This is a genomic window from Gracilibacillus ureilyticus (genome assembly GCF_900111195.1).
Taxonomy (GTDB): Bacteria; Bacillota; Bacilli; order Bacillales; family Amphibacillaceae; genus Gracilibacillus; species Gracilibacillus ureilyticus.
Map to the genome: position 1 here is coordinate 73,750 of NZ_FOGL01000007.1, position 57,671 is coordinate 131,420.

General features: G+C 38.8%; 52 protein-coding genes, 1 pseudogene and 2 riboswitches (2 of these 55 only partly in view). Of the genes and pseudogenes, 45 read left to right on the plus strand and 8 right to left on the minus strand.

Annotated features, from left to right (window positions below; genetic code table 11):
• Nucleotides 1-338: the 5' portion of a conjugal transfer protein gene (locus BMW36_RS08675; protein WP_089740480.1), read on the minus strand. It extends 574 nt beyond the left edge of the window; only the first 338 of its 912 coding nucleotides appear in the window; its start codon is at nt 336-338; its stop codon lies off the left edge, out of view.
• Nucleotides 339-466: 128 nt separating this feature from the next.
• Between BMW36_RS08675 and tnpA the strand changes: the two genes are divergently transcribed.
• The 3 genes from tnpA (at nt 467) to tnpC (ending at nt 2,775) form a co-directional block, all read left to right on the plus strand.
• Nucleotides 467-775: an IS66 family insertion sequence element accessory protein TnpA gene (gene tnpA, locus BMW36_RS08680; RefSeq protein WP_089740481.1), complete on the plus strand. Its 309-nt coding sequence runs from the start codon at nt 467-469 to the stop codon at nt 773-775.
• 3 nt (nt 776-778) lie between these two features.
• The gene (tnpB, locus tag BMW36_RS08685; protein WP_089740482.1) at nt 779-1,135 is read left to right on the plus strand and encodes an IS66 family insertion sequence element accessory protein TnpB; all 357 of its coding nucleotides are present in this window, start codon (nt 779-781) and stop codon (nt 1,133-1,135) included.
• 65 nt (nt 1,136-1,200) lie between these two features.
• Complete coding sequence (gene tnpC, locus BMW36_RS08690; protein ID WP_089740483.1) at nt 1,201-2,775, plus strand: IS66 family transposase; 1,575 nt, start codon at nt 1,201-1,203, stop codon at nt 2,773-2,775.
• 37 nt (nt 2,776-2,812) lie between these two features.
• On the opposite strand, the gene BMW36_RS08695 is transcribed toward tnpC, so the two are convergent.
• A complete protein-coding gene (locus tag BMW36_RS08695) occupies nt 2,813-4,447 on the minus strand; it encodes an ATP-dependent nuclease (protein ID WP_245711634.1) in 1,635 nt (544 codons plus the stop codon).
• Between the two features lie 248 nt (nt 4,448-4,695).
• Here BMW36_RS08695 and BMW36_RS08700 point away from each other — a divergent pair, with 248 nt between their 5' ends.
• Together BMW36_RS08700 and BMW36_RS08705 are read left to right on the plus strand one after the other, a co-directional pair.
• Entirely contained in the window at nt 4,696-5,412 is a 717-nt protein-coding gene (locus BMW36_RS08700; RefSeq protein WP_089740484.1) for a restriction endonuclease, read from the plus strand.
• 406 nt (nt 5,413-5,818) lie between these two features.
• Nucleotides 5,819-5,921, plus strand: a riboswitch (purine riboswitch).
• Between the two features lie 114 nt (nt 5,922-6,035).
• Complete coding sequence (locus BMW36_RS08705; RefSeq protein WP_089740485.1) at nt 6,036-7,340, plus strand: NCS2 family permease; 1,305 nt, start codon at nt 6,036-6,038, stop codon at nt 7,338-7,340.
• Between the two features lie 34 nt (nt 7,341-7,374).
• Here the strand turns inward: BMW36_RS08705 and BMW36_RS08710 are convergent, their stop codons facing one another.
• Nucleotides 7,375-7,803: an Hsp20/alpha crystallin family protein gene (locus BMW36_RS08710; RefSeq protein WP_089740486.1), complete on the minus strand. Its 429-nt coding sequence runs from the start codon at nt 7,801-7,803 to the stop codon at nt 7,375-7,377.
• A gap of 256 nt (nt 7,804-8,059) precedes the next feature.
• Here BMW36_RS08710 and BMW36_RS08715 point away from each other — a divergent pair, with 256 nt between their 5' ends.
• The 18 genes from BMW36_RS08715 to BMW36_RS08795 all read left to right on the plus strand — a co-directional run bounded on the left by BMW36_RS08715 (nt 8,060) and on the right by BMW36_RS08795 (nt 25,401).
• Nucleotides 8,060-8,650, plus strand: a complete 591-nt coding sequence (locus BMW36_RS08715) for a DUF2179 domain-containing protein (protein ID WP_425431937.1) — start codon at nt 8,060-8,062, stop codon at nt 8,648-8,650.
• Between the two features lie 25 nt (nt 8,651-8,675).
• Complete coding sequence (locus BMW36_RS20560) at nt 8,676-8,804, plus strand: NETI motif-containing protein (protein WP_245711635.1); 129 nt, start codon at nt 8,676-8,678, stop codon at nt 8,802-8,804.
• An 84-nt stretch (nt 8,805-8,888) separates the two neighbouring features.
• A riboswitch (purine riboswitch) is annotated at nt 8,889-8,987 on the plus strand.
• Between the two features lie 33 nt (nt 8,988-9,020).
• On the plus strand, nt 9,021-9,188 hold the full coding sequence (locus tag BMW36_RS20330) for a hypothetical protein (protein WP_175480390.1): 168 nt from the start codon (nt 9,021-9,023) through the stop codon (nt 9,186-9,188).
• Between the two features lie 35 nt (nt 9,189-9,223).
• On the plus strand, nt 9,224-9,715 hold the full coding sequence (gene purE, locus BMW36_RS08725) for a 5-(carboxyamino)imidazole ribonucleotide mutase (RefSeq protein WP_089740489.1): 492 nt from the start codon (nt 9,224-9,226) through the stop codon (nt 9,713-9,715).
• Nucleotides 9,702-10,832 carry a 5-(carboxyamino)imidazole ribonucleotide synthase gene (purK, locus tag BMW36_RS08730; protein ID WP_089740490.1) on the plus strand — a complete coding sequence of 377 codons (1,131 nt, stop codon included), beginning with the start codon at nt 9,702-9,704 and terminating at the stop codon, nt 10,830-10,832. The genes purE and purK overlap by 14 nt, the downstream gene beginning before the upstream one ends.
• 13 nt (nt 10,833-10,845) lie before the next feature.
• Complete coding sequence (gene purB, locus BMW36_RS08735) at nt 10,846-12,141, plus strand: adenylosuccinate lyase (RefSeq protein ID WP_089740491.1); 1,296 nt, start codon at nt 10,846-10,848, stop codon at nt 12,139-12,141.
• 12 nt (nt 12,142-12,153) lie between these two features.
• Nucleotides 12,154-12,864: a phosphoribosylaminoimidazolesuccinocarboxamide synthase gene (purC, locus tag BMW36_RS08740; protein ID WP_089740492.1), complete on the plus strand. Its 711-nt coding sequence runs from the start codon at nt 12,154-12,156 to the stop codon at nt 12,862-12,864.
• Nucleotides 12,864-13,115 (plus strand): phosphoribosylformylglycinamidine synthase subunit PurS, encoded by a 252-nt coding sequence (gene purS, locus BMW36_RS08745; protein WP_089740493.1) that lies wholly within the window; start codon nt 12,864-12,866, stop codon nt 13,113-13,115. The genes purC and purS overlap by 1 nt, the downstream gene beginning before the upstream one ends.
• The gene (purQ, locus tag BMW36_RS08750) at nt 13,112-13,795 is read left to right on the plus strand and encodes a phosphoribosylformylglycinamidine synthase subunit PurQ (RefSeq protein ID WP_089740494.1); all 684 of its coding nucleotides are present in this window, start codon (nt 13,112-13,114) and stop codon (nt 13,793-13,795) included. Before purS ends, purQ begins: the two co-directional genes overlap by 4 nt.
• Nucleotides 13,779-16,007: a phosphoribosylformylglycinamidine synthase subunit PurL gene (purL, locus tag BMW36_RS08755; RefSeq protein ID WP_089740495.1), complete on the plus strand. Its 2,229-nt coding sequence runs from the start codon at nt 13,779-13,781 to the stop codon at nt 16,005-16,007. Before purQ ends, purL begins: the two co-directional genes overlap by 17 nt.
• Complete coding sequence (purF, locus tag BMW36_RS08760) at nt 15,983-17,395, plus strand: amidophosphoribosyltransferase (protein WP_089740552.1); 1,413 nt, start codon at nt 15,983-15,985, stop codon at nt 17,393-17,395. The genes purL and purF overlap by 25 nt, the downstream gene beginning before the upstream one ends.
• Before the next feature lie 128 nt (nt 17,396-17,523).
• Nucleotides 17,524-18,549, plus strand: coding sequence for a phosphoribosylformylglycinamidine cyclo-ligase (purM, locus tag BMW36_RS08765; RefSeq protein WP_089740496.1), 1,026 nt, complete (start codon nt 17,524-17,526; stop codon nt 18,547-18,549).
• Nucleotides 18,546-19,130, plus strand: a complete 585-nt coding sequence (gene purN / locus BMW36_RS08770; RefSeq protein WP_089740497.1) for a phosphoribosylglycinamide formyltransferase — start codon at nt 18,546-18,548, stop codon at nt 19,128-19,130. Before purM ends, purN begins: the two co-directional genes overlap by 4 nt.
• Entirely contained in the window at nt 19,127-20,662 is a 1,536-nt protein-coding gene (gene purH / locus BMW36_RS08775) for a bifunctional phosphoribosylaminoimidazolecarboxamide formyltransferase/IMP cyclohydrolase (protein ID WP_089740498.1), read from the plus strand. Before purN ends, purH begins: the two co-directional genes overlap by 4 nt.
• Nucleotides 20,663-21,174: 512 nt before the next feature.
• Nucleotides 21,175-22,431, plus strand: coding sequence for a phosphoribosylamine--glycine ligase (gene purD / locus BMW36_RS08780; protein WP_089740499.1), 1,257 nt, complete (start codon nt 21,175-21,177; stop codon nt 22,429-22,431).
• A 129-nt stretch (nt 22,432-22,560) separates the two neighbouring features.
• Nucleotides 22,561-23,409, plus strand: coding sequence for a VOC family protein (locus BMW36_RS08785; RefSeq protein ID WP_089740500.1), 849 nt, complete (start codon nt 22,561-22,563; stop codon nt 23,407-23,409).
• Between the two features lie 93 nt (nt 23,410-23,502).
• Complete coding sequence (locus tag BMW36_RS08790; protein ID WP_089740501.1) at nt 23,503-24,855, plus strand: DUF2252 domain-containing protein; 1,353 nt, start codon at nt 23,503-23,505, stop codon at nt 24,853-24,855.
• 36 nt (nt 24,856-24,891) lie between these two features.
• Nucleotides 24,892-25,401, plus strand: a complete 510-nt coding sequence (locus BMW36_RS08795) for a MogA/MoaB family molybdenum cofactor biosynthesis protein (protein ID WP_089740502.1) — start codon at nt 24,892-24,894, stop codon at nt 25,399-25,401.
• A gap of 239 nt (nt 25,402-25,640) precedes the next feature.
• Here BMW36_RS08795 and BMW36_RS08800 read toward each other — a convergent pair whose 3' ends face one another.
• From BMW36_RS08800 to moaC, 3 genes are all read right to left on the minus strand, one after another.
• A complete protein-coding gene (locus BMW36_RS08800; protein ID WP_089740503.1) occupies nt 25,641-26,225 on the minus strand; it encodes a hypothetical protein in 585 nt (194 codons plus the stop codon).
• On the minus strand, nt 26,209-26,622 hold the full coding sequence (locus tag BMW36_RS08805) for an RNA polymerase sigma factor (protein ID WP_245711636.1): 414 nt from the start codon (nt 26,620-26,622) through the stop codon (nt 26,209-26,211). The genes BMW36_RS08800 and BMW36_RS08805 overlap by 17 nt, the downstream gene beginning before the upstream one ends.
• Nucleotides 26,623-26,869: 247 nt before the next feature.
• A complete protein-coding gene (gene moaC, locus BMW36_RS08810; RefSeq protein ID WP_089740504.1) occupies nt 26,870-27,361 on the minus strand; it encodes a cyclic pyranopterin monophosphate synthase MoaC in 492 nt (163 codons plus the stop codon).
• A gap of 204 nt (nt 27,362-27,565) precedes the next feature.
• Between moaC and BMW36_RS08815 the strand changes: the two genes are divergently transcribed.
• From BMW36_RS08815 to BMW36_RS08870, 12 genes are all read left to right on the plus strand, one after another.
• Complete coding sequence (locus BMW36_RS08815; RefSeq protein WP_089740505.1) at nt 27,566-29,308, plus strand: adenine deaminase C-terminal domain-containing protein; 1,743 nt, start codon at nt 27,566-27,568, stop codon at nt 29,306-29,308.
• Nucleotides 29,309-29,390: 82 nt separating this feature from the next.
• Nucleotides 29,391-30,437 carry a DUF3048 domain-containing protein gene (locus tag BMW36_RS08820; protein ID WP_245711637.1) on the plus strand — a complete coding sequence of 349 codons (1,047 nt, stop codon included), beginning with the start codon at nt 29,391-29,393 and terminating at the stop codon, nt 30,435-30,437.
• 26 nt (nt 30,438-30,463) lie between these two features.
• Complete coding sequence (locus tag BMW36_RS08825; protein ID WP_089740506.1) at nt 30,464-30,769, plus strand: YerC/YecD family TrpR-related protein; 306 nt, start codon at nt 30,464-30,466, stop codon at nt 30,767-30,769.
• 12 nt (nt 30,770-30,781) lie between these two features.
• Nucleotides 30,782-31,765, plus strand: coding sequence for a Gfo/Idh/MocA family protein (locus BMW36_RS08830; RefSeq protein WP_089740507.1), 984 nt, complete (start codon nt 30,782-30,784; stop codon nt 31,763-31,765).
• A gap of 317 nt (nt 31,766-32,082) precedes the next feature.
• The gene (locus BMW36_RS08835) at nt 32,083-32,499 is read left to right on the plus strand and encodes a hemerythrin domain-containing protein (RefSeq protein WP_089740508.1); all 417 of its coding nucleotides are present in this window, start codon (nt 32,083-32,085) and stop codon (nt 32,497-32,499) included.
• Nucleotides 32,500-32,516: 17 nt separating this feature from the next.
• Complete coding sequence (locus BMW36_RS08840; RefSeq protein WP_089740509.1) at nt 32,517-32,804, plus strand: hypothetical protein; 288 nt, start codon at nt 32,517-32,519, stop codon at nt 32,802-32,804.
• A gap of 26 nt (nt 32,805-32,830) precedes the next feature.
• Nucleotides 32,831-33,115 (plus strand): hypothetical protein, encoded by a 285-nt coding sequence (locus BMW36_RS08845; RefSeq protein ID WP_089740510.1) that lies wholly within the window; start codon nt 32,831-32,833, stop codon nt 33,113-33,115.
• A complete protein-coding gene (locus tag BMW36_RS08850; RefSeq protein WP_089740511.1) occupies nt 33,105-36,782 on the plus strand; it encodes a nitrate reductase subunit alpha in 3,678 nt (1,225 codons plus the stop codon). The genes BMW36_RS08845 and BMW36_RS08850 overlap by 11 nt, the downstream gene beginning before the upstream one ends.
• Nucleotides 36,772-38,268: a nitrate reductase subunit beta gene (narH, locus tag BMW36_RS08855; RefSeq protein ID WP_089740512.1), complete on the plus strand. Its 1,497-nt coding sequence runs from the start codon at nt 36,772-36,774 to the stop codon at nt 38,266-38,268. Before BMW36_RS08850 ends, narH begins: the two co-directional genes overlap by 11 nt.
• Nucleotides 38,269-38,270: 2 nt before the next feature.
• Nucleotides 38,271-38,864: a nitrate reductase molybdenum cofactor assembly chaperone gene (gene narJ / locus BMW36_RS08860; RefSeq protein WP_089740513.1), complete on the plus strand. Its 594-nt coding sequence runs from the start codon at nt 38,271-38,273 to the stop codon at nt 38,862-38,864.
• Nucleotides 38,865-38,886: 22 nt separating this feature from the next.
• Nucleotides 38,887-39,588: a respiratory nitrate reductase subunit gamma gene (gene narI / locus BMW36_RS08865; RefSeq protein ID WP_089740514.1), complete on the plus strand. Its 702-nt coding sequence runs from the start codon at nt 38,887-38,889 to the stop codon at nt 39,586-39,588.
• A gap of 211 nt (nt 39,589-39,799) precedes the next feature.
• Complete coding sequence (locus BMW36_RS08870) at nt 39,800-41,305, plus strand: nitrate/nitrite transporter (protein ID WP_089740515.1); 1,506 nt, start codon at nt 39,800-39,802, stop codon at nt 41,303-41,305.
• Between the two features lie 106 nt (nt 41,306-41,411).
• Here BMW36_RS08870 and BMW36_RS08875 read toward each other — a convergent pair.
• Nucleotides 41,412-42,683 (minus strand): annotated as a pseudogene (locus BMW36_RS08875) (UDP-N-acetylmuramoyl-tripeptide--D-alanyl-D-alanine ligase); the annotation flags it as partial.
• Between the two features lie 48 nt (nt 42,684-42,731).
• Complete coding sequence (locus BMW36_RS08880) at nt 42,732-43,787, minus strand: D-alanine--D-alanine ligase (protein WP_089740517.1); 1,056 nt, start codon at nt 43,785-43,787, stop codon at nt 42,732-42,734.
• 391 nt (nt 43,788-44,178) lie between these two features.
• On the opposite strand from BMW36_RS08880, the gene BMW36_RS08885 reads away from it, so the two are divergent.
• From BMW36_RS08885 to BMW36_RS08930, 10 genes are all read left to right on the plus strand, one after another.
• On the plus strand, nt 44,179-45,678 hold the full coding sequence (locus BMW36_RS08885; protein ID WP_089740518.1) for a nitrate/nitrite transporter: 1,500 nt from the start codon (nt 44,179-44,181) through the stop codon (nt 45,676-45,678).
• Nucleotides 45,679-45,848: 170 nt separating this feature from the next.
• Nucleotides 45,849-46,532: a heptaprenylglyceryl phosphate synthase gene (gene pcrB / locus BMW36_RS08890; RefSeq protein ID WP_089740519.1), complete on the plus strand. Its 684-nt coding sequence runs from the start codon at nt 45,849-45,851 to the stop codon at nt 46,530-46,532.
• Between the two features lie 22 nt (nt 46,533-46,554).
• Nucleotides 46,555-48,780, plus strand: a complete 2,226-nt coding sequence (pcrA, locus tag BMW36_RS08895) for a DNA helicase PcrA (protein ID WP_245711639.1) — start codon at nt 46,555-46,557, stop codon at nt 48,778-48,780.
• Nucleotides 48,781-48,797: 17 nt separating this feature from the next.
• Nucleotides 48,798-50,810 (plus strand): NAD-dependent DNA ligase LigA, encoded by a 2,013-nt coding sequence (gene ligA / locus BMW36_RS08900; RefSeq protein ID WP_089740520.1) that lies wholly within the window; start codon nt 48,798-48,800, stop codon nt 50,808-50,810.
• A gap of 1 nt (nt 50,811) precedes the next feature.
• On the plus strand, nt 50,812-51,963 hold the full coding sequence (locus BMW36_RS08905) for a CamS family sex pheromone protein (RefSeq protein WP_089740521.1): 1,152 nt from the start codon (nt 50,812-50,814) through the stop codon (nt 51,961-51,963).
• Nucleotides 51,964-52,065: 102 nt separating this feature from the next.
• Nucleotides 52,066-52,356: an Asp-tRNA(Asn)/Glu-tRNA(Gln) amidotransferase subunit GatC gene (gatC, locus tag BMW36_RS08910; protein WP_089740522.1), complete on the plus strand. Its 291-nt coding sequence runs from the start codon at nt 52,066-52,068 to the stop codon at nt 52,354-52,356.
• A gap of 12 nt (nt 52,357-52,368) precedes the next feature.
• On the plus strand, nt 52,369-53,838 hold the full coding sequence (gatA, locus tag BMW36_RS08915; RefSeq protein ID WP_089740523.1) for an Asp-tRNA(Asn)/Glu-tRNA(Gln) amidotransferase subunit GatA: 1,470 nt from the start codon (nt 52,369-52,371) through the stop codon (nt 53,836-53,838).
• Nucleotides 53,838-55,271, plus strand: coding sequence for an Asp-tRNA(Asn)/Glu-tRNA(Gln) amidotransferase subunit GatB (gene gatB, locus BMW36_RS08920; protein WP_089740524.1), 1,434 nt, complete (start codon nt 53,838-53,840; stop codon nt 55,269-55,271). Before gatA ends, gatB begins: the two co-directional genes overlap by 1 nt.
• 124 nt (nt 55,272-55,395) lie before the next feature.
• On the plus strand, nt 55,396-56,310 hold the full coding sequence (locus BMW36_RS08925) for a diacylglycerol kinase (protein ID WP_089740525.1): 915 nt from the start codon (nt 55,396-55,398) through the stop codon (nt 56,308-56,310).
• A 139-nt stretch (nt 56,311-56,449) separates the two neighbouring features.
• Nucleotides 56,450-57,671 carry the 5' portion of a trypsin-like peptidase domain-containing protein gene (locus BMW36_RS08930; RefSeq protein WP_089740555.1) on the plus strand. Its footprint extends 266 nt past the window's final position, so only the first 1,222 of its 1,488 coding nucleotides appear in the window; it begins with the start codon at nt 56,450-56,452; the stop codon falls past the right edge of the window.

Genomic DNA, 57,671 nt, shown 5'->3' on the forward strand with positions numbered 1-57,671 from the left:
GCTTGCAATTCCTCTGTTAGATAATGGCTTAGTTTTTCCTCACGTTGTTCAATAGACTCTTTATTATTTTGCCACGTATAGTAATCTTTCACAAAGTTTTTCGTGAAGCTTTCAATTGCACTAGTATCAACAAGTTTTGTTTCAATGACTTCTTTTTCATGAACTGTGTGCTGATCAATTGCCGTAAAGTTCTTATATATCCCAAAGACAAGGCTACTAATTAATACAATCCATAAACCAATAACTGATTTCTTACTTATGCCAACACTTTTTACTTTTGGTTTAGTAAATTTTGTTTTAATTATTTGTTTTTCTTTTTTTCTAAAGATGTTTTTCATTTATTCCAACCCTTTCTATTGTTTAATACGCCCAGCTCCAATTGTAAGCGTCAAATAATGTACACCTTCTATCATCATTCAAAGCGTGAAATAATGTCATTATAATAAATCTTGTAGGAGGTTATGCTATGACATTATCAGATAAACAAATAGAATGGGAAGCTCGTATGAAGGAATGGAAAGAGAGTGGGCTTAGTGCAGCCCAATGGTGCAGAGAACACGATGTTAATCTTCATCAAATGTATTACTGGAAGCGAAGGTTCCAACAAGAAAGCATGGACACAAAAGAAACGAATTGGCTTCCTGTACAGGTTACAGAAAGTTCACCAACCATAAAAAGCAGTCCTATTTTTATTCATGTACATGATTACGCAGTAGAAGTTCCTATTGGTGCTGATCCCACTCAAGTAGCTGAAATCCTTCGTGTAATTTCATAAATTATGCTACATAATAGAAGTTACGATCAGGTTTACTTAGCAAAAGGAAATACTGACCTGCGGAAATCAATAGATGGACTAGCTGTCATTGTTCAAGAAAGTTTTGATCTCGATCCATTCTCACCATGTTTATTTGTATTCTGTAATCGTAAACGTGATAAATTGAAGATATTAGAATGGGAATTTAACGGTTTTTGGCTTCATTACCGACGATTAGAACGTGGAAAGTTTCATTGGCCTTCTGGTGAGAAAGCCGAGGCCATGTCCATTAGTCACCGCCAACTTCGTTGGCTACTAGATGGTTTACCTATTCATCAACAACATGCACATCACGAAGTAAAAGCACGAACTATTTTATAAGATAATCGTAAATAAATAGAAGAATCCGACTAGTCAATTCGGGTTCTTTTTCGTATACTTATCATATGAAGAATTCATCCACTAACCCAGAATCAATTGAATACTTTAAAGAGCGTGCCGAAAAGCTTGAAATGGAAAAGGAAGAGTTAGAGGCTAAATTAAAATGGTATGAGGAGCAATTTCGCTTAAGCCAACAACGTAGATTTGGTGCTTCTAGTGAGAAGTCCAATTCTGACCAACTATCCCTTTTCAATGAAGCAGAAGATACAGCTAATCAAGCAGCAGAGGAACCTACGGTTGAAACTATTACGTATCAACGAAAAAAGCAAAAAGGTCAACGTGACGCAAAGCTAGAAGACTTGCCTACAGAAACGATAGAGTATCGTTTATCCGAAGAAGAGCAGGTTTGTTCGTGTTGCGGTGGAAAGCTACACGAAATGAGTCAACAAGTAAGAAAAGAATTAAAAGTGATTCCAGCTCAAGTAAAAGTAGTGGAGCACGTTAAACACATTTATAGTTGCCGCCATTGTGAAAAGCATGAGATAGAGACACCGATCGTATCAGCGACAATGCCACAATCGGTATTCCCTGGAAGCTTAGCTTCGCCATCAGCGATGGCCTATATTATGTCGCAAAAGTATGTGGAAGGATTGCCACTCTATCGACAAGAGAAAAATCTTGAGCGATTCGGCATTTCTATTCCGCGTCAGACACTAAGTAATTGGATTTTACATGGTGCTCATACATGGCTAGAACTCATCTACAATGAAATGCATGACCACCTTTTACAGCTTGATATCGCTCATGCAGATGAGACTACCTTGCAAGTTTTATCTGAACCAGGAAGACCAGCAAAATCCAATTCATACATGTGGTTATACCGATCTGGTCATACCGATAATCCCATTGTTTTAAATGATTATCAACAAACCAAAGCCGCCAAACATCCACGACGTTTTCTGGATGGGTTTCAAGGATTACTACATGTTGATGGGTATCCAGGTTATAATGGATTACCCAATGTCACATTGATTGGATGCTGGTCGCATGCACGTCGAATTTTTCGGGAAGCTTTAACAGCATTACCTGAAACAGCGACTACCACTCAGACGAAAGCACAAGAAGGATTAGCCTTCTGTAATAAACTTTTTGATATTGAACGGGAACTAAAGGACGAAAGTCCAGACGAACGGTATGAAAAACGTTTAGAACGCAGTCAGCCAGTGCTGGATGCTTTTTCCGCATGGCTTCGTGAACAAACGCCACGTGTGTTGCCAAAAAGTGCGCTAGGAAAAGCGATCAAATATTGTCGTAACCAATGGGAACAGTTAGAAGCCTTTCTGACAGACGGGCGTTCGGAGATAGATAATAATCGTGCGGAGAGATCTATCAAGCCATTCGTGATGGGCCGCAAGGCCTGGCTTTTCAGCAATACAATGAAAGGTGCAAAAGCTAGTGCCATTACATATAGTATTGTGGAGACAGCAAAGGAAAATGGATTAAATCCATTTCATTATCTATGTTATCTTTTTGAGAAGCTTCCCAACATGGATACGACAGATAAAGTAAAGTTAAATCAACTTCTGCCATGGTCACCAACAATTCCTGAAGAATGTCGTGTACCAAATAAATCTAAATAAAGCATAACATTAGTCCACATCTAGAAATAGGTGTGGACTATTTTACGCTTACCATTGAGGTATTATTTGAGTAGTCAAATTCATCTAAATTTGTATTGTATTCAAATGGATAACATGCTTTAAAGCTATTTTTCTTCTTATTACCATTTTCATTTTTCTTTCTTCGCATTGGGTCTAAATCAGTAATACAAGAAATTTTACGATCAATAGTCCCTTTATTATTGCTATCAAATAAATGTAAGAAATGTTCGAAATATCTCCCGCCTACATTTATTACCGCGACATGATGCTTTTCTAAAGGTTTATTTAAGTAGTCCGCAAATACATATAATAATAATTGTTCAGCTATTCCTTCAACAAATATTATTTTTTCTGCAAACAACATGTTTGATTTAGTAGCATCTAAGAAACGTTGCACGTATTTCTTACTTTTAATCTTATTTTCACCAAAAACTTTTCCTGGATAACTAACATTTCTTTTATTATTATTTGTATATAGGCAAATAATATCATCAAGATCTGTTGCTGATGAGATATGTGTCGAATGAGAGGTTATGAATATCTGTTTTACCTTTCTATTATTAATGTTATTTTTTAAGAATTTAATGAATTCATTTTGCATAGTAGGATGTAAATGTGCTTCTGGTTCTTCAATAGCTAATATAGGAAACACTTTCGCATTACTACCTAAGAATTTTCCATCAGAATCCACCTGCATTTTGGCCAGTAATAAAGCCATAAAAATTAAATTGTTATAACCTAACCCATTATGAGTTATTGGTATTGTCAATCCCGTTTCTTGCTTAACTATTAATTGCAACACAGAATAAATTTCACTTTCAGTAATATTGCCTTCAAAATCTGGTGTTGATTTATCGTAAGACGCACCAATCCCATCTGTATAAGATAGAATTTCTTTATTTCCACTATCTAATCTTTCTTGAATTGTTTTGATCAGCTCATGTGAGTTGGTAGAAAAAATATCTTTTCTTTCTTGTAGTTTCCTTTTCTGTTCTTCTTCTGTAATACTTTTGTCAGACTTTATATCGTAATCTATAAAAAAGTCTATTACATTTTTTAATAAAGTGTTTTTTCCACTAAACATATCCCGTTCTACATCTCGTATTGCATCTAAAAACTGAAAGTCAAATTTATTTATACTATCATTGTCTACAGGGGATTGATTTTCTGGATTACCTACCCAAGTTTTATTAATGTATAACCTAATAAATTGACTTCTAATTATATTCCATATTTCTTCCGTAGAGCGTGCCTTGCTTACTATATTAATATAGTTCTTTTCTTCGGAAATTGGTAAGAAGAATTCATATTGTATCTTAGCTTCATAAGGCTCTTTTAGTCTGGTTAACCAGTTGCTTACTGTGACTAATTCATCTGTCATCAAATTTTCATTTTCTGACTGCGTTATACGAACTGAAATTACTATCTTTGGAGATTCCCTTTTTAAAGATTCTATTGTTAAGGAGTTGTTAAAATCTTCTACGGATAGTTGTTTTCTGACTGAGCTATCAAATATTATAGCCAAAGCGCGCAATAAATTTGATTTACCAGAATTATTGTGACCGATTAATACATTGATACCCTCATGAAATTCGACATTAATATTATCGAAACTCCTAAAGTTTTTAATTTCGATTCCAGAAATATACATTTTATTCCTCCATTTACTAAAAGTTAATTACTAATTATTCCCTTCTTTCGATCTATTATCGTATAGTATTAGGTAATATTCAATTAGAGTGAGGTCGATAAATTTTTTTTAGAAAGTTTGGGTTTAGAGTTTAAAACAATAAGTGAAATATGAACAATAGTACACAAGTGTATTAATAGACAGTTTTATCATCATGCTAATCAATATGTTATAATTAATAATAGATAATATTAGCAAGGAGTTAAATTATGTTTAAAACTAAGGGAGATAGACTGGAATCATTGATTCAATACGTTTATCAAGTACTATCAGATTCTGCTAATAAAGATATTGAAGTCAAGAACAAGCACAATATAGTTGGTAAATCAGGTGTAATACATAATATAGATGTCTATTACCAATTTGAGCTAAATGGTATCACTCATAAAGTAATATTTGAGTGCAAGAATTGGAATAGTAAAGTCTCCAAAGAAAAAGTATTAGCTTTAAAATCAATTTTAGAAGATATTCCTAATTCAGTAGGTGTAATGGTAGCCCCTAAAGGCTATCAAAGTGGAGCCAATAAGTTTGCTGAACATCACGGAATCGAATTGATTTCTGGAAGTGAAGAGTCTTTACTTGCCGCAGTAATTCAGAAGCGCTTACAGGTGGTGCTACCTGACGAATCAGTCATTGGTGAACCTTTTTATTGCTTAATGGAAAAAGGAGATAGTGGACAGGTAACTGGTACATATATTCGAAATATAGATGTAAATGGTAAGCCGTTTTTGATTTTATATTTTTCTAAAAAAGAAGCAGAAGAGAGTGGTACAAATTTTAATTCGGTCGTTAGAGGTATAGATAAAAAACATCTTACAATACTATGTGATTATAGCGACAACTTAGGGTTAAATTTAGCTATAAAACAATTCATGAGTGATGTACTTGGAGTAGAATCTAAACTTATAAGAGACTTTTTTCTTTAACCAAAAAAGACGCTTCAATTGAAACGTCTCTTGTAAAAGATATCAAATTTTATAGTTATAACTCTAAATTGTGATTTGCATTTATTGCATTAAAATTGCATTATTTTAATTTTTTATATCAATTTATATAGATTGATACTTCTTTAAAAACCTTTATAATCAATGATATTGCTCTATATCAAGCACCGTGAAAGTAGAGTGGGAATAATTAGAGGAAAGAGCGGCAACCTTAAAAAGGTGTGCCACTCTTTTTTTATTAAGAGATAATTATAGTTGGTGGGATTCACTTTCTCTCATTCCATTTAATTGAAAAATAACGAACGATATGTATTATTTTTTTAATAATATTCGGTTTTAGTCTTGACTAATTTCTCAGACCTTAGTATGATATGTATTGAAATTATTATAATTATTATTTACCATCCGTCGTATAATGTTGGGAATATGGCCCAAGAGTCTCTACCGGAGCACCATTAAATGCTCTGACTACGAGGAGGAGAAGGTTATTAGTGTGTCTTTTGATATACTGATAACTTCTCTGAATTGTAGGGGAAACTCCTTGGCCTTTATGGTTAAGGGGTTTTTCTTATTTTCTGGTATTAAAAGAAGGGGAGATAATAAAAATGAAGAAGTTTTTCGAATTTGATAAACTTGGCACAAATTACCGAAAAGAATCAGTTGCAGGTATTACGACATTCCTTGCAATGGCTTATATTCTATTTGTAAATCCATCAATGCTTGCGGAAACTGGAATGGATCAAGGTGCGGTGTTTGTTGCAACAGCATTAGCGGCAGCGATTGGTACATTATTAATGGGCTTGCTTGCGAACTATCCAATTGCTCTTGCACCAGGTATGGGATTGAATGCATTCTTTACGTATACTGTAGTTATTGTTAATGGTATTCCATGGGAAACAGCATTAGCAGGTGTGTTAGTTTCTGGATTAATCTTTATCGTATTGACTTTTACTGGTGTTAGAGAATATATAATTAACGCAATTCCAGCAACATTGAAAATGGCAGTAGGTGCAGGGATCGGGCTTTTTATTGCATTTATCGGTTTTCAAAATGCAGATATTATTGTGCCAGATGAAAGTACGCTTGTTGCGTTGGGAGATGTAACTGCAGGGCCTACTTTACTAGCGATCTTCGGGATCTTTGTTACAGTTGTTTTAATAGGTTTAGGTGTTAAAGGCGGCGTATTTTATGGAATGATCATTACAGCAATTGTTGGAATGATCTTTAATCAGGTACCTGTGCCGCAAGGATTGGATGATGTTTTTAGCGCAGCACCTAGTCTTGCGCCGACATTTGGTGCAGCATTCTCCCATTTCGGTGAAGTATTCACAGGACAAATGCTAATTGTTATTTTAACTTTCTTGTTTGTTGACTTTTTTGATACAGCAGGAACTTTAGTTGCAGTGGCATCGAAAGCAGGTTTGATGAAAGATAATAAGTTACCTAAAGCAGGCAGAGCGTTGTTTGCCGATTCAGCTGCGACAGTAGTTGGCGCAACATTAGGTACATCAACAACAACATCTTATGTAGAATCAGCAACAGGTGTTGGTGCAGGTGGCCGAACAGGATTTGCTTCTGTTATCACAGCATTATTATTCTTGCTTGCGATCTTTTTCTCACCACTTCTTAATGTTGTAACGGAATCAGTGACTGCACCAGCATTGATTATCGTTGGTATCATGATGGCATCATCATTAAAGGACATCCCTTGGGATCAGTTTGAAATTGCCGTACCAGCATTTTTAACAATCATTATTATGCCATTAGCATATAGTATTGCAACAGGTATTGCGGTCGGATTTATCTTCTATCCTATTATGTTATTAGCAAAAGGCAGAGCAAAAGAAGTAAACCCAATTATGTGGGTGTTAGCGGTTTTATTTATACTATATTTGGGATTTGTACATTAAAAAAACAGCCAGGCGACTAAGCCTGGCTGTTTTCTTATTCTTCAATATCATAGTCAACTTGTTTCATTCTCTTACGTGTACTATTTGATTTATATAATTGAATTTTCATGAGTCCATGTCTTAGAATAGCTGTGACTTTATCTTTACGTACAACACTCGGTAACTCAATTTTTCTGGAAAAATCCCCTTGCAAAATCTCCTGCTGCAACTGCTTGCCGCCTTGATGGACTGGGAATAACTCTCCTTTTAATTCCAAAACATTCTCATCCAAATAAATTTTGACCTGCTTACTATCTTTTACCCCAGGTAAATTAACATATATGATAATTTCATTGTCTAATTCATAGACGTTTATTGCAGGGATAGGTGGTTTTAAAATATGTTCAAAGTCATTCCAGAAGTTTCCTCCGAAAAAGTTATCTAAATTATTTTTCCAATCATGCATCTGCTGAAAAGGATCCATTTTCCACTCCTCCTTCATATGTAAAGAAGTCATATTAATATATGAAAGTGAAAATGGATTGGTGTCTATATTGTTTGCATTAACCCTTTCGTGTTTACCAATTGAGAAATCGGGCAAAGTAATATCGAATTCATTATTTTTCTACTATTAACTATTTATATAGTATGGTAAAATGAGACCGCGAAAATCAGTTTTCCCTGTTTTGAACAAATAGGAACAGCTAGGAGGGGAAGTTTTGTTAGAAAATGCGCTTATCATGGTTGCAATAATTATGGCAATAAATATTATTTATGTCTCTTTATCTACATTAAGAGTTATTTTGACTTTAAAGGGAAGAAGATATATTGCTGCTGTGATTGGTACAATCGAAATTATAATTTATACACTGGGCTTAGGGCTGGTTTTAGATAATTTGGGTGAGATTCAGAACTTAGTTGCTTACGGACTTGGATACGGTATCGGAGTTATCAGCGGTTCGATCATAGAAGAGAAACTGGCACTGGGTTATACTACAGTTAATGTAATTTCATCAAATCCTGATATTACTTTTACGAAACAGTTAAGGGAAAAGGGGTATGGTGTTACGAGCTGGTATGCGTATGGAATGGATGGAGACAGACTGGCACTGCAAATTCTGTCACCAAGAAAATACGAACTCCATTTATATGAAACAATTAAATCAATTGATCCAAAAGCTTTTATCATTGCCTATGAACCAAAGCAGATACATGGTGGCTTCTGGGTAAAACAGGTAAAGAAAGGAAAGATCGTTCGCAGTGTCGAAAAAGAAAAAGAGCAATCAGGAGAAGTTCCCAAAGAAGAGAACATTTCAAGTCGAGAGCAATGAAACCATTGATGCATGTTTAGACAGAATGAAGCAGGCGGGTTACCAGCCTGTCAGGCGTATAGAAAAACCTGTATTCGAAGAAGGTGAACAGGGAATCCTGCCAGTAGATCGAATCATTCAATTTGAAGCAATATTGACAAAACACGAACGTTAATTTAGTTATCTAACTTAACGTTCGATTTTTCTATTGACAGAAACGAAGGCAGCTTGTTATCATAGAAGTACAGTTAATAAATCATACAATTAAAGATAAAATCCTCGTATAATTTGAGAATAGGGCTCAATAGTTTCTACCCATCACCGTAAATGATGGACTATGAGGGAAGATGGTTACTTTACTATCTAATCTATAATCATGGGGTGAAAAGCAATGGTTTTAAAGTTCGGTGTAATGCCGGATGGAGCTAATCAGACCCAACTTTTATACTTTTTTGAGGATCAGCTGAAAAAAGAGATTATAGAGAGTATGGTTCAGTTTACTAATGACAAAACCTATTCATCTTCTCTTATAACAGGGAGATTGGATAGGTTTTTTTAATGTTAATCAGTTAATGAATAGAAAGAGGGGAAATTATGGCACAAGTTGGGGTAATAATGGGAAGCATTTCAGACTGGGAAACAATGAAACATGCATGTGAAGTATTGGAAGAGTTAGGAATCAGCTATGAAAAAGAAGTCATCTCTGCTCATCGTACTCCTGAAGATATGTTTTCTTATGCAGAACAAGCTAGACAAAAAGAATTAAAAGTTATTATCGCTGGTGCAGGAGGGGCGGCACATTTACCAGGAATGGTTGCTGCAAAAACAACATTACCTGTAATCGGTGTTCCTGTTCAAACAAAAAGCTTAAATGGATTAGATTCCCTTCTATCGATTGTTCAAATGCCAGGAGGTATACCTGTTGCAACTGTTGCAATTGGTAAAGCAGGAGCTAAAAATGCCGGCATTTTAGCAGCACAAATCATTGGGACATTTGATGAGGAAGTTGCGAAAAAATTAACTAACTATCAGAGGCAAATGCGTAAAAAGGTAGCGGAAATGAGGGAAGACCTTGCAGAACAATAGATTATTATTTGGCTCTACTATTGGGATCATCGGTGGCGGCCAATTAGGACGGATGATGACAACCACAGCAAAACATATGGGCTACAGAGTGATCGTACTTGATCCAACTCCAGACTGTCCGACAGCCCAGGTTGCGGATGACCAGATTATTGCTGCATATGACGATCTTGATGCGGTCAAACAACTTGCCGAAAGATCTGATGTCGTCACATATGAATTTGAAAATGTTGATTTAACTGCAGCTCAGATTCTTGAAGATAAAGAGATTTTGCCACAAGGAGCAAATTCTTTAAAGGTTACACAGGACAGAGAATTAGAGAAGAATGCTATGGTAGAAAGTGGACAGCCTGTTGCCCCTTTTACAATTGTAACATCAGAGCAGGAATTGCAGGATGCTGCAGATGAGATTGGATTTCCAGCTGTTGCAAAAACATGCCGCGGAGGATATGACGGTAAAGGACAGATTAAGCTTTCGAATGCGGAAGATTTGAATGAAGCAGCCAAATTGTTATTAACAGCAGGTCGGTTAATTATAGAAAAATGGGTGCCGTTTGATAAAGAAATATCGATCGTATTTACAAGATCAATGGATGGGCACATTAGTTACTTTCCAGTAGCAGAAAATATACACCGGGAGCACATTTTACATGCGACTATTGCGCCAGCACGAGTTTCAGACGATATTGCAGTAAAAGCAAAAAAAGCCGCTAAAGCAATTGCAGAAACAATCGGTGTTGTAGGAACTTTTGCTATCGAAATGTTCGTGATTGGGGAAGAAATATTTATTAATGAGTTAGCACCCCGCCCGCATAATTCTGGTCATTATACGATTGAGGCATGTAGTGTGTCCCAATTTGAGCAGCATATTAGAGCGATTTGCGGATTACCGTTAGTGCCTGTATATTCTCATAACGGCGCAGTGATGGTGAACCTTTTAGGCAAAGATGTCGGACCGTTTTTTAACAGACTGGATGAGGTAGGTTCAGCCCACCTACACATGTATGGAAAAGAAGAGAATAAGCCATTAAGAAAAATGGGGCATGCTACATTTATTGGGGACAATGCAATTCATATATATAATCACTTAGTAGAAAAAAAGATTATAGAAGAAAACTAGGAGGCACAACCTTATGATCGAACGCTATACAAGAGAAGAAATGGGAAATATCTGGACAGATGAAAATCGTTATAATGCTTGGCTGGAAGTAGAGATACTAGCATGTGAAGCATGGAGTGAGCTAGGCATCATTCCAAAAGAAGATGTAAAGAAGTTGCGTGAAAATGCTTCTTTTAATATAGACCGTATTTTAGAAATTGAACAAGATACTCGTCATGATGTGGTGGCATTTACTCGTGCCGTATCAGAAACATTGGGTGAAGAAAAGAAATGGGTGCACTATGGCTTAACGTCAACAGATGTAGTCGATACAGCTTTGTCTTATATGTTGAAACAGGCAAATGAAATCATCCGTCGTGATATTGTTAATTTTATTGAAATCCTCAAAGAAAAAGCAATCGAGCATAAACATACAGTTATGATGGGACGTACACACGGGGTGCATGCTGAACCAACGACATTTGGTTTAAAGATGGCACTATGGTATGAAGAAATGAAACGTAATCTGGAACGCTTCGATGCTGCGGCAAAAGTTATCGAAACAGGAAAGTTGTCAGGCGCTGTTGGAACATATGCGAATATTGATCCATTCGTTGAAGAATTTGTTTGTGGAAAATTAGGCTTGCAGGCAGCTCCTGTCTCGACCCAAACATTGCAGCGCGACCGTCATGCACAATATCTTTCAACACTTGCATTAATCGCTAGTTCGATCGAAAAGTTTGCAACAGAAGTTCGTGGACTGCAAAAAACAGAAACGCGTGAAGTCGAAGAGTTTTTCGCAAAAGGTCAAAAAGGTTCATCAGCAATGCCGCACAAACGTAACCCAATTGGTTCAGAGAACATGACAGGTATGGCGCGTGTCATTCGCGGCTATATGGTGACAGCCTACGAAAATGTTTCGTTATGGCATGAACGTGACATTTCCCATTCGTCTGCAGAGCGTGTGATTTTACCTGATGCGACAATCGCGCTTAATTATATGCTAAATCGCTTTGGAAATATTGTGAAAAACCTGACTGTATTCCCTGAGAATATGAAACGCAATATTGATCGGACGTATGGCGTCATTTTCTCCCAACGTGTATTGCTTTCGTTGATTGACCAGGGAATGAGCCGTGAAGAAGCATATGATATGGTGCAGCCAAATGCAATGAAAGCGTGGGAGACTGCTACACCATTCCGCGAATTAATTGAACAGGAAGAACGCATTACAAGCACATTAACAAAAGAACAAATTGATGACTGTTTCGATTACACGTATCACTTAAAAAATGTCGATCAAATTTTCAAAAAAATCGGTTTAGCATAAGGGGTGTGCGATATGAAGGACAAGCTGCTATATGAGGGGAAAGCGAAGCAAGTATTTACTGTAAAAGGTGAGGAAAAGTTACTCGTTCTTTCTTATAAAAATGATGCGACTGCCTTTAATGGTGAAAAGAAAGCGCAATTCGAAGGAAAAGGTCGATATAATAACTTAATTTCAGCGAAAGTGTTTGAATACTTGCACAAAAATGGTGTGAGCAGTCATTTTAAGAGAGCACTAAACGATACGGAGCAGCTTGTTGAGAGAACGACAATTATTCCGCTTGAGGTAGTTGTCCGCAATGTTGCTGCAGGAAGTATTGTTAGGAGAATCGGTATTGAAGAGAAATCTGTCTTTAACCCGCCACTTGTCGAATTATTTTATAAAAAAGATGAGCTTGGTGATCCATTAATCAATGATGCCCATGCGCTTCTTTTAACAGATGCGACAGAGGAAGATTTAGCGCAAATTAAGCAAATGGCACTTCAGGTAAACGATAAATTGCAATCATTTTTCAGAGATATTAACTTACAGCTTGTTGACTTCAAACTAGAATTCGGGCGCAATGCATCAGGGGAGATTGTCTTATCAGATGAAGTGAGCCCGGATACTTGCAGATTATGGGATATTACCACTGGTGAGAAAATGGATAAAGATGTATTCCGCCAGGATTTAGGCGATTTAGTAACAGTATATGACAATATTTTAACCAGACTGGAGGCATTATAATGAAATTAGTAAAAGTGCATGTAACATTAAAAGAGGGTGTTCTTGATCCGCAGGGAAAGGCAGTACAAGGGTCACTAAATACACTAGGTTATGATTTTGTTGAAGAAGTGCGTGTTGGAAAATATTTGGAGTTAACAGTTAAAGATGATGCGAATATTGAACAGCAAATTGAAGACATGTGCAATAAATTACTAGCCAATCCAGTCATTGAAAATTATGAGTATACAGTGGAGGAGGGTGTTACTCAGTGAAGTTTGCTGTTGTAGTATTCCCAGGCTCAAACTGTGATCGTGATATGTATTATGCTGCGAAAGATGCCCTTGGGGAAGAAGCGGAAATGTTATGGTATAAAGATGCGAATTTAGATGGATATGATGCCATTTTAATTCCAGGTGGTTTTTCGTATGGTGATTATTTAAGATGTGGAGCAATCGCTTCTACTTCTAATGTTGTAAAACAACTTCGGGAAAAGGCTGATGCAGGTGTGCCAATCCTCGGTGTGTGTAATGGATTCCAGATCCTGTTAGAATCAGGTCTTTTACCAGGGGCACTTTTAAGAAATGAAAAATTAAAATTTATGTGCCATTTTGAAGATTTAGTTGTAGAAAATAATGAAACTATTTTTACTTCAAGCTATAAAAAAGGAGAAGTGATCTCGATTCCGATCGCCCATAATGAAGGAAACTATTATTGTGATGAGGAAACTCTTGCTAGATTAAGAGAGAATAATCAAATCGTTTTCACATATAAAAATAATCCGAACGGATCTGTTGCTGACATAGCAGGGGTTACAAACGAAAAAGGAAATGTGCTTGGAATGATGCCGCACCCTGAGCGTGCAGTCGAAGCAATTCTAAACAGTGCAGACGGATTAAAGCTATTCCAATCATTGGTACAAAACTGGAGGGAAACGTATGTTGCAGGCGCCTGAGATTACACCGGAAATGGTAGAACAAGATAAAGTCTATCGTGAGATGGGTTTAACAGATAAAGAATATGACATGATTAAAGACATTATGGGACGTCGTCCGAATTTTACGGAAATCGGTATTTTCTCTGTTATGTGGTCAGAACATTGCAGTTATAAAACTTCTAAACCTCTTTTGAAAAAGTTTCCGACAGAAGGTCCCCAAGTTGTCCAAGGTCCTGGTGAAGGTGCCGGGGTAGTCGATATTGGTGATGGGCAAGGTGTTGTGTTTAAAGTAGAAAGCCACAACCACCCTTCAGCAGTTGAACCATATCAAGGGGCTGCAACAGGTGTTGGCGGAATTATCCGTGATGTTTTTTCAATGGGAGCTCGTCCAATTGCTTCATTAAATTCACTGCGTTTCGGAAATTTAACAACAGGACGTGTGAAGTACCTGTTTGAAGAAGTAGTTCACGGTATTGCCGGATATGGAAATTGTGTTGGTGTTCCGACAGTTGGAGGAGAAGTTCAATTTGATGATTCCTATGAAGGTAATCCACTAGTAAATGCAATGTGTGTCGGATTAATCGATACGAAGGATATCCAAAAAGGAATTGCTGCAGGACTTGGTAACACTATTATGTACGTTGGTTCAAAAACTGGACGTGACGGGATCCATGGTGCAACATTCGCATCCGAAGATTTATCAGAAGAGACGGAAAGCAAACGGTCCAGTGTCCAGGTTGGAGACCCTTTTATGGAAAAGCTGTTGATTGAAGCATGTTTAGAAGTAATCCATTCTGATGATTTAGTTGGTATTCAGGATATGGGAGCAGCCGGTCTTACTTCATCTGCAAGTGAGATGGCAAGTAAAGCTGGAATGGGTATGGAAATGAATTTAGACCTTATACCACAGCGTGAAGCAAATATGACAGCATATGAGATGATGCTTTCTGAATCACAAGAGCGAATGCTTTTATGTGTGAAAAAAGGAGAAGAACAGGAAATTGTCGATATTTTTAAAAAATATAATCTGGAAGCTGTAGCGGTTGGAACAGTTACAGATGATAAACGATTCCGCCTGTTGCACAAAGGCGAAGTTGTTGCAGATATTCCGGTTGACAGCCTTGCTGAGGATGCTCCGATTTTCTATAAAGAATCCAAAGTACCAGCATTTTATGAAGAATATCAGAGAATGCCTGAATATGCTCCGAATGTAACGGATCATGCCGAAATGCTGCGCAAGTTGCTGCAACAGCCGACTATTGCTAGTAAAGAGTATGTTTATGATCAGTATGATTCGATGGTACAAGCCAATACGGTATTCTCACCAGGATCCGATGCAGCAGTCATTCGAGTTCGTGGGTATGATAAGGCACTTGCAATGACGATTGACTGTAACTCCCGTTATATTCATTTAGATCCGGAGACAGGCGGTAAAATTGCTGTAGCAGAGGCTGCTCGTAATATTGTTGCTTCTGGTGCAAAACCGTTGGCTATTACTGATGGTTTAAACTTCGGTAATCCGGATAAACCGGAAAACTTCTGGCAAATGGAAAAAAGTGTTGATGGTATGAGTGAGGCTTGCTTGAGACTTGATACACCTGTAATTAGTGGAAATGTTTCTTTATACAATGAATCAAATGGCCAGGCAATTTTCCCTACACCGATAGTAGGTATGGTTGGATTACATGAATCACTTACACATATTACACCATCTCATTTCCAAAATGCTGGTGATGCCATTTATGTGATCGGGGAAACAGCAGCTGAATTTGGGGGCAGTGAATTACAGAACGTATTGGAAGGCAAATATTTTGGAAAAGCTCCTGCCATTGATTTAGAGGTTGAAGCGAATCGCCAGTCACAGCTGTTAACTGCGATTCGCTCAGGGCTAGTAGTGTCTGCCCATGATATTGCTGAAGGTGGTCTTGCTGTTGCTATAGCAGAAAGTTTGTTTACAGGAAAAGGTTTTGGTGCGAATGTAGCAGTTGAGGGCGACCTTACTGCAGCATTGTTTAGTGAAACACAATCACGCTTTATTGTTTCCGTGAAGGAAGCGGACCGTACGGCTTTTGAAAATGCGGTTGAAGCTGCTGCTTTTATCGGTACAGTTTCCAACAATGGTAAGCTGGTTGTGTCCAATAACGCAGAAGAAGTCATTAATGAAGAGGTTGAGGCATTACAACAGTTGTGGAAAGGAGCTATCCCGTGCTTGCTGAAATCAAAGGCTTAAATGAGGAATGTGGCGTATTTGCGATCTGGGGACATGAGAAAGCTGCCGAAATGACCTATTACGGCTTGCATGCTCTCCAGCATCGAGGACAGGAAGGTGCAGGTATTGTAACAACAGATGGCAAAAAACTTAACTTGCACAAAGGTGTAGGCCTAGTAAATGATGTTTTCTCAGAGGATGAGTTTACCAGGCTGAAAGGCCATGCGGCAATAGGCCATGTACGCTATGCCACACAAGGGGGCGGTGGCTATGAGAATGTTCAGCCACTCGTTTTCCGTTCACAGAAAAACAGTATGGCTCTTGCTCATAATGGAAATCTAGTAAATGCACATGCATTGAAAAGTCAATTAGAAGCGCAAGGAAGTATTTTATCAACAACTTCAGACACGGAGGTAATCGCCCATTTAATCAAGCGGAGTGGTAATGTACAAATTGAAGAAGCAATCAGTTCTGCTTTAAGTATGATTAAGGGAGCATATGCCTTTTCCATTTTAACGGAAGATCAGTTATTTATCGGATTAGATCCCCGAGGGTTACGTCCACTATCAATTGGACGGCTTGGTGATGCTTATGTTTTTGCATCTGAAACGTGTGCATTTGATTTAATTGGTGCTACGTATGAGCGTGAAGTTCGTCCAGGTGAATTAATCGTAATTGATAATGATGGTTTTCGGACTTCACAGTTTACTTCACCATTGCAGAGAACATTATGTTCGATGGAATATGTATATTTTTCAAGACCGGACAGTGATTTGAACGAATTAAATGTCCATGCAAGCCGCAAAACAATGGGCAAACAGCTTGCTGATGAAGCGCCTGTTATAGCGGACGTAGTGACAGGTGTGCCAGATTCAAGTATCTCTGCTGCAATTGGTTTTTCTGAAGCAACAGGGATTCCATATGAGCTCGGTCTTATCAAAAACCGTTATGTTGGGAGAACATTTATTCAGCCGTCACAAGAGTTACGCGAGCAGGGGGTAAAAATGAAACTTTCTGCGGTTCGAGGAATTGTAGAAGGAAAGCGTGTTGTAATGGTCGATGATTCCATTGTCCGTGGAACAACAAGCCGCAGAATCGTTCGTTTATTAAAAGAAGCTGGTGCGACAGAAGTACATGTTCGTATTGCTTCACCTCCTATTCAAAATCCATGCTATTACGGAATCGATACATCGACGAAAGGCGAACTAATTGCATCAAGCAATTCAGTTGAAGAAATTCGGGAGATTATTGGTGCAGATAGTTTGGCTTTCCTTTCTACAGAAGGTCTGGAGGAATCGATTGTAGCAGACCGAGATATGAATGTTCATGGTGTCTGTCAAGCCTGTTTCACCGGAAATTATCCGACGGAAATCTATCCAGATACCGTAATTCCTGCATATAAAGACTAGAATGAATGTCCGGAATACCGGAATTATCGAAATTACGACCGATAAACGCTAGATATGGACCGGATTTATCGATCTGATGACCGGAAAAGAATCTAGCGTTTATCGCTCATATAAAAAGGAGATATTCGATGAGTGATATTTATAAAGAAGCTGGTGTCGATGTCCATGCTGGATATAAAGCTGTCGATTTAATGAAAAAGCATATTGCCAAAACGAATCGCCCGGAAGTAATAGGCGGTGTGGGGGCATTTGCTGGATTATTTGATATAAGTAAATTTTCTTATGAAGAGCCTGTGCTGGTATCAGGGACGGACGGTGTTGGGACAAAATTAAAGCTTGCTTTTGCACTTGATAAACATGACACAGTTGGAATTGACCTTGTTGCAATGTGTGTAAATGATATTGTTGCCCAAGGTGCAGATCCTTTATTCTTCTTAGACTATATAGCTTGCGGAAAAAACGAACCTGAGAAAATTGAGCAGATCGTCAAAGGAATTAGTGAAGGCTGTGTGCAAAGTAATGCCGCTCTAATTGGCGGTGAAACAGCAGAAATGCCCGGTATGTATGACGACGGGGAGTATGATTTAGCAGGTTTTGTTGTTGGGATCGGTGATAAAAATAAAATTATTACAGGTGAGACGATCGAAGCTGGTAATAAGATTATCGGTATTCCTTCTTCTGGTGTACACTCCAATGGTTTCTCCTTGGTCAGAAAAATTATCGAAGATAAGAGCCTAAAGTTAACAGACCATGTCGAAGAGCTTGGTAAGTCTTTAGGCGATGCACTGCTTGAGCCAACTAAAATTTACACAAAAGCGATTCAGCAATTGAAGCTTGATTTAACAATCAAAGGAATCAGCCATATTACGGGTGGAGGATTCTATGAAAATATTCCGCGTGCCCTGCCAGAAAATCTCGGTGTGAAGTTAGCAGAAGGAAGCTGGGAAGTACCAGCAGTCTTCACATATTTACAAAAGCAGGCGAACCTGTCTAATGAAGATATGTACGGGGTGTTTAATATGGGTGTTGGAATGGCAGTGATTGTCGAAGCGCATGAAGCAGAAATGGCACTGCAATTGTTAGAAGATATTGGTGAGAGAGCATACATCATTGGTGAAGTGACAAACGAGTCAGGGGTGACTTTTTCTAAATGAGCAAAGTAAAATTAGCTGTCTTCGCATCTGGGACCGGAAGTAATTATGATGCTATTATTCAGGCAATTAATCATGGTAAACTTGATGCAGAAGTTTCTTTACTAGTATGTGATAAGCCAAACGCAAAAGTAATAGACAAAGCAAGACAAAATGGTACCCCGACTTTCGCATTTGATCCGAAACAATATTCGAAAAAAGAAGTGTTTGAAGCTAAAATAGTAGATGTTCTGCAAGAAGCTAAGATAGAATGGATTATTCTGGCAGGATACATGCGATTAATCGGCCATACACTGCTTCAGCCATTTGAAGGTAAAATGATAAATATTCATCCATCTTTGCTGCCGTCTTTTCCAGGACTAGATGCAATTGGGCAGGCTCTTGAAACAGGTGTGAAAGTTTCTGGTGTAACTGTTCATTATGTGGACGCAGGGATGGATACAGGTAATATTATCGCACAAGAAGTTGTCTATATTAATGATGAAACAACGCGCGAAGAATTAGAACAGGCTATTCACAAAGTCGAGCACAAACTTTATCCAGAAACGATTCAAAAACTGATTTCGAGAGGAGAATCATCTTGAAAAAAAGAGCATTACTAAGTGTATCGGACAAAAGCAATTTAATTCCATTTGCGGAAGGGTTAGACCGATTAGGTTATGAATTGATCTCAACTGGTGGAACATTAAAAGCATTAAAAGAAGCAGGACTTCCGGCATTCCCAGTTTCTGCTGTAACTAACTTTGATGAAATACTTGATGGACGTGTGAAGACATTGCATCCGTTTATCCATGCGGGATTATTGGCTCGCCGTGATGAGGAATCCCATGTGAAGCAGTTAGAAGAACGTGACATCTCTCCAATAGATGTGGTTGTAGTCAATCTATATCCATTTAAAGAGACTATCGCTAAGCCTGAAGTAACAGAAGAAGATGCAATTGAAAATATTGATATTGGTGGTCCGACAATGCTGCGGTCGGCATCAAAGAATTTCCGTGATGTAACAGTTGTAGTCGATCCGGCTGATTATGATGCGGTTCTTGAAAATCTCGGCGGAAATGGTGGAACAGTCGAATTCCGCAAAACGTTAGCAGCGAAGGTTTTCCGTCATACTGCTAACTATGATGCAATGATCGCAAGTTACTTCGTTAATATTACTGGAGAAGATGATCCGGAAACATTTACTCAAACATTTGAAAAAGTACAGTCACTTCGTTATGGGGAGAATCCGCATCAAAAGGCAGCTTTTTATAAAGAAGGAAATGTAAAAGGTGCTTCTATCGCAAATGCGACACAGCTGCATGGAAAAGAACTCTCCTATAACAACATTCAGGACGCCAATGCTGCATTGGAAATCGTGCTGGAGTTCGGTGACCAGCCAGCAGCGGTAGCGGTAAAACATATGAATCCGTGTGGGGTTGGTATTGGTGAATCAACTGAGGCAGCTTTCAAAAAGGCGTACGATGCTGATCCTGTTTCCATCTTTGGCGGAATTGTTGCATTGAACCGTGAAGTGGATGAAGCTACAGCTAATCTGTTAAAGGACATATTCTTGGAAATCGTCATTGCTCCTGGTTTTTCTGATAAGGCGCTGGAAATTTTAACTGTGAAACCAAATATCCGTTTATTAGAAACACCAATGGAAGTGAACACTAATGATACGAAAAAAGTTGTCAGTGTGATTGGCGGCCTGCTTGTACAGGATCGTGACAATGGCAGTGTAACCGCAGAAGACTTGGAAGTTGTGACAGAACGTACTCCGGAAGCTGAAGAAATAGAGGAATTATTATTCGCATGGAAAGTTGTGAAACACGTAAAGTCTAACGCTATTGTTGTGGCGAAAGACAATCAAACAGTTGGTGTTGGTGCAGGCCAGATGAATCGTGTCGGAGCTGCAGGAATTGCCTTCGAACAAGCTGGTGAAAAAGCAAACGGAGCAGTACTTGCTTCAGATGCTTTCTTTCCAATGCCAGATACAGTAGAGAACGCAGCGAAGGCAGGTATTAAAGCAATCATTCAGCCAGGCGGTTCAAAACGTGACCAGGATTCGATTGATGAATGTAACAAACACGGAATTGCGATGGTCTTCACTAAGCTTCGTCACTTTAAGCATTAAAAAGGCAGGATTCCCACATGATGGGAATCCTTTCATATAGCTAGACATTTCAGAAGAACTGGTGAGATTGCAAAAAGAGAGCGGAAGTTGCAAATAAAACGGTGAAGTTGCAAAAAGAGAGCGGAAATTGCAAATAAAACGGTGAAGTTGCAAAAAGAGAGCAAAAGTTGCAAATAAAACGGTGAAGTTGAAAAAGAGAGCGGAATTTGCAAATAAAACGGTGAAGTTGCAAAAAGAGAGCGGAAGTTGCAAATAAAACGCGGAATTTACAAAAAGAGAGCAGAATTTGCAAATAAAACGGTGAAGTTGCAAAAAGAGAGCAAAAGTTGCAAATAAAGCGGTGAAGTTGCAAAAAGAAAGCGGAATTTGCAAATAAAACGCGGAATTTGCAAAAAGAGAGCAGAAGTTGCAAATAAAACGGTGAAGTTGCAAATAAAGCGCAGAATCTGCAAAAAGAGCACACAGAAGCGCTAAATTATTTTTTATAAAAAACTCTATAAAGGAGTGGTCATATGAAAGTATTAGTAATCGGCGGTGGTGGCCGTGAACATATTATTGTAAAAAAGCTGAAAGAAAGTAAGCGTGTAACAGAGATCTTCGCAGCACCTGGGAATGGCGGTATTTCTGAGGATGCAACATGTGTACCGATAAAGGATGATGCAATCGATGAACTTGTTGCATTTGCACAGCAAAAGCAAATCGACTGGACTATCGTTGGACCGGAGATTCCTTTAACAAAAGGAGTAACAGATGCTTTTCGAGCGAAGAACCTCAAAGTATTCGGGCCATCCAAAGCAGCAGCGATCATCGAAGGAAGTAAAGACTTTGCCAAAGCATTTATGAAACAATATGACATCCCGACAGCTGCATATCAAACATTCACAGATGCTGAAAAAGCAAAAAGTTACATAAAACAAGAAGGTGCACCGATTGTTATAAAGGCAGACGGACTTGCTGCTGGTAAGGGTGTTGTCGTTGCAATGACAGAGCAGGAAGCACTTGATGCAGTCGATGATATGCTTGTTGGAAACCGCTTCGGAGAGGCGGGAAGTCGTGTCGTAATTGAAGAATTTCTGGACGGGAAGGAATTTTCTCTATTTGCATTTGTTGATGGAGAAAATGTTTATCCAATGGTTCCTGCCCGCGACCATAAGAGAGCGTATGATAATGACGAAGGACCGAATACTGGAGGAATGGGTGCTTTCTCACCAGTACCTGGTCTTGAACCAAAACATGTTGAATTCGCAGTCGAAAAAATCCTTAAACCCGCCGCAAAAGGGATGAAAAAAGAAGGTAGAACATATACCGGTGTCCTGTATGGTGGGCTGATTGAAACAAAGGAAGGGCCTAAAGTAATCGAGTTTAATGCCCGTTTCGGTGATCCGGAAACACAGGTAGTTTTACCGTTATTAGAAAACGACCTTATCCAGGTCATTGAAGACGTCACAGCTGGCAAAGACCCGCAACTGAAATGGAAAGACGGCTATGCAATCGGTACTGTAGTTGCATCAAAAGGATATCCGGGAGCATACGAAAAAAATGTGCAGCTTCCAGACCTTGAGCCGGATAACCAAGTTTACGTGATCCATGCTGGTACTGGCCGCTCAGAGGATGGGGCTTTCCATTCAACAGGGGGACGTGTTCTCCTGGTTGGCTCACTACAGGACAGCCCGGAAAGTGCTCAAAAAGAAATTTACCGTTATCTGGAGAGATTTGATCAGACGGACGACTTTTTCTATCGTAAAGACATAGGATTTTCGAAAGAATAAAATAGGGAGAAGCTACTAATCCTAAGGAAGATTAGTAGCTTTTTTCAATTTGAGAGCAAATGATTGACATTATTAACTTACAAAAGTATAATTGGTTACATAAAGTAAGTTAATGAAGGGAGAAATTACATGAATTTTCATCAGAAGCCAAACACCTTTGTTAGTCATGTAAGCTTAAAAGTTACCGATTTAAATAGATCGCTTCAATTTTACCAACATATTGTCGGTTTCGATATATTAGAAAGGACCCAGAACAAAGTCTTATTAACGGCAGACGGTAAGACAAGTATATTGTCATTGGAGAAACCAGAAAATGTTCAGCCAAAACAGGGTCGAACAACTGGCTTATATCATTTTGCTATTCTCCTGCCAACACGAAAGGATTTAGCAAATTTTGTCTTTCATACTGTCAATCAAGGAGTGCAACTAGGATCATCTGATCACCTTGTTAGTGAAGCACTGTATTTTAATGATCCGGATGGAAATGGGATTGAAGTTTACACAGATAGAGATCCAGCTGAATGGAAATGGCAGGGTGATCACGTGGTGATGGCTGTCGATCCATTAGATTTTGAGGATTTAGTAAAAGAGGGTCATCCTGAAGCTTGGCAAGGACTGCCGTCTGACACGGTGATGGGCCATATTCATCTTCACGTTGCGGATTTAGATCAAACTCATGAATTTTATATAAGAGGCTTGGGCTTCGATGTAGTCTCAAGATTTGGCGATCAGGCATTGTTTATTGCGACAGGTAACTACCATCATCATATTGGTTTAAATACATGGAATGGGGTTGGTGCACCAAATCCACCCGAAGAAAGTGTTGGGATTGATCACTATGTGTTAACATATCCAAATGAAACAGCGTTACATCTGGTATGTGAAAACTTAAAAGCAATCGGCGCACAAGTGGAGAAGAATGAGAATCAAATCATAACGATAGATCCATCAGGAAACAGAATAATATTAACACTGTAATAGAAAAAATCTTTAGTGACCACTAAGGATTTTTTTGTTTGCTGATCTTTAAGAAAATTATGCTAAACTAATAATAAAAGAGGAGGGGTTATCATGGTTTTAGATATTCAGGAAAAGGTTCGTGAAACAAACCGTAACTTAAGAAAACAATCACTCCACACGATTTTAGAACAGCTAGATGATTATGTAATGGGTTTGAGCAAACAGGAACGCCGCAGGAAATATGACAAAATGAAGCAAAATCCATATAGTTTTTACCGTGGAAGTGCTTATTTATTTTATTACGATGTAACAAAAATTCCTTTTGCATTTCATACGGAAAAATCAATGCCGACATGGATTATGGGTGATATGCATTTTGATAATTTCAGCAGTTTTCAAGATGAAGATGGACAATTAGTTTTTGATGTCGATGATTTTGATGAAGGTTATCTAGGATCTTATTTGTATGATTTACTGCGGATGGTCGTTAGTATCCGGTTAATGACACAACAGCATGGTATTACAGATTCCACTATTCGTGATGAATTAGTGACCGCTTTTTTGAAAGCATATTGTAAACAGATTAGCAAGTTTGCCAATAGAGAAGAAGATCCGCGTACAACTAGTTTTACAGTAGAGAATACAAAGGGACCGATTAAGAAGGTTTTGAAAAAGCTGGAGGAACGACAAGCAACACATGAATTAGATAAACAAACAATTATTAATAATGATGGCGAAAGAGTTTTTAACAGAGAAAAAGAAAAGCTCCATGAGGTGACCCAAAAGGAATTCCGAGATATTACTGCTAACTGGAATAAATACATTGACTCTATTCCGAAAGAATGGAAACGAGAGGATTCCCATTATCAAATTAAGGATATTGTAAAAAAATTAGGATCCGGAGTAGCTTCAACCGGATTAAAACGTTACTATGTATTGATTGAGGGTATAGATGAACATGCGGCAAATGATGATATTATTTTGGAAGTTAAAGAGGCGCGTCCAGCCATTCCGGCATATTTTGTAGAGTACAATGAATCCTTCTGGGAGCAATATAAGCATCAAGGTAAACGCGTTATCCATACTCAAAAAGCAATGCACCATAAAGCAGACGAATACCTTGGTTATTTAACGATAGGAAATCGTGAATTTTATGTGCGGGAACGATGTGCTTTTGATAAGGATATTAATCCAAAACATTTAGATGATGTAAAACCAATTAAACAGACCGTAAAAACTATGGGGAAAATAGCAGCAAAGATTCATGCGAGAGCAGATCAGGATATAAATGAGGAATTACTTGGTTATCATAGTGAGGATGCGATATATGACGTAATTGAACGTGACAGAAATCAGTTTATACAGGAACTTGTATCATGGTCGCGTTTTTATAAACACCAGGTAGAACGAGATTATACTATCTTTTTGGAATGGCTGGAAACAGACTTTTATCCAAATGCTTAACATCACAAAATTCTGAAAAATAAAGGAGATAACATCATGTCACTGGAACATAAAGCTGAAGCACCATCAACGGTCCGTTGTAAAATTATTACAGTTAGTGATACAAGAACGGAAGAAACAGATAAGAGTGGAAAACTGATGCGGGAATATTTGGAGAATCATCATCATCAAGTAACTGCATATGAAATCGTGAAAGATCAAAAAGCGGACATCGAACGTGCAATCAAACATGGAATGGAACAATCAGATGTTGATGCGATTTTATTAAATGGTGGCACAGGGATAGCAAAACGTGATGTAACGATTGAGGTGGTAGATGTTCTTCTGGATAAAAAGATGCCAGGATTTGGTGAGCTTTTTCGTGTACTAAGTTTTCAGGAAGATATTGGTTCTGCGGCTATCCTATCACGTGCAACGGCTGGAGTGATGCATGATAAAGCTATCTTTGCTACACCTGGGTCATCTGGTGCTGTAAAATTAGCGATGGAGCGGCTCATAATTCCTGAATTAGGCCATGTGATGCGAGAGATTAATAAAGATATCTAATAAATTTTTTAACGAAGCTAGTGGAAGAGAAATGAGGAAGACAAAATCATTAAAAAAACTGAACGGATAATATGGATTATGTGTGTTCAGCACTTTTGCAATGTACTCAACATATATAATATTGACTGCACATAATCCATATTAAATAGAATAGCTTTAATATACGAAAATCAAAAAAACAACATTTTGCAAGCTCATCCAAACTCATTTTTTAGGTAAATTCTTCAGATCTCTTCCTGCTAATCGACTGGCTCTAAACGTGTTGTTTCTATGGAATTACCGACAATCTTAAATTTATATTCTTTACCCCTTTCAATAGTTAGAGGTATGACAGGTTCGATAGTCACGCGGTTTTCGTTATCGAAAACGATCACTGCTTCGATGGCTATCTCCCCGTTTAATTCAAAATCTTCTTCAATAAAGTCAAAATGGACTTTTTGACCTTTAGCAATCAAAGAGTTATCCGCATTGATCATATTTTGATTATCAACTTTTTGCTCCCCTTTATACACATTCAAACTTATTCCATGGAAATCAAGGTTAGTTTGGTTCGTTATCGAAATCATTATATCCTCTGCCACTTGTTCGCTGAGCGTGTCATTTGCTGTGTCTTTCTCACCAACCCCATTTATATTACTAAGGGCAAGTATGGTTATAAGAAGAGCAACAGCTGCAAAGCTGATCCATTGTTTTGCTGGTTGCTTTGATGAAATTTTAGGATCATGTATTGTTCTTCTAATTTGGGCAAAAGAATCCTCACTCTCTTTACGGGATAATTTTATTTTCTTATTAAGTCCTTTCCAATCCTTATCGTAATGGCTCATGGATATATCCCTCCTTTTGTAATTCTTTCTTTAATGCTTCCAGTGCACGCATTAACTGGACCTTCACTTTAGACTCCGACCAATTTAAGATTGATGCGGATTCTTTAATCGAAAATTCTTTGATTTTTCTTAAGATAATTACTTCGCGATAGGATATTCTCAGTTTTTGAAGTGCCTGATACAGCTCCTTTTCTGTTTCGTTTAAGACAGATAATTGCTCAGGTGTTTTCGCCATTGTTTCTATATTAACTGGACGGTCGAAAAGATAGGCGACCGGCTTTCGTTTTCGAATATAGTCAATCGTAATATTTCTTGCAATACGAACAAGCCAGCCTTTTTCTTCTCCTCCCTGAAACGTGTTCAATTTAGATGCTGCCCGTACAAAAGTGTCCTGCATCAAATCTTTCGCTTGCTCATGATCTCCAATCAAAAAAAGATATAATTGTAAATATCCTGATGGTATCGTTCATACCAAACATGTAATGTTTTAAGATGCAATGTCTCCATCCCTTTCTGTACTTTCTACTTTAACAACGGATAATGACAGTAAAAGTTACAAAAATAAAAAATCACTCAACGTAATTATTGAGTGATTTACCGAAAACGCTAAGTGTCCTTCCAGGTTTCGCTAAATGCTTAGTGAATTATCTAAAATCTTCGCGTTTGTATGTGCCGCTCTTTCCACCAGTTTTCTCTAATAAGTATGTAGAACCAATAATCATTCCTTTATCTACGGCTTTACACATATCATAAACAGTTAAGGCTGTGATGGATGCGGCAGTTAATGCTTCCATCTCCACACCAGTACTTCCTTGTGTCTTTGCTTCTACTGTAATCAGGAGTTCATGTTTATCTTCCTCTACATTCCAGTCAAAATGTATATTTACCCCACTTAAAGGTAACGGATGGCACATCGGAATAATATTGGAAGTCTGTTTTGCTGCCATTATTCCCGCAACTTGTGCAACTGACAGCACATCCCCTTTGCCAATCTTATGATCCATAATTTTTTGATAAATCTCCTGGTTTACTATAATGCTGGATCTCGCAACTGCTGTTCTGCTTGTCACTTTTTTCTCTGTAATATCTACCATTTTGGCCCGGCCCTGTTCATTAATATGCGAAAAATCTGTCATATTTTATCACCAACCTTTACCGCTTATTATACAATAACAGGGACAGGAAATGAAAATATCATATGAATAAACAATTGAATAAAATATACGTAAATGTGCCTAAATAAACGTCAAAAATTTGTCATTTCCACACAATGCAAACGCTATCAAATCGTGATACAATTATATTATGATTAAAAATGAGATAAAGTTGAGGAGAATATTATGAATGATCATTTATATAGATGGAGAAATAAAGAAATTCGTAAGCAAGTAGCTGTCATTGACGAGAAAGAGGCACCTACCTTGATCTTGAAAAATGCATACTACTTAAATGTTTTTTTAAGAAAATGGATGGAAGCGCATATCTGGATTTACAATGACCGAATTGTTTATGTAGGAAAGAAGCTTCCGGAAAAGTTAACAGGTGTGAATATTGTCGATTGCAGTGGTAAGTACATTGTTCCTGGCTATATCGAACCACATGCACATCCTTTTCAATTATATAATCCATATGAATTAGCAATGTATGCCGGGCAGACTGGAACAACAACAATGATGAATGACAACTTACCTTGGCTTTATTTAACGAACAGAGAGAAAGCGTTTTCATTATTAGAAGATTTCATGAAGTTACCTGTTTCGATGTATTGGTGGGCAAGGTTTGACTCACAATCGCAGATCAATGAAGAACAGGAAATTTTAAATGATCAGGAGGTCCATGCATGGTTGCAGCACGAGGCAGTCGTGCAGGGAGGAGAGCTTACAGCATGGCCGCAGGTGTTAAAAGACGATGATCGAATTCTTTATTGGATGCAGGAGGCTAAACGGCTGAGGAAGCCGGTGGAAGGGCATTTTCCGGGAGCTTCAGAGAAAACGCTCGTTAAGCTGAAATTATTAGGAGCAAGCTCCGACCATGAGGCATTATCTGGAGAAGAGGTATTTCACCGCCTTTCAATGGGGTATCGAATCGGTTTGCGTAATTCCTCCGTAAGACCGGATCTTGGGAAGCTTCTACGAGAATTACAAGATTTGGATTTAACCACATATGATCATTTAACAATGACTACAGATGGTTCCACACCATCATTTTATAAAAATGGCATTATCAATCAATGTATTCAGATTGCAATAGATAATGGGGTTCCAGCAATTGAAGCATATATGATGGCAACATATAATGCAGCAGAGCAGTTCCATTTGGAAGAAAGATTAGGAGCTATTGCACCTGGCAGGGTTGCCCACATTAATATATTGGAATCAATGGATAATGCTACACCTGTTTCTGTTATTGCAAAAGGTAAATGGCTGAAACGTGATGGAGAAATAATTGACCATCATGTACCGGTTGATTGGGAAAAATATGGACTTGGGAAACTGCAATTACAGTGGCAGCTCTCAGAACGTGATCTTCAATTTTCGATGCCGGTTGGTTTGAAAATGGAAAATGACGTTATTATGAAGCCATATCCTATTTCAATTGATGCGAATACTGAACAGATCTTAGCATCCAGTGACGAGTCATTCCTTATGCTTGGTGATCGGGAAGGTGAATGGCGTGTAAATACAATCATTAAAGGTTTTACCAAAACACTTGGGGGATTAGCGAGCTCTTATTCCTTAACAGGCGATATTGTCTTAATAGGGAAAAGTAAATCTGATCTGATGCTTGCATTTACCCGAATGAAAGAAATTGGTGGCGGAATAGTTCTGGTTCATGAAGGGAAAGTGATATTTGAATTGCCGTTAACCATCGCTGGTATGATGTTTGATGGCAAAATGACAAAACTTATGGACATTGATCAGAAGCTTAAGGATATTCTTATCAAACATGGATATAAATATAATGATCCGCCTTACAGCTTATTGTTTTTATCATCAATGCATTTACCTTTTGTACGCATTACCCCGCTAGGAATCATAGACGTTAAGAAAAAAGAGATATTATTCCCTGCAATAATGCGTTAAAGTTTGGTATAATAAATTAGGTATTTCGACATGTATGGTTACATACATGTCGAAATTATTTTTGGAGAGAAGGTGTGATCCTGTGAAGTGGAAAATATTTTTTGTAATTATATTGTCAATATTCCTGGTTGCCTGTTCGGATAAAGAAAACGTGCCGGAAGGAGAGAGGCAGGAAGAAGCTAAAACCCCAGTTGCAACGGCAGCAGATGAACCGGACAAGCCTGAAGAAAAAACAGAACCAGAGATAACAGCGCCATTTACAGGACTTCCTGTTGAGGAGGAATTAACAAACCGGATGGTAGCGGTTATGGTAAATAATCATCCATCAGCACGGCCTCAAACAAGTTTATCGAAAGCGGATATTGTCTTTGAAATTTTAGCAGAAGGTAATATTACAAGGTTTATGGCACTGTACCATAGTGAAATTCCTGATAAAGTCGGACCTGTGAGAAGCGCGAGACCATATTATTTCAATCTTGCAGATGATTATGGTGCTATGTATGTCTATCATGGAGCGATTTATTTTATTGAGGACATGATAAAAACTGGAGCTGCGGATGGGTTAAATGGTATGTATTATGATAATGATAAAGTTCTGTTTGAACGATCTTCAGACAGAGTAGCCCCGCATAATTCCTATGCATATTTTGATGGCATATACCAAAGAGCGGAAGAGAACGGTTATGAAACAGAACAGACATATGAGTCACTGCTTTTCAGTGATGAAGAGGTAGACGGAAACAAAGCAGAAGATATCCAATTTAGTTACGGGAATTATACGGTAAGATATGTTTATGATGAGAACGCAGATCAATATGTAAGATACAGTGATGGAGAACAGACAGTTGAATATAGTGAAAATACTCCAATTGAAATTAGCAATGTACTGATCCTCGAAACTGCACATCAAGTAGTTGATGATGTTGGGCGCCGTGAAATTGATATGGAATCCGGAGGAGATGCTTTATTACTCCAGAAGGGTAAAGTGCAAAACGTGCAATGGGAGCGAATTGATGGTAGAATTATTCCAACGATAGATGGTGAAGTTGTTCCTTTAGTTCCAGGTAAAACGTGGGTAAATGTTATTCCGGAGAATCCTGGGATCGAAGGTGTGATATTCACTGAATAGAACGGAATAAAAGGGGAGTGGGTCCCATGCAGATTGATAAATTGCGTGGCAGGCAACTGGATCAATTATTTGATGCAATTTTAACGTTAAAAGACAGAGAAGAGTGTTACCGCTTTTTTGATGATATCGCAACAATGAATGAGATACAATCTTTGGCACAGCGTTTGCATGTAGCTAAAATGCTGGATGAAGGGAGTACTTACACAGCGATAGCAAAGGAATCCAGTGCTTCCACAACAACTATTTCCCGTGTGAAAAGATGCCTGACCTATGGGAATGACGGTTACCGGATTGTGCTGGATCGAATGAACGAAAAAGAAGGAAAGGAATAAAGGTGAGAGTAAATGATTCGTTTTGGTGTAATAGGTACTAATTGGATAACTGATCGATTTCTAACAAGCGCAAAGGAAATTGCTGATTTCCAATTTGCGGCAGTTTATTCTAGAACAGAAGAGAAAGCAAAAGAATTTGCGGGAAAGTATGATGTCAACTCCACTTATACAGATTTAGAAGAATTTGCTCACAGTGATGGATTTGATGCCGTTTATATCGCAAGCCCTACAGCCTTTCATGCGGAACATGCGATTGCATGTATGAAGGGTGGTAAGCATGTAATTGTTGAAAAGCCTTTCGCCTCAAATGCAGGGGAAGTTGAAAAAATGATCGAAACTGCCAAATCAAATAATGTCACACTAATGGAAGCGATGAAGACAACACATGTACCGAATTTCAACAAGGTCAAGGAAAACTTAGAGAAGATCGGCCCTGTACGCAGATATATTGCCAACTTCTGTCAGTATTCCTCCAGATATGATAAATACAAGGAAGGTATTGTGTTAAATGCATTTAAGCCGGAATTATCAAACGGGTCACTGATGGACATAGGTGTATATTGTTTATATCCGATGGTTGCATTATTCGGAGCACCGGAGAAAGTGCAGGCAAGTGCATATATGCTCGATTCAGGTGTTGACGGACAAGGCTCTGTTATTGCTCAGTATAGTGAATTCAATGGGATCGCTATGTTCTCCAAAATCACGAATTCAGTATTACCTTCAGAAATCCAAGGTGAAAAAGGATCGATAGTGATTGGTAAATTTTCTGATATGGTCGATGTGAAAATCGTGTACCACGATGGGAATGAAGAAAACATTTCTGTGGAACAAAAAGAAAACACGATGTATTACGAAGCACTATCTTTCATAGAAACCATAAAAAACGGAAAACTCGAAAATAAGGTGAATACATGGGAGCGTTCGATTGAGACAATGAAGGTATTGGATAAGGCAAGAGCTGAGATAGGACTGGTATTCCCTGCCGATAAATAATAGATATAAAGAAAAAACTTAGTTCATCTTTTATATTAAAACAACCACAATCATATGAGATATAAGATAGTTCAAGACTGTTTCCCTTTTTCAAGGGAAACAGTCTTTTTTCCTGTCAAAAGATTATATAATCTTTTGACAGTTAATAGCTGGAGGCTTGCAGGTATAATCTCCAGTGAATCCGGCCATAATGCTATTTGTCAGAACAATTCTATTTCTGGCATAGAACGCGTTTACAAGTAAATAATTGACATAACATTTATAGTTCGATACATTGAAGGTGGTAAGCGATATACCATATGTGAGGGAGTGATTATTTGTCAGGACCAGCATTAAGAAAAATTGACAGCCATACAGCTATTCATGATGCAGCATTACAGGAAGCCCGTGAATTAACCAATGTGGCAGAAAATTTCTGGAGAGAGGGGGATGCTGAAAGAGCATTAAAAACTGCGTTAATTGCAGTAGAGCATTGGCAAACGAGAACATTAGCCCATGCAGATGCAGAGGAACAAGGGTTGTACAAGGAAATTGCGAAACAGTCAGAAAGCATGAATGAGAAAATTGCACAATTAATACGTGATCATGATTTGATGCGACGTTTAGTCTCAGAGATTAAACACTCTCTTATATCTGATGGAATGTGTGAAGCAATCATAAAAAAATTACATGCATTAATTATTATTGATGAATATCATAATCATGATGAAATGGAAATACTTCCTGATCATTAATAAATGGGGTGTCCGTATTGAAACCACTCGTATCCGCATATCCCCGCCTGTATGAGCAATTATTAAAAAGTCTGGAAGAAGAAAATATTCATTCTTTTGATATAGAGGCATATGCCACTGAAAAAGATGGACAAGCAGAAATTGAAATAAGGTTTGGGGATAACTTCCAACATGTTATTAAAGAGAAATTTTCATTAAATAATCTGACAGAGAAAAACCAGGATTATTTAGCCTTTTGTACGAAAACGGGGGAAACATGCAAAGAAACACTAATTCAAGATTACTTCAAGATGGTGAAACCATAAATCTACTGGAAAAGTGAGGGAATGCTATGTTTTTATTCGAACAAGAAGCTCAAATTGGTGATGATCGTCAAGATTTATTAGAAATACTACGTATGCGCTTTGGCGCAATTCCTCCTTCATTAGAAGAACAGCTATATCAATTACAGGACTATGCGACATTGGAAAGATTGATACTAGTTGCTGCAAACGCACCAACACTTCAAGTTTTTATAGAAGAAGTAAATGAAGGCAATGATTCCTTTAAAATAGTTGGTGACCGCTTCAACCCTCTTCAACAACTCTATGAAAAAGGTGATAAAGATGAAAAATAATGCCTTTTTCAAACATTTAAAATTTCTAACACCAGGTGAGAAAATTAACCAGGGATTTACGGAAGAAAGTACCAGACCGAGAGATTGGGAAAAGACGTACCGTAACCGCTGGGCTTATGATAAAGTGGTACGCTCTACACATGGTGTGAATTGTACTGGTTCATGCAGCTGGAAGGTTTATGTGAAAGATGGCATTATTACATCAGAAACTCAACAAACGGATTACCCTTCAACAGGTAAAGACTTCCCTGAATATGAGCCGCGGGGGTGTCCGAGGGGTGCAAGCTTCTCCTGGTATACCTACAGTCCTGCAAGAGTGAAATATCCTTACATACGTGGTGATCTTTATGCCATGTGGAAAGGAGAAAAAGAACTAGGACATGACCCGGTTCAGGCATGGAAAAATATAACCGAAGATCCGGAAAAACGGAAGAAATATATTAAAGCTCGTGGTACAGGCGGATTTGTTCGTGCGGAATGGCGTGATACTTGCGAAATGATTGCAAGTGCCACCATTGCGACAATTCAAAAATATGGACCAGATCGAATAGTTGGTTTTAGCCCCATTCCTGCTATGTCAATGGTAAGTTATGCAGGTGGATCGCGATTTTTGTCATTAATTGGTGGTACGATCCTGAGTTTTTATGACTGGTATGCAGATTTACCACCAGCATCACCTCAAGTTTGGGGCGATCAGACAGATGTCCCTGAAAGTGCTGACTGGTATAATTCCAAGTATTTTATTATCTGGGGTACCAATTTACCTCAAACTAGAACACCTGATGCGCACTTTATGGTGGAAGCCCGTTATAATGGAACAAAAGTTGTCGGGGTAAGTCCGGACTATGCCGAATACGAGAAATTTGCAGATTTATGGCTGCCGGCTCGTGCAGGTACAGACGGTGCTTTAGCGATGGCAATGACACATGTCATTCTAAAAGAATTCTATGTTGACAGACAGGTTCCATATTTCCTCAAATATGCCAAGCAATTTACGGATCTGCCTTTTTTAATTACGATCAATGAAGCGGAAGGTAATTACCGGTCAGGACGCTTTCTGCATGCTGATGATCTCGATGAAAAACACGAACTTGGAGAATGGAAGCCGGTTGTTTGGGACCAGCTAACAGATACATGGGAAATACCTAATGGAACACAGGGGCACAGGTGGGATGGATCTTCAAAATGGAACTTGAATTTAACGAGAGACGATAATACAGAAATTGATCCGCAATTAAGTTTTCTGAATGCATCCGATGAAGTGATAGAAGTAGAATTCCCTTACTTCGCAAAAGAACACGGTGACGTAGTTAGAAGGGGGGTCCCTGTCAAAAGCCTTAAGCTCAAAAATGGTGAAAGGAAATTAGTAACAACCATTTATGATTTAATGATGGCCCATACAGGTATTTCACGTGGCCTGCCTGGTGATTATCCGGAAAATTATGATGACCCTAAACCATACACTCCAGCATGGCAGGAAAGCATTACAACAGTCCCGAGACAGCATGTTATCCGCGTTGCCAGAGAATTTGCAGACAATGCTGAGCGTACGAAAGGGAAATCTATGATAGCTATGGGAGGAGGGACGAACCACTGGTATCACAGTGATCAAATTTACCGTTCGATACTTAACCTGATTTTGTTAACCGGCTCACAAGGTGTGAATGGCGGGGGCTGGGCTCACTATGTAGGACAGGAGAAAGTCCGCCCAGCTGAAGGCTGGCAAACCATTGCTTTTGCAAAAGACTGGGGAGTGGCCCCTAGGTTGCAAAACGGTACTTCCTTTTTTTATTTCGCAACAGATCAGTATCGCTATGAAGAGAAGGAAGACTATCAGGAAAATAAGTGGAGAAGCAAGTATGCCCATATGCACCCGGCAGATGTTAATGCATTAGCAGCAAGGCTTGGCTGGTTACCTTCATATCCACAATTAACTCAGAACAGTATCGATATTGTAAAAGATGCGAGGAAGAATGGTGCAAAAAGTGATAAAGAAGTAATTGATACAATTACTAACAAACTGAAAAATGAAGAATTAGACTGGGCAATCGAGAACCCGGATGATCCGAGAAACTTCCCGCGGGTATTCTTTAACTGGCGATCCAATTTACTTGGGGACAGTGGAAAGGGCCATGAATATTTTGTAAAACATTTAATCGGTGGTGACGATCAAGTCTTAACTGATGGAGAAATATCATGGAAGCCGGAAACAGTGAAGATGCAGGAGAAAGGTGCAGAAGGAAAAGCCGATCTGTTTGTCAGTATTGATTTTCGTATGACAAGTTCCGGTCTTTTCTCTGATATTGTCTTGCCAACTGCCACATGGTATGAAAAATATGACATATCAACTACGGACATGCACCCGTTCATTCACCCATTTAATGCAGCGGTAAACCCGCCATGGGAAGCGAAAAGTGACTGGAACATCTTTAGAGAAATAAGTAAAGTTTTCTCAGAACTTGCAGCAATTCATTTGCCTGGTGAAACGGAAGAGCTGATGATGTCACCGCTCGGTCATGATACCCCGGGAGAAATCGCTCAGCCAAATGGTGAGATTCGTGATTGGCGTAAAGGGCAGGCCGAAGCTATTCCAGGTAAGACAATGCCAAGTTTACAGGTAGTAAAACGTGATTACAGTAAAACATATGACAAATTAACAACAATTGGCCAACCATTAAAAAATGGCTATGGTATGAAAGGTGTAAAATATCCTGGGGAAAAAGTATACAGGGAATTAGAAAAAAGGCTCGGATTATCGAGAAGGGAAGGAATAGGTAAAGGTAACCCTGAATTGTACAAAGATACTGATGCGATAGAGGCAATATTATTAATGTCTGGTGCTTCCAATGGGAGCCGTGCTGTTGAAGGCTGGAAGTCACTTGAAGAAAAAACAGGTCAAAAGCTGGAGGATATCGCCAAAACAAGGGAAGAAGAAGCATTTACACTAAATGACCTAACGGCACAACCAAGGCACACTATTTCCACTCCTGTATGGAGCGGTTTGGAAAAAGATCATCGCCGGTATTCACCGTTTACAGTAAATACGGAGTATAAGATACCATGGCATACTTTAACAGGCCGCCAAAGTTTTTATCTGGATCATGAGATGATGCTGGACTTTGGAGAAGGATTGCCAACGTACCTGCCCCCTCTCGCAAAAGGACCTTATATCAAGGGAGAGCAGGAAGCAAAGCATGATGAAGCTTCCATTACGGTACGATATTTAACACCTCACCAGAAATGGGGTATTCATACTATGTTTACAGAGGCATCCCACATGGTGCAATTATTCCGCGGCTGGCAGGTAGTATGGATGAACGAAAAGGACGGCGCAAAAATCGGTTTGAAAGATAATGACTGGATCGAAGTTTACAATCGTAACGGTGTCGTAGCGGCAAGGGTTGTACTAACATACCGGATTCCGGAAGGGATGACTTATATGTACCATGCTCAGGATCGTACGATGGGTGTGCCGGGAACAACACTTAGTAAGAAGCGTGGTGGTACGCATAATAGTGTGACACGCATTACAGCTAAACCTACCCATATGATTGGCGGCTATTCCCAATTAAGCTATGGTTTCAATTATTATGGTCCAACCGGAAGTCAGAGAGATACAATCGCAATAATTAAACCAATGAAGGAGGTCAATTGGCTTGAAGATTAAAGCACAAGTAGCAATGGTGATGCATCTGGATAAGTGTATTGGCTGTCATACCTGTTCGGTTACATGTAAAACGACATGGACAAACAGGCCGGGAACAGAGTACATGTGGTTTAACAATGTGGAAACAAGGCCGGGACCTGGGTATCCAAAGCAATGGGAAGACCAGAATCGATATAAAGGCGGCTGGGAGTATAGCAATGGAAAGTTACGTCTGCGGGCAGGCGGACCGCTTTCTAAATTAAAGAATATATTTTATAACCCTGATATGGAAACATTGGATGACTATTATGAACCTTGGACATATGACTATCAAAACCTGATTAATAGAGAAAAGGGAGATAGTTTGCCTGTAGCCCGTCCGAAATCGATGATTACAGGGAAATATATCGATAAACCGGAATGGGGATCGAATTGGGATGATGACCTAGCTGGTGGTAGTGAAGTTGTGCCAATGGATCCCAACGTAGAAAAACTGCAGGAACATATTGCTATGGAATATGAGAAAACGTTCATGATGTATTTACCACGAATTTGTGAGCATTGTTTAAATCCTTCCTGTGTCGCTTCCTGTCCATCTGGTGCTTTATACAAACGGGATGAAGATGGAGTTGTGTTAGTCGATCAGGAGGAGTGTCGCGGATGGCGTTTTTGTATGAATGGATGTCCTTATAATAAGGTCTATTACAATTGGAATACACATAAAGCTGAAAAATGTAACTTCTGTTATCCGAGAACAGAAGCAGGCCTTCCTACAATCTGTTCAGAGACCTGTGTAGGCCGGATACGCTATATTGGTGTAGTTCTGTATGATGCAGATAAGGTTAAGGAAGCGGCATCTGTTGAAGACCCGCAGGATTTGTATCAGGCACAACTGGATTGCTTCCTGGACCCGTTTGACGAAGATGTCATCGCAAAAGCAAAAGAAGAAGGGATTAATGATGAATGGATTAAGGGTGCTCAGGAATCACCTATTTATAAAATGGCAATAAAGTGGAAAATAGCGTTGCCATTGCATCCGGAGTACCGCACATTACCTATGGTATGGTATGTGCCCCCACTTAGTCCGATTATGAATCATATTACAAATGAAGAAGAGTTAAATACGGACGGATATATCCCTGCGATCGATCAAATGCGTATTCCTGTTGAATATTTAGCTTCACTTTTGTCAGCGGGTGATACAAAAGTAATTCGGAAAGTTTTACTAAAACTGACAGCAATGCGTGTCCATATGCGACAGAAAACAGTAGGTGGAATTGATCCGCTGAAGGAAAGTGATTTGTTGAGAGGAGCAGGTATGACAGAAGAAGAAATAGAAGACATGGCGAATTTATTAGGTGTTGCAAAATACAAAGATCGCTTTGTCATTCCGACTGGGAGAAGAGAGATGCACGGCGATCTCCATTATAAACAAGGTGCATGCAGTCTGGAAGATCTTGCTCCGCCAGAAGGAATGGTTACTTATCCGTTTGAGAGGGGCAGTTGAAGATGAAACAGCAGGAAGCAGAATTATTAATTATTGCGGCAAGATTATTAGCATATCCTGATGAAAAAACTATCCCCTCTGTAAATAGTCTTATTAATCATTCAGTGATATCAGCAGAGCAGAAGAACAAACTGGATAAGGCTATTTCCCGATTGGAGGATATTCCATTATTAGATCTGGAAAAGCTTTATGTTCATACTTTTGATTTGAAAGCCAAAACGGGGCTTTACTTATCAGCTTATGAATTTGGGGACAGCCCTAAGCGGGGAGCGGCACTGATTAAGCTGCAGAAAATTATTAATCAGGCAGGCTATGAACGGGCAGATGGTGAATTAGCGGATTATATTCCGATGTTGTATGAATTGGTTGCTGTGATGGATGAAACGGATGAAACGATCCGATTATGGAAACGACTAGGTAATGTAACACAGATTATATTAGAGCAGCTTCCGGAAGATAATCCGTATCACCAGCTCATTGGCCTTCTGATGGAGGATGTTTTCCAGGCACCGACCAAGACGGAGATAAAGAAGATGGAGCAAAACCGAGAAGAAGCGGATTTAGACGAACTGCCATATCCGATTATGTATAACTAGCATTGCCTAAGGAGGAAAAATAATGATTGATATTTTTTTGTGGGTGGTATTTCCGTACATCACACTAACGATCATGATAGTTGGTTGTATTTACCGTTTTGCATTCAGGCAAAAAACATGGACCGCTCCCTCGACAGAATTTTTTGAAAAGAAATGGTTACGGATCGGCTCACCGCTTTTTCATTATGGTATCCTGCTGGCAGTGATCGGTCATGTCATGGGGCTTGTTATCCCATTACAGTTTTATCAGGCAATTGGCGTAACAGATCATCTTTATCATATCGGTGCTATTTACGGTGGCGGACTGGCTGGTCTCATGGTAGTAGCAGGTGCGGTTATTCTGCTAATTCGGAAAGCAACAGTCGACAGGGTGAGGATTCATGCTACTTTCGCAGATTTTTTCTCAGTTATTGCATTAATCATTGTCGCGGGAATCGGTACTTATATGACAATTGTTTACAATACGACAGTAGAAGCATATGAGTATCGTACAACGATAGGACCATGGTTTCGAAGTATATTTACTTTTCAACCGCAATATCAGTTAATGACAGAAGTTCCGGTTATTTTTAAAATCCATGTAATTGCATCATTCGGTTTGTTTGCATCTATTCCTTTTACACATCTTGTTCATATTTACAGTGTGCCTATCCATTATTTAGCAAGGGCGCCCCAACAATACCGATCAAGAGCAGGTTATCAGCATAGAAGGGATTATAAGTAAGATGCGCTTGCTCTGTCAGTAACAGAGGGTGAAACTAAAGAGTTAGAGAATAGTTTGGCGGCTGCTCATGCCGGTAGAACGAATTTTTGTTTAACAGACAACTAAATTCCTTATGAATGATAGATGAATTGCCTGCCTATTTGTTAAGACCATCCTACAATTACAGTAAGTAGTAAAATATGACATACTTTTGCAGGAAGGAATGTTATTAATGGCACAGGGAAAGGGATTGCAATTATCACTACAAACAATGAGTCTTGTAGCGGGATTTATGGTATGGGTTCTGCTTTCCTCATTAATGAGTTTTATAAAACAGGATATCAGTTTGACAGCCGGGCAGATCTCTCTTATCACTGCTGCACCGGTTATCTTAGGTTCCATTTTCCGGGTTCCTTTTGGGTATTATGCTAACAGATTTGGTGCACGCATCATATTTATTACTGGTTTACTGTTTTTAGTTTTGCCTGTTGGCTACTTAGGAATTGCAGATGGTTTCTTTGATTTATTGCTAGCAGGGATTTTTCTTGGTATTGGGGGCGCATTGTTTTCTGTCGGGGTCACCTCTTTACCGAAATATTATCCAAAAGAGAAGCACGGTTTTGTCAATGGTATTTACGGGGTCGGTAACATAGGTACTGCCATTACATCCTTTGGTGCGCCAATAATTGCAGGTATGTTTGGTTGGCGTCAGGCAGTTTTCACCTTTATTATTCCATTGATATTGTTTGCTGTTCTTAACTTTATTCTGGGAGACAGGAAAGAACCAAAAGTTGAGACTTCATTAAAAGATCAGATATTAAGTGTATATAAAAATAATAAACTATGGTTTCTCAGTTTCTTTTACTTCCTTACCTTTGGATCATTCGTTGCCCTGACTGTTTATTTACCAAATTTCCTTGTTTCGGAATTCCAGTTAACAGAAGTAGATGCGGGTTTAAGGACAGCGGTATTTGTTGCACTATGTACATTACTGAGACCTGTTGGCGGGATTTTAGGTGATAAATTTAATCCCTTTAAAGTTCTGATGGTTGTCTTCGCAGGACTCACGATTTCCGGTGTATTGTTGTCCTTTTCGCCGACAATTCTGCTTTACACAATAGGCAGTTTATCTGTAGCCATATTCTCGGGAATAGGAAATGGAACAATCTTCAAATTAGTTCCGCTCTATTTTACAAAACAGGCGGGAATTGTAAATGGTATTGTAGCCGCAATGGGAGGGATCGGCGGATTTTTCCCGCCAATCATATTAACTATCGTGCATGACATTAATGGACACTATGCAATTGGGTTCATGGCACTTTCCCAATTTGCATTAGCAAGTTTAATCATCATTATTTGGATGTATTATACAGATAAACTCAATTTATCGAACTATATTGTGAATAATGCTGGCCAGGGTATTTTAGTTACAGATGAAAATCGCAGAATTACGAAAACGAACAAAGCTTTTCAGCATATTACAGGATATTCTGAAGATGAAGTCATTGGCCATACTCCATTTGTCCTTAGTTCAGGAGTTCAGGATGAGGCATTTTATGAGGAAATGTGGAAGCAGCTGAGAGCGAATGGCATTTGGCAAGGTGAAATTATCAATAAAAGAAAAGACGGCGAATTATATAAACAATGGCTGTCAATTAGTGCGCTGAAAGATGCAGGAAACAATATCACCAATTATGTCGGCATATTCAGTGAAATGAAAGAAAAGGAAAAAGTTTAGCGGCAATGCTCTAAACTTTTTCCTTTTTTTACTACACAATAATGCCCTCAAGGATCTCTTCTAATTTCATCCCTCTTGATGCTTTTAACAGGACAGCAGTTTGCTCGTCCAACAGTGAGGACAATTCTTCCGTTATTTCTTTTTTATCTGAGAAACTTTTTACGATAATCTTGTTATTCCGCTCCATTACACCTTCTGCAATATCTTCTGCAAGGTCACCATAGGTAAAAACATACTGAATTTCATATTGGGCGATATAATGGCCGATTTCCTTGTGGAATACAGCTTCTTTCGAACCGAGTTCCAGCATATCACCAAGTACAAGGATCTTATTAGTGAAATTACTCAATTGGTCTACTAATGAGATAGCCGCACGCATAGAGGTGGGGCTTGCATTATATGCATCATTGATAATCAGTGAACCATTTTGACCTTGATGGGTTTCCAAACGCATTTTCGTAATGCGCAAACTTTCTAATTGTTGCTGAATGGTCCTGTCCGGGACATTCATATAATTTGCAATAGCAATTGCGAATAAAGCATTTTTCACATTGTGTAAGCCTAGCACAGGCAATTTGATTGTAATATCTGGGAGAATATTAGCCCTGAAGGTAGTCCCATTCTCATTAACTAAAATAGACTCCGGATAAAGAGATGAGTTTTTCTCCATACCTATCGCCTTTTTCGAAAATGGATAAGTTAGATTTTGTACTTTTTCTAGTAACAACGGTTCATCCCCGTCAAAGAGAAATAGTCCATTAGGCTTCAACCCTTTAGTGATTTCAAATTTTGCTGTAGCGATGTTCTCCCTTGAACCGAGTTCCTCGAGATGAGATTCACCGATATTAGTAATAACAGCAATATCTGGTTTAGCAATATAGGAAAGCTTTTCGATCTGGCCAAGTGCACTCATGCCCATTTCAAGAACCATAATCTCCGTTGACTCCTCCAATGAAAGCAATGTGAGAGGCAGCCCTTGCTGGCTATTATAGTTTCCTGCCGTTTTCTGCACCTTGTATGTACCTGACAGTACTTGGGCAATCATATCCTTTGTCGTCGTCTTTCCATTACTTCCAGTAATGCCGATAATTGTCACACCTAATTCTTCACGGTAGCTTCTGGCTAAGTTCTGCATTGCGAGCAATGGATCATCGACAAATAATAAAGGAACATTGTCTGGCGGATCCGGAATATCTTTCTTCCAGAAAGCTGCACCAGCACCTGATTGATAGGCTTTTTCCACGAATTGATGCCCGTCAGTATTTGTTCCTGGTAATGGGATAAATAATTGATCATTTTGTATTTGCCGGGTATCAATGGAAACACCTGAAATTTGTTTATTACCTGCTGCTGGATCGGAAAGAGTCGCATCTGACATAGCGGCTATCTGGTTAAGTGTTCGTGTTATCAATTTTTCAACCTCCGATCAATCGAATGTATACCTTATTTTCGTTTTTTCTTCGTGTCTTTCGATGGCTAATTCTACTAGCTTATTGATTAAGGACGGATAATCCAGGCCGCTGTTCTCCCACAGTAGTGGGAACATACTAACAGGTGTAAAACCAGGCATAGTATTGACTTCATTTATTAAAATTTCGTTGTTTTCTGTTAAAAAGAAATCCATTCTTGCTAAGCCTGAACAATCCAGTGCTTTGTATGCTTTGACTGCCATTTCCCTGACAGAATTGTAAATATCATCAGAGACATCTGCAGGAATGATTAGGGCGGTATCACCGTCTTCATACTTTGATTGGTAATCATAAAATTCAGTTTTTGGTACAATTTCACCAACTACGGAGCATTCGGGTTCTTCATTTCCAATCACTCCAATTTCAATTTCTCTTGCTGTTACGCCTTCTTCCACAATAATTCTGCGATCAAATTGTAATGCTTCGGTTATAGCCTCAATTAGTTTCTCACGGTTCGTTGCTTTATTGATCCCGACACTTGAACCGAGATTTGCTGGTTTCACAAAAACAGGATAGTTTAATGTCTGCTCAATATTTTTCACAACGTTTTCCTTGTTGTCTTCCCATTCTTTACGAATGAAACCAACATAATGGACTTGCGCTAATCCTGCTTGTGCAAAGATAGCTTTCATCGCAATTTTATCCATTCCAGCCGACGAAGCTAATACTCCGTTACCGACATAAGGAAGATTCAATAGTTCCAAAAGCCCCTGAACCGTTCCATCTTCCCCGTTTGGACCATGAAGTAAAGGGAATACTACTTCATTCTCTGTCTCTGTAAGGGTAAGTGGTGAGACAGATTCATCAGCCTGTTTATATTCGAGCAGTTTGGCATCATCCACTTTTCCTTCTAATAAGGCACCTTTATGCCATAATCCTTTTCCATCTATGTAGATTGGCTGAACGTCATATTTTGATTGATCAACTGCATTCATTACAGCTTTTGCAGTTTGCAGGGATACATTATGCTCGGCAGATTTTCCGCCAAACAGTAAATGAATTTTTGTTCTCATAAAGGTATAACCTCCAAAATAATAATCTATATCTATGTGTTGAATATTATTCTATATACTATGAAATGGAAAGATGTCCTATACTTCTTTACAACACAATAATAAGTATACATCTAAAATGTTTAAATTCACAATGATGCTATTAAAATTGATTAGATAGTTTCAGTTAAAGGGAGAGGTATGCGAGACTGATACATGAAACAAGGAGCAAAATCAACTAAATTAACAGTAGGAGTCAGCACCGCAAAAAATTGCCCGGCTTATCAATTCTAAATAAGTGATCAGATAAAGTGAAATAAAAGAAAACTTATATGTGAAATAGATCACAGACACACTGTGCAGCTATGTATATTCTAAAGTTAAATAGTATGATAGGAAAGGATGCATGATGATGCAGAATGTCAAAAAGTTTCAATTGCCATTACAAACAATGAGTTTAGTCACGGGTTTTATGGTATGGGTGTTATTGTCATCATTAATGAGTTATATTAAGCAGGATATCGAGTTAACAGCAGGGCAAATTTCGTTAATTACTGCTGTCCCGGTCATTTTGGGCTCTATATTGCGTGTGCCGCTTGGGTATTACACAAACAGGTTCGGAGCGCGTGGGTTATTTATTTTGAGCATGCTGTTTCTTGTTTTACCTGTAGGTTATTTAAGCATGGCGGATAGTTTCATTGATTTAATTATTGCAGGGTTATTCCTCGGGATTGGCGGGGCTGTGTTCTCAGTCGGTGTAACATCACTGCCGAAATACTACCCGAAAGAAAAGCATGGCTTTGTTAATGGGATTTATGGCGTTGGTAATATTGGCACAGCTGTCACTTCATTCGGAGCACCGATTATCGCAGGGATGTATGACTGGCGTATAGCTGTGCTTGTATTTATCCTTCCGTTAGTGTTATTTGCTGTGTTGAACTTTTTGCTTGGTGACCGGAACGAACCTAAAGTGGATACTTCCTTAAAGCAGCAGGTGATGAGTGTCTACAAGAACAATAAACTCTGGTTCCTAAGTTTCTTTTATTTTTTAACTTTCGGCTCGTTTGTGGCATTAACCGTGTATTTGCCCAATTTCCTCGTATCTGAATTTCAATTATCAGAAGTGGATGCAGGCCTTAGAACAGCAGGATTTATTGTATTATGCACACTAATGCGGCCGATCGGGGGATGGCTTGGTGATAAATTTGACCCGTTTAAAGTATTGATGGCTGTTTTTGCAGGATTGACGATCTCAGGTATATTACTATCCTTTTCACCAACTATTCTCCTGTATACTGTTGGAAGTTTATCTGTTGCATTCTTCTCCGGTATCGGGAATGGAACAATATTCAAATTGGTACCATTATATTTTACGAAGCAGGCTGGGATTGTGAATGGTATAGTTGCAGCAATGGGAGGACTCGGAGGATTTTTTCCACCGCTTATTCTGACAATGGTGTATGAAATTAATGGTCATTATGCTATCGGTTTTATGGCATTATCCCAATTCGCATTAGCAAGTTTAATTATTATTGTGTGGATGTACTATACGGATAAGCTGCATATATCGGATTTTATTGTTAAAAATGCTGGGCAGGCCATCCTGGTAACAGATGAACATCGAAAAATAACAAAAACTAATCATGCCTTCGAATTAATTACTGGATATAGAGAAGAAGAGGTGATCGGTGTATCTCCAAAAATTCTTCAGTCAGATAAACAGGATAAAGATTTTTATAAAAATATGTGGGACCAATTAAACAGTGCGGGTATTTGGCAAGGCGAAATTGTCAATAAAAGAAAAACAGGAAAACTGTATAAACAATGGTTATCTATTAGTGCATTAAAAGATGCCGGAGGGAATGTAACAAACTATGTAGGTATATTCAGTGAAATAAAGGATGAAGCTTAGCTAATGCTAGGCTTTTTCTGTTTGCGCAGAAAAAATCGGATGTATTTTTCTGAAAATCTTCTTCCACAAGAAATAGTAATAACAAATTGAGATATCATTCAATATTCGGGGAGATTTTTGCTATAATGAAATAATGGATAACGAATCGTCATTATTGGAGGATTATGATTGTGTATAATATGGAAGAATGGAAACATGTATTTAAATTAGACCCGGCGAAAGACTTGCCGGATGAAATATTAGACCAGATTTGTGAATCAGGTACGGATGCGATAATTGTTGGCGGGACAGACAATGTTACATTGGACGGAGTGCTGCAGTTACTCAGTTATATTCGCAGATATACTGTTCCTGTTATTCTTGAGATTTCCAATATAGAATCAGTTACACCAGGGTTCGATTACTTTTTTGTCCCTATGGTTTTAAATAGCAGCCAAAAGAAATGGTTAATGGATATTCAGCATGAAGCTGTTGTAGAGTATGGCGATGTGATCAACTGGGAAGAAATGTTCGCAGAAGGGTATTGCATAATGAACCCCGATTCAAAAGTGTACCAGCTGGCAGACTGCAGTTTACCAACAGAAGAAGAGGCAGTAGCATATGCGAGAATGGCTGAACATTTATTTCGCTTACCGTTTTTTTATCTGGAATACAGTGGTAAATATGGCGATCCCCGGATTGTCAAACAGATTAAAAATGAATTAGAGAATACAAAGCTTATTTATGGTGGGGGAATTTCGGGCAAACAGCAAGCAGAAGAAATGAGTCAATTTGCAGATATTATTGTTGTAGGAAATGCGATTTACGAAAACCCGAAAGAAGCATTAAAAACAGTAAAAGCAGTAAAGAAATAAAGGTGGTGCTACAGTGAGCTCAATGATGCATGAACTATTAAAGGGATTAAACCCACAGCAGCAGGAGGCTGTTAAACATACAGAAGGCCCATTACTCATAATGGCAGGTGCGGGAAGCGGGAAAACTCGGGTGTTAACACACCGGATTGCTTATTTGTTAGATGAGAAGGAAGTGTCACCAAGAAGTATTTTGGCGATCACATTTACTAATAAGGCAGCCCGTGAAATGAAAGACCGGATCACTAACTTGGTTGGCCCATCTGGAAATGAAATGTGGGTTTCCACATTTCACTCAATGTGTGTACGTATTTTAAGGAGAGACATTGACAGGATTGGCTACAGCCGTAATTTTTCGATACTTGATAGCGGAGACCAACTAACAGTTATTAAGAATATAGTCAAAGAGAAGAACCTTGATCCGAAGAAATTTGAGCCGCGGGCATTTTTGGGTGCAATCAGCAGTGCGAAGAATGAGTTAGTAACACCGGAGAAGTTTGCTGAATCGGCAGGAGACTTTTATAGCAGACAGGTGTCAGAAGTATATACCGAATATCAGAAACGCCTCCGTAAAAACCAGTCACTTGATTTTGATGATTTAATTATGCAGACCATTCATTTATTCAACCGGATACCGGAAGTGCTGGAATATTACCAAAGAAGATTCCAATACATACATGTGGATGAATATCAGGATACAAATCATGCGCAATATTTCTTAGTTAAACAGCTGGCTGCCCGCTTTCAGAACCTTTGTGTTGTAGGTGATTCAGACCAGTCTATATACGCATGGCGCGGAGCAGATATTTCTAATATACTTTCTTTTGAGAAAGACTACCCATCTGCCCGTACCGTATTACTCGAGCAAAATTACCGTTCAACCAAGTCAATTCTTGATGCGGCCAATAAAGTAATAGACAACAACTCAGAACGGAAACCGAAAAATCTCTGGACGGAGAATCTGGAGGGTAACAAAATTCAGTATTACAAGGCCGATACAGAACGGGAAGAAGGTTTATATGTAGCTGACCGGATTGCAGAACTAGTGAGAAATGGGAAATATTCACATCGTGATGTCGCGATTTTATACCGTACTAATGCACAGTCACGGGCAATTGAGGAAACGTTCGTAAAATCTAATATTCCATATCAAATGGTCGGCGGCACAAAGTTCTATGATCGCAAAGAGATTAAAGATTTGCTTGCCTACTTAAGATTAATTGTAAATCCGGATGATGATATAAGTTTTGCTCGAGTGGTGAATGAGCCAAAACGCGGGATTGGGAAAACTTCTTTAGATAAACTAACTGCATATGCTGCAGTTAATGACATTTCTCTATATACCGCCGTTCAGGAAGTTGATTTTGTAGGAGTTAGTGCCAAAGCGGCAAAAGCTCTGATGGATTTCGGGCAAATGATCCAGAATTGGGAGAAACAGCAGGAATTTTTAACTGCAACAGATATGGTGGAAGAAGTGATTGAGAAAACAGGCTATGAAAAAATGCTTCTTAATGAACGCAGTATTGAAGCTCAAACACGCCTGGAAAACATTGAAGAATTTAAAACAGTTACCAAACATTTTGAAGAAACTAATGAAGATAAGACATTGGTTAACTTTTTAACGGATTTAGCATTAATATCGGATATTGACAGAATGGATGAAGACCCGACAGCTGATGATAAAGTTACCATGATGACATTACATGCTGCAAAAGGATTGGAATTCCCAGTTGTTTTTTTAATTGGCATGGAGGAGAATGTTTTCCCGCATAGTCGTTCAATGATGGACGAAGAGGAGATGCAGGAAGAACGACGACTCGCTTATGTCGGGATTACAAGGGCAGAGGAACTGTTACACGTTTCTCATGCGAAGATGCGGACATTGTTTGGCAGGACCAATATGAACCCGATAAGTCGTTTCATTAATGAAATTCCTCAAGACCTGCTGGAAGGAAAAGAAGAAGTAGAGGAATCTATCTTTGGCCGGTCTAGAGTGGATATTAGTGATCAGGATCTGCCATTCGGTCCGCCAAAACGGAAGCCGAAACGTACTGTTGTGCAGCAGGCTACAACAGGTGGTGAGAAAGAAACCTGGAGGGTAGGAGACAAAGCAAACCATAATAAATGGGGACAGGGAACAGTAGTAAAAGTTAGTGGTGAAGGTGAAGCGATGGAGCTGGATATTGCGTTTCCTGCACCAACAGGGATTAAACGACTATTGGCAAAATTTGCACCTATTACGAAACAATAGGGAAGGAGGTTAACTTGATGAAAGAACAAGAAGCAAGACAGAAACTGGAAAGCCTGCGTGAAATATTAAATCAATATAACTATGAATATCATGTGTTGGACAAACCAAGTGTTCCGGATGCAGAATATGACAAAAAAATGCAGGAACTAAGAGAGATAGAAGAAGCTTTTCCAGAGCTGATTACACCTGATTCACCTTCACAACGTGTCGGTGGCAGTCCAATCGATGCATTTGAGAAAGTAACCCATCGTGTACCTATGCTTAGTCTTGGCAATGCTTTTAATGAAGAGGATTTGCGGGATTTTGACAGGCGGGTGAGGGAAGGATTGGATATTGACGAAGTAAGTTATGTGTGTGAATTGAAAATAGATGGGTTAGCTATATCCCTCCGTTATCAGGATGGATATTTTGTCCAGGGGGCAACACGTGGGGATGGAACAACAGGGGAAGATATCACAAGTAATTTAAAAACAATTCGCAGTATTCCTTTGAAAATTAATGATGCTAGTTCCATTGAAGTCCGTGGAGAAGCGTATATGCCGCAAGCCTCTTTTCTGGCATTAAATGAAGCAAGAGAAAAGAACGAAGAAGAGCCGTTTGCTAATCCAAGGAACGCTGCTGCAGGTTCGCTTAGACAGTTAGATCCGAAAATTGCCGCAAAGAGAAATCTGAGCATATTTTTATATGCTGTAGGCGAATGGGAAACAGGAGAACTGGCTACTCACAGTGAGCGGTTAGCATACTTAGAAAAGCTTGGTTTTAAAACAAATCCTGAGTGGAGAAAATGTCACGGTATTGATGCTGTCATCGAGTATGTGAATAACTGGACGGAAAAGAGATCGACATTGAGCTATGATATTGATGGAATAGTGATAAAAGTCGATAACCTTGAAGCGCAGGAACAGCTTGGATACACCGCGAAGAGTCCGAGGTGGGCTATCGCCTATAAATTCCCAGCAGAAGAAGCGATTACGAAATTAACGGACATTGAATTAAGTGTCGGAAGAACAGGAGTAGTGACACCGACGGCCATATTAGAACCTGTCAAAGTGGCTGGAACAACTGTACAGCGTGCTTCTCTTCATAATGAAGATTTAATTAAAGAAAAGGATATACGTATAACAGATACTGTTGTCATTAAAAAAGCTGGTGATATTATTCCGGAAGTAGTCCGTGTATTAGTTGACATGCGTGAAGACACAGCAGAGCCTTTTTCCATGCCGGAAGAGTGCCCGTCATGTGGCAGTGAGCTTGTTCGGCTAGGAGAAGAAGTAGCACTTAGGTGTATTAATCCAAATTGTCCCGCACAGCTTAAAGAGGGGTTAATCCATTTTGTATCAAGGCTTGCAATGAATATCGACGGGCTCGGAGAAAAGGTAATAGAGCAGTTGTTTAGAGAAGGTTTGATCAGTACTATCGCTGACTTGTACCGTCTGGAAAAAGAAGATCTGTTAAAGTTAGAGAGAATGGGTGAGAAATCTGTTAACAACCTGTTAGCAGCAATCGAGAATTCGAAACAAAATTCATTGGAACGCTTATTATTTGGACTTGGAATCAGATATGTAGGTTCAAAAGCAGCAAAGACCTTAGCAGCCCACTTTGAAACAATGGACAACTTACAGCATGCTACCTTTGATGATCTGGTTGCAGTTGATGAAATTGGTGACAAAATGGCAGATTCAATTGTCCGGTACTTTGCGGAGGATAAAGTAAAACAATTACTAAATGAATTACGTGAGTTAGGGCTAAACCTTGCATATGACGGACCAACCGTTGCAGATATATCAGAAAATACACTATTTGCAGGGAAAACGATTGTTTTAACAGGTAAACTTTCCATCTATACAAGACAAGAAGCGAAACAGAGGATTGAAGCACTAGGCGGAAATGTGACGGGAAGTGTTAGTAAGAGAACAGATCTGCTCATAGCAGGAGAAGATGCCGGTTCAAAGCTGGATAAAGCGAAAAAGCTGGAAGTAGAGATATGGGATGAGGCTAAATTGCAGACGGTGTTAGAGGGGGAAGAGTAAGATGAAGCAAGGACGTTACGTTCTGCTAATATTTATCTTGTTATTAACAGCATGTGCACCTGATTTCGGCCAATCACCAGAAGAGACGGTTATTGATGAAAACCAGGATGAAACACAGCAGGAAACCGCGATAATTCCGAAATACAATCTTTCCGAAGAGAATTATCGTGTGTTAATAGATTCAAACTTAAGTAAGGCAAGAGGTGTTATTACAAACCAGATTGCCAACCGTGTGGACATTGATGAACTGGAAGAAGGTTTACGAAGGCATTCTACAGAAGTATATGACCCTGAGAGTTATTATTTTCAGGAAGGTCAATATTTGACAGAAGACATTCTATACAGTTGGCTGGAGCGTTATGATGAAGAAACAGACCCTTTAGGACTCAATCCTGAAATTAATGGGACAGAGAACCCTGTCGAAGACGAAAAAGCCAATCCAAAATATTTGTCCCATATTTTAGAACAGAATTACCTTACTAAATCGGAAGATGACGTCATGGAGCTTGCAGGTATCTCGATCGGAATTGCCATGAAATCTGTTTACCGTTTTCAGACGGAAATTGGCGGTCCTTATTATTATGAGAATATCCCGGAAAATGAAATGATGAAGGAGGCGAATGAACTAGCCGGTGAAATTGTGGCAAGAATTCGCCAAACAGAAGGTCTGGGTGATGTTCCGATTATGCTTGCCATTTATCGTGAGGCATCCCAAAGCTCGCTCGTTCCCGGGAACTTTGTAGCAAAAACGAATATACCTGGAGACAGCTCTTCTGTAGGTGACTGGCAGGAATTAAATGAAGAATATGTCCTGTTCCCATCAGAATCGGGCCAAAACACTTATCCTGAGACATGGGCAACCATTGTTGATTTTGAGGCAGATATTTCTAATTATTTCCCGAACTACGTTAGTGTAATCGGAAAGGGCTTCTTCAGGGATGGACAATTAAATAATTTAACAATTGACATACCTGTATCATTCTATGGAAAAGCTGAGTTAATAGGATTTACCCAATATGTATACGGACTCGTCATTTCTGCTTTTCCGAACGACTTTAATCTGGAAATCAATATTACTTCAGGTGATAAAGTGGAAGCCCTGATCGTAAGGGATGCAGGAGCAGAAGAAGGGTTTGTCCATATTTATAACTAATGGATACAAATGTATTTCAAAAAAGCGCTAAATAATGATAAAATAAACGTTATGGATTTTACTTACCACATGTCAAGGGAAATTTTATGGAGGTGACAAGTAATGGCAGATATTTCAAAAGACCAGGTAAAACATGTTGCGAATCTAGCGCGTCTTGCTTTAACAGATGAAGAAGTAGAAAAAATGGCAAAACAACTTGGTGACATTATCAGTTATGCAGAGCTTTTAAATGAACTGGATACAGATAATGTGGAACCAACAACACACGTATTGGATTTAAAAAATGTGATGCGTAAAGATGAACCAAGAGAGTGGATCAGCAAGGAAGATGCACTGAAAAATGCACCAGATCAAAAAGACGGACAATTCCGTGTGCCGTCTATTCTTGAATAAGGAGGAATGACTGTGTCACTTTTCGATTATACACTGAAAGAGTTACAGGAAAAGCTACATAATAAAGAAATTACTGTTAGTGATCTTGTGGAAACATCATTTGCCCGGATTAACGAGGTAGATGATGAAGTTCAAGCATTTCTAACGTTAAATGAAGAAGAAGCAAAAAAACAGGCAAAAGAACTTGATGAACAATTGGGAACTGATGCCTCTATATTATATGGTGCCCCAATTGGTATTAAAGATAATATCGTAACAAAGGGTTTACGCACAACTGCTGCAAGCCAGATCCTTGCTAATTTAAACGATCCTTTATATGATGCAACCGTTGTGGAGAAATTAAATGCAGAAAAAACTGTTACAATTGGAAAATTAAACATGGATGAGTTTGCGATGGGTTCCACTAATGAGAACTCCGGTTACAAAAAAACACGTAATCCATGGAATACAGATTATGTACCAGGTGGATCCAGTGGTGGTTCAGCAGCTGCAGTCGCTGCAGGAGAGGTTTTCTTCTCATTAGGTTCTGATACGGGCGGGTCAATTCGTCAGCCTGCATCATTCTGCGGTGTAGTTGGTTTAAAACCAACATATGGTCTTGTATCCCGGTTTGGATTAGTTGCATTTGCTTCATCACTTGATCAAATAGGACCTATCACAAGAACAGTGGAAGATAATGCTCATTTACTGCAGGCTATTGTAGGGCATGACAAAATGGATTCCACTTCTGCGAATGTGGAAATTCCTAATTACAGTGATGCCTTTAAACAGGATGTAAAAGGTTTACGTATCGCCGTACCAAAAGAATACTTAGCTGAAGGTGTAGATAAAGAAGTTAAAGAAGCTGTTCTTCAGGCATTAAAGAAATATGAAGAGCTTGGTGCCACTTGGGAAGAGGTTTCCCTGCCACACTCTAAATACGCTGTTGCAGCATATTATTTACTTTCATCCTCTGAAGCAAGTGCTAACCTAGCTCGTTTTGACGGGGTACGTTATGGTGTGCGCACAGAAAAACGTGTAGACATGCTTGATATGTTTAAACATTCACGTGCGGAAGGTTTCGGAGATGAAGTAAAACGCCGTATCATGCTTGGTACTTTTGCATTAAGTTCAGGATATTACGATGCGTATTACAAAAAAGCCCAAAAAGTCCGTACATTAATTAAAAATGATTTTGAGAAGATCTTTGAAGATTATGATGTAATTGTCGGGCCAACTTCACCAACAACTGCCTATAAAATCGGTGAAAAAATTGATGATCCATTAACAATGTATGTTGATGATATTCTAACAATTCCAGTAAACCTTGCTGGAGTTCCAGGAATCTCTGTACCATGCGGTTTATCCAGTGAAGGTCTGCCTATTGGTTTGCAAATTATCGGAAAACACTTTGATGAGTCTACTGTTTACCGTACTGCATATGCATTCGAGCAGGCGACAGACCATCATAAAAAACGTCCTAGCTTAGGGGGTGACAAATAATGTCAAACTTTGAAACAGTAATTGGCCTAGAGGTGCACGTTGAGTTAAAAACAAATTCCAAAATATTCAGTCCTGCCCCAAATGCGTTTGGTTCTGAACCGAACTCTAATGTTAACCCAATCGATTTAGGGTATCCAGGTGTTCTGCCGGTACTGAATGAGGAAGCAGTTAATTTTGCAATGAAGGCAGCAATGGCTATTAATTGTGAAATTGCGACAGATACGAAATTTGACCGTAAAAACTATTTCTATCCAGATAATCCAAAAGCATATCAAATTTCCCAATTTGATCAGCCCATTGGAGAGAATGGCTGGATTGATATTGAGGTGAATGGTGAGACTAAGCGAATCGGTATTACTCGTCTCCATTTAGAAGAAGATGCAGGGAAGCTAACACACAATGATGACGGTTATTCATTAGTTGACTACAATCGTCAAGGTACTCCATTGGTTGAGATTGTATCAGAGCCGGATATCCGTACACCGGAAGAAGCATATGCATATTTAGAAAAATTGAAAAATATTATTCAGTATACAGGTGTATCTGATTGTAAGATGGAAGAGGGGTCACTTCGTTGTGACGCGAATATCTCAATTCGACCTATTGGTCAGGAAGAATTCGGTACAAAGACAGAATTAAAAAACCTTAACTCATTCTCCTTTGTCCAAAAAGGGTTGGAATATGAAGAAAAACGCCAACGTGAAGTATTATTAAATGGTGGAGAAATCCTGCAGGAAACTCGTCGTTATGATGAGAAGACAAAAGAAACAATCTTAATGCGTGTGAAAGAAGGTTCAGATGATTATCGCTACTTCCCTGAACCTGACTTAGTGCCACTATATATTGATGATGCATGGAAAGAAAGAATCCGTGCAGAGATCCCTGAATTACCGGATGCCCGTCTTGCGAGGTATGTAAAAGAGTTAGACCTTCCGGCATATGATGCAGGTGTTCTTACGAGTACAAAAGAAATGTCAGATTTCTTTGAAGCAACAATAGCTTCTGGTGCGGATGCAAAACAAGCTTCTAACTGGTTAATGGGTGAAGTTTCCGCATATATGAATAAACAACAAGTGGAAATCAATGACTTGAAGATGACACCAGAAGGTCTTGCGAAAATGATTAAATTAATTGCTGATGGCACTATTTCATCAAAAATGGCGAAGAAAGTATTCGCAGAACTTGTTGAAAATGGCGGCGATCCAGAGAAAATCGTAAAAGAAAAAGGATTAGTCCAAATCTCTGATGAAGGCCAGCTTCGGGAAATTATAAGCGGTATTCTTGATGCAAACGAACAATCTATTATTGACTTTAAAAACGGTAAAGATAAGGCGCTTGGCTTCTTAGTTGGTCAAACAATGAAAGCAACAAAGGGACAAGCTAACCCGCCAATGGTTAACAAAATTATTTTAGAAGAAATCGAAAAACGATAAGAGTGTAAAGGGCTGCGCATATATTGCGCAGCCTTCTTCTATGAAATTTGGGCAGTTTTTATTTGCAAAAATCCCCAGATCGATTATTATGAAAGATAGAATGTTAACAAGAGGAGAAATGACGATGAGACGAGCGCGTATCATTTATAACCCTACTTCAGGACGTGAAGGTTTTAAAAAAGAATTAGCTGATGTATTGAGACGTTTTGAAGAAGCTGGTTATGAAACTTCTGCTCATGCTACCACTTGTGAAGGTGACGCAATTAATGCAGCAAAAATAGCAGTAGAAAGAAAGTTCGATATTATCGTTGCCGCAGGTGGTGATGGTACGATCAACGAAGTGATCCACGGAATTGCAGAACAAGAATATCGTCCTAAATTAGGGATTATTCCAGGCGGTACAACGAATGACTTCGCACGGGCATTAGGTATACCACGGGATATTAATAAAGCAGTCGACATTATTCTGGAACATAATATTCGTCCATTAGATATAGGCAAAGTAAACGAGCATTATTTTATGAACATAGCAGGTGGCGGTAAGCTAACGGAACTTACTTATGAAGTTCCAAGTAAATTAAAAACAATGATCGGCCAGCTTGCCTACTATTTAAAGGGGATTGAGATGCTGCCATCATTAAAACCGACCAAAGTCAGAATTGAATATGATGGGAAATTATTTGAGGAAGAGATTATGCTGTTCCTTGTCTCAAATACAAATTCTGTTGGTGGCTTTGAAAAATTAGCTCCAGAAGCAAAGATGGATGATGGATTATTTGATTTAGTTATTTTAAAGAAAACGAATCTTGCTGAATTCATCCGTATCGCTACATTAGCAACAAGAGGAGCACATTTGGATGATAAGAACATCTTTTATACGAAGGCAAACCGAGTCAAGGTTTACACAGAAGATAAGATGCAATTGAACCTTGATGGAGAATATGGCGGTTTATTACCCGGAGAGTTTGTCAATTTATATAAGCATATAGAATTTTTTGTTTCCAAAACCTTCTGTGAAAGACAAGATGAATTAGAATAAAAAAATGATGTCCTCAGCTTGTACAGAGCTGAGGATTTCCGTTTTTATCGAATAGTCTGTAAAATCATGTTCTACCCCTTGTTTATATAGTGATATATTACTATAATAGATTAATAGTCCTATATTAGAGGTGGAGCAAATGTATTGTCAAAAATGCGGAAACCAAATAGAGCAACGTGCAAAATACTGCCCACGCTGCGGAAAACCAATAAAGAAAAAGTCTAACGGTCTTCTTATTACAACAATCATTTTCCTGTCAGCTATTGCAGCTGTTGTATTATATTTTGTCGGCACAGAATATAAAGAACTTCAGCTAACCAAAACTGCTGCTATTGATAAAAGTGAAGAAGAGCAGGAAATTGTAGCAACGGATGATAATCCAGAAGAGGAAAGTCCTGTGGAAGAGGAGACTGCTAAAGATAAAATCATTGACCAGTCAAAAGCAAGTGACCGTGAAGTTGCGGATATCATTACAGACGCCCAAACCAGAGTTTTTACTATTTTCAGTGATTACGGCCAGGGATCGGGATTTCTTATTAATGATTTTGGTGACGTTATGACAAATGCTCATGTAGTAGAAGGCAGTTTTTATGTTACGGTAAAAGGGTCTGAGGGTACAGAGTATGATGGTTACCTGATTGGCTACAGTAATGATACAGATATTGCTATCATAAGAGTCGAATCGTTAGCGGGCAAGACACCCCTTAGTCTTGAGGTAACAGAGAAATCCGTGCTGGGAGATGAAGTGATTGCACTTGGTAGCCCGCACGGTTATGAAAAAACGGCGACACTGGGAAATATCAGTGGAGTTGACAGAACTTTTACCATCGAGCCACATTATTACGAGGAAGTATACCAGATTTCTGCACCTATTGCGCCGGGAAGCAGTGGTGGTCCATTGCTGGATCAGTCAACAGAAAAAGTCATTGGAATCAATTCGGCTCGCCATGATGAAGAAGCAACAATTGGTTTTAGTATTCCACTGTACCAGATCACTCCCTTAATGGATGAATGGGTTTCTAATCCGATGGGAGAAGATGAGATATACAGTCTGTTTTATAATCAGAATGGCGATTATTTTTACGATGATTTATATGATGGAACGGATTCCTATTTTGATGGCGGATATTACGATGATTCAGAAAGCTATTACTATTATGATACATACACTGACACTTATTACTTTTACGATCCTTATGAAGACGAATATTATTATTATGATGAAAATCTTGATGATTTCTATTATTATGAAGATGAATATTATAGTGACGATTATTATGAGGAATATTATAATGATGACTATTATTACGAAGACGGATATTATGAAGAAGATTACTACTACGAAGATGGCTATTATGACG

Bases quoted from the DNA above. Each gene is read 5' to 3' on its own strand.
- tnpA (WP_089740481.1), top strand. From the start codon at position 467: ATGACATTATCAGATAAACAAATAGAATGGGAAGCTCGTATGAAGGAA.
- tnpB (WP_089740482.1), top strand. From the start codon at position 779: ATGCTACATAATAGAAGTTACGATCAGGTTTACTTAGCAAAAGGAAAT.
- tnpC (WP_089740483.1), top strand. From the start codon at position 1,201: ATGAAGAATTCATCCACTAACCCAGAATCAATTGAATACTTTAAAGAG.
- BMW36_RS08695 (WP_245711634.1), bottom strand. From the start codon at position 4,447: ATGTATATTTCTGGAATCGAAATTAAAAACTTTAGGAGTTTCGATAAT.
- BMW36_RS08700 (WP_089740484.1), top strand. From the start codon at position 4,696: ATGTTTAAAACTAAGGGAGATAGACTGGAATCATTGATTCAATACGTT.
- BMW36_RS08705 (WP_089740485.1), top strand. From the start codon at position 6,036: ATGAAGAAGTTTTTCGAATTTGATAAACTTGGCACAAATTACCGAAAA.
- BMW36_RS08710 (WP_089740486.1), bottom strand. From the start codon at position 7,803: ATGGATCCTTTTCAGCAGATGCATGATTGGAAAAATAATTTAGATAAC.
- BMW36_RS08715 (WP_425431937.1), top strand. From the start codon at position 8,060: ATGGTTGCAATAATTATGGCAATAAATATTATTTATGTCTCTTTATCT.
- BMW36_RS20560 (WP_245711635.1), top strand. From the start codon at position 8,676: ATGAAGCAGGCGGGTTACCAGCCTGTCAGGCGTATAGAAAAACCTGTA.
- BMW36_RS20330 (WP_175480390.1), top strand. From the start codon at position 9,021: ATGGTTTTAAAGTTCGGTGTAATGCCGGATGGAGCTAATCAGACCCAA.
- purE (WP_089740489.1), top strand. From the start codon at position 9,224: ATGGCACAAGTTGGGGTAATAATGGGAAGCATTTCAGACTGGGAAACA.
- purB (WP_089740491.1), top strand. From the start codon at position 10,846: ATGATCGAACGCTATACAAGAGAAGAAATGGGAAATATCTGGACAGAT.
- purC (WP_089740492.1), top strand. From the start codon at position 12,154: ATGAAGGACAAGCTGCTATATGAGGGGAAAGCGAAGCAAGTATTTACT.
- purS (WP_089740493.1), top strand. From the start codon at position 12,864: ATGAAATTAGTAAAAGTGCATGTAACATTAAAAGAGGGTGTTCTTGAT.
- purL (WP_089740495.1), top strand. From the start codon at position 13,779: ATGTTGCAGGCGCCTGAGATTACACCGGAAATGGTAGAACAAGATAAA.
- purM (WP_089740496.1), top strand. From the start codon at position 17,524: ATGAGTGATATTTATAAAGAAGCTGGTGTCGATGTCCATGCTGGATAT.
- purN (WP_089740497.1), top strand. From the start codon at position 18,546: ATGAGCAAAGTAAAATTAGCTGTCTTCGCATCTGGGACCGGAAGTAAT.
- purD (WP_089740499.1), top strand. From the start codon at position 21,175: ATGAAAGTATTAGTAATCGGCGGTGGTGGCCGTGAACATATTATTGTA.
- BMW36_RS08785 (WP_089740500.1), top strand. From the start codon at position 22,561: ATGAATTTTCATCAGAAGCCAAACACCTTTGTTAGTCATGTAAGCTTA.
- BMW36_RS08790 (WP_089740501.1), top strand. From the start codon at position 23,503: ATGGTTTTAGATATTCAGGAAAAGGTTCGTGAAACAAACCGTAACTTA.
- BMW36_RS08795 (WP_089740502.1), top strand. From the start codon at position 24,892: ATGTCACTGGAACATAAAGCTGAAGCACCATCAACGGTCCGTTGTAAA.
- BMW36_RS08800 (WP_089740503.1), bottom strand. From the start codon at position 26,225: ATGAGCCATTACGATAAGGATTGGAAAGGACTTAATAAGAAAATAAAA.
- BMW36_RS08805 (WP_245711636.1), bottom strand. From the start codon at position 26,622: ATGCAGGACACTTTTGTACGGGCAGCATCTAAATTGAACACGTTTCAG.
- moaC (WP_089740504.1), bottom strand. From the start codon at position 27,361: ATGACAGATTTTTCGCATATTAATGAACAGGGCCGGGCCAAAATGGTA.
- BMW36_RS08815 (WP_089740505.1), top strand. From the start codon at position 27,566: ATGAATGATCATTTATATAGATGGAGAAATAAAGAAATTCGTAAGCAA.
- BMW36_RS08825 (WP_089740506.1), top strand. From the start codon at position 30,464: ATGCAGATTGATAAATTGCGTGGCAGGCAACTGGATCAATTATTTGAT.
- BMW36_RS08830 (WP_089740507.1), top strand. From the start codon at position 30,782: ATGATTCGTTTTGGTGTAATAGGTACTAATTGGATAACTGATCGATTT.
- BMW36_RS08845 (WP_089740510.1), top strand. From the start codon at position 32,831: ATGTTTTTATTCGAACAAGAAGCTCAAATTGGTGATGATCGTCAAGAT.
- BMW36_RS08850 (WP_089740511.1), top strand. From the start codon at position 33,105: ATGAAAAATAATGCCTTTTTCAAACATTTAAAATTTCTAACACCAGGT.
- narJ (WP_089740513.1), top strand. From the start codon at position 38,271: ATGAAACAGCAGGAAGCAGAATTATTAATTATTGCGGCAAGATTATTA.
- narI (WP_089740514.1), top strand. From the start codon at position 38,887: ATGATTGATATTTTTTTGTGGGTGGTATTTCCGTACATCACACTAACG.
- BMW36_RS08870 (WP_089740515.1), top strand. From the start codon at position 39,800: ATGGCACAGGGAAAGGGATTGCAATTATCACTACAAACAATGAGTCTT.
- BMW36_RS08880 (WP_089740517.1), bottom strand. From the start codon at position 43,787: ATGAGAACAAAAATTCATTTACTGTTTGGCGGAAAATCTGCCGAGCAT.
- BMW36_RS08885 (WP_089740518.1), top strand. From the start codon at position 44,179: ATGCAGAATGTCAAAAAGTTTCAATTGCCATTACAAACAATGAGTTTA.
- pcrA (WP_245711639.1), top strand. From the start codon at position 46,555: ATGATGCATGAACTATTAAAGGGATTAAACCCACAGCAGCAGGAGGCT.
- ligA (WP_089740520.1), top strand. From the start codon at position 48,798: ATGAAAGAACAAGAAGCAAGACAGAAACTGGAAAGCCTGCGTGAAATA.
- BMW36_RS08905 (WP_089740521.1), top strand. From the start codon at position 50,812: ATGAAGCAAGGACGTTACGTTCTGCTAATATTTATCTTGTTATTAACA.
- gatC (WP_089740522.1), top strand. From the start codon at position 52,066: ATGGCAGATATTTCAAAAGACCAGGTAAAACATGTTGCGAATCTAGCG.
- gatB (WP_089740524.1), top strand. From the start codon at position 53,838: ATGTCAAACTTTGAAACAGTAATTGGCCTAGAGGTGCACGTTGAGTTA.
- BMW36_RS08925 (WP_089740525.1), top strand. From the start codon at position 55,396: ATGAGACGAGCGCGTATCATTTATAACCCTACTTCAGGACGTGAAGGT.